The 56,883-nt window shown below is 71.1% G+C and carries 51 protein-coding genes and 1 riboswitch (2 of these 52 only partly in view); of the genes, 16 read left to right on the top strand and 35 right to left on the bottom strand.

Going from position 1 to position 56,883, the window contains the following annotated elements; all coding sequences use genetic code 11:
• Positions 1 to 2,151, bottom strand: the 5' portion of a protein-coding gene (gene pcrA / locus ACZ60T_RS10045; RefSeq protein WP_469665482.1) for a DNA helicase PcrA. 363 nt of this gene lie to the left of the window's left edge; only the first 2,151 of its 2,514 coding nucleotides appear in the window; the start codon lies at positions 2,149 to 2,151; its stop codon lies beyond the left edge, outside the window.
• Between the two features lie 412 nt (positions 2,152 to 2,563).
• Positions 2,564 to 2,732: riboswitch (cyclic di-AMP (ydaO/yuaA leader) on the top strand.
• A gap of 8 nt (positions 2,733 to 2,740) precedes the next feature.
• Between pcrA and ACZ60T_RS10050 the strand changes: the two genes are divergently transcribed.
• Positions 2,741 to 3,916 carry a C40 family peptidase gene (locus tag ACZ60T_RS10050; protein ID WP_469665483.1) on the top strand — a complete coding sequence of 392 codons (1,176 nt, stop codon included), beginning with the start codon at positions 2,741 to 2,743 and terminating at the stop codon, positions 3,914 to 3,916.
• 102 nt (positions 3,917 to 4,018) lie between these two features.
• Positions 4,019 to 5,008 carry a tellurite resistance/C4-dicarboxylate transporter family protein gene (locus tag ACZ60T_RS10055; RefSeq protein ID WP_469665484.1) on the top strand — a complete coding sequence of 330 codons (990 nt, stop codon included), beginning with the start codon at positions 4,019 to 4,021 and terminating at the stop codon, positions 5,006 to 5,008.
• Here ACZ60T_RS10055 and ACZ60T_RS10060 read toward each other — a convergent pair.
• Positions 4,986 to 5,339: a hypothetical protein gene (locus ACZ60T_RS10060; RefSeq protein ID WP_252428947.1), complete on the bottom strand. Its 354-nt coding sequence runs from the start codon at positions 5,337 to 5,339 to the stop codon at positions 4,986 to 4,988. The genes ACZ60T_RS10055 and ACZ60T_RS10060 overlap by 23 nt on opposite strands.
• A 440-nt stretch (positions 5,340 to 5,779) precedes the next feature.
• Here ACZ60T_RS10060 and ACZ60T_RS10065 point away from each other — a divergent pair, with 440 nt between their 5' ends.
• A complete protein-coding gene (locus ACZ60T_RS10065; RefSeq protein ID WP_469665485.1) occupies positions 5,780 to 6,802 on the top strand; it encodes a C40 family peptidase in 1,023 nt (340 codons plus the stop codon).
• On the opposite strand, the gene ACZ60T_RS10070 is transcribed toward ACZ60T_RS10065, so the two are convergent.
• Genes ACZ60T_RS10070 through ACZ60T_RS10080 form a run of 3 tightly spaced genes read right to left on the bottom strand, consistent with a single transcriptional unit; the run spans position 6,786 to position 8,129 of the window.
• The gene (locus ACZ60T_RS10070; protein ID WP_469665486.1) at positions 6,786 to 7,052 is read right to left on the bottom strand and encodes a DUF397 domain-containing protein; all 267 of its coding nucleotides are present in this window, start codon (positions 7,050 to 7,052) and stop codon (positions 6,786 to 6,788) included. The two genes, ACZ60T_RS10065 and ACZ60T_RS10070, sit on opposite strands and share 17 nt — an antisense overlap.
• A gap of 13 nt (positions 7,053 to 7,065) precedes the next feature.
• A complete protein-coding gene (locus tag ACZ60T_RS10075; protein ID WP_469665487.1) occupies positions 7,066 to 7,314 on the bottom strand; it encodes a DUF397 domain-containing protein in 249 nt (82 codons plus the stop codon).
• Positions 7,311 to 8,129, bottom strand: a complete 819-nt coding sequence (locus ACZ60T_RS10080; RefSeq protein WP_469665488.1) for a helix-turn-helix domain-containing protein — start codon at positions 8,127 to 8,129, stop codon at positions 7,311 to 7,313. Before ACZ60T_RS10080 ends, ACZ60T_RS10075 begins: the two co-directional genes overlap by 4 nt.
• Before the next feature lie 129 nt (positions 8,130 to 8,258).
• On the opposite strand from ACZ60T_RS10080, the gene ACZ60T_RS10085 reads away from it, so the two are divergent.
• Together ACZ60T_RS10085 and ACZ60T_RS10090 are read left to right on the top strand one after the other, a co-directional pair.
• Entirely contained in the window at positions 8,259 to 8,693 is a 435-nt protein-coding gene (locus ACZ60T_RS10085; RefSeq protein ID WP_469665489.1) for an ATP-binding protein, read from the top strand.
• 109 nt (positions 8,694 to 8,802) lie between these two features.
• Entirely contained in the window at positions 8,803 to 9,129 is a 327-nt protein-coding gene (locus tag ACZ60T_RS10090) for a toxin-antitoxin system YwqK family antitoxin (RefSeq protein WP_469665574.1), read from the top strand.
• Between the two features lie 115 nt (positions 9,130 to 9,244).
• Here ACZ60T_RS10090 and ACZ60T_RS10095 read toward each other — a convergent pair whose 3' ends face one another.
• The 3 genes from ACZ60T_RS10095 to ACZ60T_RS10105 form a co-directional block, all read right to left on the bottom strand.
• Positions 9,245 to 9,979: a LuxR C-terminal-related transcriptional regulator gene (locus ACZ60T_RS10095; protein ID WP_469665490.1), complete on the bottom strand. Its 735-nt coding sequence runs from the start codon at positions 9,977 to 9,979 to the stop codon at positions 9,245 to 9,247.
• On the bottom strand, positions 9,976 to 11,262 hold the full coding sequence (locus ACZ60T_RS10100; protein ID WP_469665491.1) for an ATP-binding protein: 1,287 nt from the start codon (positions 11,260 to 11,262) through the stop codon (positions 9,976 to 9,978). The genes ACZ60T_RS10095 and ACZ60T_RS10100 overlap by 4 nt, the downstream gene beginning before the upstream one ends.
• Positions 11,263 to 11,364: 102 nt before the next feature.
• A complete protein-coding gene (locus tag ACZ60T_RS10105) occupies positions 11,365 to 11,958 on the bottom strand; it encodes a hypothetical protein (protein WP_469665492.1) in 594 nt (197 codons plus the stop codon).
• 287 nt (positions 11,959 to 12,245) lie between these two features.
• Between ACZ60T_RS10105 and ACZ60T_RS10110 the strand changes: the two genes are divergently transcribed.
• Together ACZ60T_RS10110 and ACZ60T_RS10115 are read left to right on the top strand one after the other, a co-directional pair.
• Entirely contained in the window at positions 12,246 to 13,649 is a 1,404-nt protein-coding gene (locus ACZ60T_RS10110) for a PspC domain-containing protein (RefSeq protein WP_469665493.1), read from the top strand.
• Entirely contained in the window at positions 13,636 to 13,881 is a 246-nt protein-coding gene (locus tag ACZ60T_RS10115) for a hypothetical protein (protein ID WP_469665494.1), read from the top strand. Before ACZ60T_RS10110 ends, ACZ60T_RS10115 begins: the two co-directional genes overlap by 14 nt.
• A 15-nt stretch (positions 13,882 to 13,896) precedes the next feature.
• Here ACZ60T_RS10115 and ACZ60T_RS10120 read toward each other — a convergent pair whose 3' ends face one another.
• The 3 genes from ACZ60T_RS10120 to guaA all read right to left on the bottom strand — a co-directional run bounded on the left by ACZ60T_RS10120 (position 13,897) and on the right by guaA (position 17,863).
• Positions 13,897 to 14,427 (bottom strand): DoxX family protein, encoded by a 531-nt coding sequence (locus ACZ60T_RS10120; protein WP_469665495.1) that lies wholly within the window; start codon positions 14,425 to 14,427, stop codon positions 13,897 to 13,899.
• A 289-nt stretch (positions 14,428 to 14,716) separates the two neighbouring features.
• Entirely contained in the window at positions 14,717 to 16,006 is a 1,290-nt protein-coding gene (locus tag ACZ60T_RS10125; protein ID WP_365635035.1) for a hypothetical protein, read from the bottom strand.
• Positions 16,007 to 16,270: 264 nt separating this feature from the next.
• Entirely contained in the window at positions 16,271 to 17,863 is a 1,593-nt protein-coding gene (gene guaA, locus ACZ60T_RS10130) for a glutamine-hydrolyzing GMP synthase (protein ID WP_469665496.1), read from the bottom strand.
• Positions 17,864 to 18,227: 364 nt separating this feature from the next.
• Here guaA and ACZ60T_RS10135 point away from each other — a divergent pair, with 364 nt between their 5' ends.
• Both ACZ60T_RS10135 and ACZ60T_RS10140 read left to right on the top strand, forming a co-directional pair.
• Positions 18,228 to 18,527, top strand: coding sequence for a chorismate mutase (locus tag ACZ60T_RS10135; RefSeq protein WP_252424699.1), 300 nt, complete (start codon positions 18,228 to 18,230; stop codon positions 18,525 to 18,527).
• A gap of 501 nt (positions 18,528 to 19,028) precedes the next feature.
• Complete coding sequence (locus ACZ60T_RS10140) at positions 19,029 to 20,144, top strand: LPXTG cell wall anchor domain-containing protein (RefSeq protein ID WP_469665497.1); 1,116 nt, start codon at positions 19,029 to 19,031, stop codon at positions 20,142 to 20,144.
• A gap of 114 nt (positions 20,145 to 20,258) precedes the next feature.
• Here the strand turns inward: ACZ60T_RS10140 and ACZ60T_RS10145 are convergent, their stop codons facing one another.
• The 8 genes from ACZ60T_RS10145 to ACZ60T_RS10180 all read right to left on the bottom strand — a co-directional run bounded on the left by ACZ60T_RS10145 (position 20,259) and on the right by ACZ60T_RS10180 (position 35,761).
• Positions 20,259 to 22,079 carry a GMC oxidoreductase gene (locus tag ACZ60T_RS10145; protein WP_469665498.1) on the bottom strand — a complete coding sequence of 607 codons (1,821 nt, stop codon included), beginning with the start codon at positions 22,077 to 22,079 and terminating at the stop codon, positions 20,259 to 20,261.
• A 54-nt stretch (positions 22,080 to 22,133) separates the two neighbouring features.
• Positions 22,134 to 23,789 carry a succinic semialdehyde dehydrogenase gene (locus ACZ60T_RS10150; protein WP_365634505.1) on the bottom strand — a complete coding sequence of 552 codons (1,656 nt, stop codon included), beginning with the start codon at positions 23,787 to 23,789 and terminating at the stop codon, positions 22,134 to 22,136.
• An 81-nt stretch (positions 23,790 to 23,870) separates the two neighbouring features.
• On the bottom strand, positions 23,871 to 25,592 hold the full coding sequence (locus tag ACZ60T_RS10155) for a serine/threonine-protein kinase (protein WP_469665499.1): 1,722 nt from the start codon (positions 25,590 to 25,592) through the stop codon (positions 23,871 to 23,873).
• Between the two features lie 119 nt (positions 25,593 to 25,711).
• On the bottom strand, positions 25,712 to 27,343 hold the full coding sequence (locus ACZ60T_RS10160; RefSeq protein WP_469665500.1) for a serine/threonine-protein kinase: 1,632 nt from the start codon (positions 27,341 to 27,343) through the stop codon (positions 25,712 to 25,714).
• 84 nt (positions 27,344 to 27,427) lie between these two features.
• Complete coding sequence (locus ACZ60T_RS10165) at positions 27,428 to 29,041, bottom strand: serine/threonine-protein kinase (protein WP_469665575.1); 1,614 nt, start codon at positions 29,039 to 29,041, stop codon at positions 27,428 to 27,430.
• A 180-nt stretch (positions 29,042 to 29,221) separates the two neighbouring features.
• Positions 29,222 to 31,567, bottom strand: a complete 2,346-nt coding sequence (locus ACZ60T_RS10170) for a protein kinase (protein ID WP_469665501.1) — start codon at positions 31,565 to 31,567, stop codon at positions 29,222 to 29,224.
• Between the two features lie 166 nt (positions 31,568 to 31,733).
• Complete coding sequence (locus tag ACZ60T_RS10175) at positions 31,734 to 33,734, bottom strand: serine/threonine-protein kinase (protein ID WP_469665502.1); 2,001 nt, start codon at positions 33,732 to 33,734, stop codon at positions 31,734 to 31,736.
• A gap of 305 nt (positions 33,735 to 34,039) precedes the next feature.
• Positions 34,040 to 35,761, bottom strand: a complete 1,722-nt coding sequence (locus ACZ60T_RS10180; protein ID WP_365634520.1) for a glycerol-3-phosphate dehydrogenase/oxidase — start codon at positions 35,759 to 35,761, stop codon at positions 34,040 to 34,042.
• Positions 35,762 to 36,019: 258 nt separating this feature from the next.
• Between ACZ60T_RS10180 and ACZ60T_RS10185 the strand changes: the two genes are divergently transcribed.
• A complete protein-coding gene (locus ACZ60T_RS10185; RefSeq protein WP_469665503.1) occupies positions 36,020 to 37,228 on the top strand; it encodes a nucleotide sugar dehydrogenase in 1,209 nt (402 codons plus the stop codon).
• A 730-nt stretch (positions 37,229 to 37,958) separates the two neighbouring features.
• On the opposite strand, the gene ACZ60T_RS10190 is transcribed toward ACZ60T_RS10185, so the two are convergent.
• The 4 genes from ACZ60T_RS10190 to ACZ60T_RS10205 all read right to left on the bottom strand — a co-directional run bounded on the left by ACZ60T_RS10190 (position 37,959) and on the right by ACZ60T_RS10205 (position 42,457).
• Complete coding sequence (locus tag ACZ60T_RS10190; RefSeq protein ID WP_469665504.1) at positions 37,959 to 39,083, bottom strand: GuaB3 family IMP dehydrogenase-related protein; 1,125 nt, start codon at positions 39,081 to 39,083, stop codon at positions 37,959 to 37,961.
• 169 nt (positions 39,084 to 39,252) lie between these two features.
• A complete protein-coding gene (gene guaB, locus ACZ60T_RS10195; protein WP_469665505.1) occupies positions 39,253 to 40,761 on the bottom strand; it encodes an IMP dehydrogenase in 1,509 nt (502 codons plus the stop codon).
• Positions 40,762 to 40,959: 198 nt separating this feature from the next.
• On the bottom strand, positions 40,960 to 41,535 hold the full coding sequence (locus tag ACZ60T_RS10200) for a sigma-70 family RNA polymerase sigma factor (protein WP_030571403.1): 576 nt from the start codon (positions 41,533 to 41,535) through the stop codon (positions 40,960 to 40,962).
• A 310-nt stretch (positions 41,536 to 41,845) separates the two neighbouring features.
• Positions 41,846 to 42,457, bottom strand: a complete 612-nt coding sequence (locus ACZ60T_RS10205) for a response regulator transcription factor (protein ID WP_003948568.1) — start codon at positions 42,455 to 42,457, stop codon at positions 41,846 to 41,848.
• Positions 42,458 to 42,839: 382 nt separating this feature from the next.
• Here ACZ60T_RS10205 and ACZ60T_RS10210 point away from each other — a divergent pair, with 382 nt between their 5' ends.
• The gene (locus tag ACZ60T_RS10210; protein WP_252424677.1) at positions 42,840 to 43,172 is read left to right on the top strand and encodes a WhiB family transcriptional regulator; all 333 of its coding nucleotides are present in this window, start codon (positions 42,840 to 42,842) and stop codon (positions 43,170 to 43,172) included.
• 118 nt (positions 43,173 to 43,290) lie between these two features.
• Here ACZ60T_RS10210 and ACZ60T_RS10215 read toward each other — a convergent pair whose 3' ends face one another.
• A complete protein-coding gene (locus ACZ60T_RS10215; RefSeq protein ID WP_469665506.1) occupies positions 43,291 to 44,187 on the bottom strand; it encodes a LysR substrate-binding domain-containing protein in 897 nt (298 codons plus the stop codon).
• Positions 44,188 to 44,292: 105 nt separating this feature from the next.
• Between ACZ60T_RS10215 and ACZ60T_RS10220 the strand changes: the two genes are divergently transcribed.
• The 3 genes from ACZ60T_RS10220 (at position 44,293) to ACZ60T_RS10230 (ending at position 46,641) form a co-directional block, all read left to right on the top strand.
• Positions 44,293 to 44,979, top strand: a complete 687-nt coding sequence (locus ACZ60T_RS10220; RefSeq protein WP_469665507.1) for an MOSC domain-containing protein — start codon at positions 44,293 to 44,295, stop codon at positions 44,977 to 44,979.
• 77 nt (positions 44,980 to 45,056) lie between these two features.
• Positions 45,057 to 45,830: an SDR family NAD(P)-dependent oxidoreductase gene (locus ACZ60T_RS10225; protein WP_469665508.1), complete on the top strand. Its 774-nt coding sequence runs from the start codon at positions 45,057 to 45,059 to the stop codon at positions 45,828 to 45,830.
• A 103-nt stretch (positions 45,831 to 45,933) separates the two neighbouring features.
• Entirely contained in the window at positions 45,934 to 46,641 is a 708-nt protein-coding gene (locus tag ACZ60T_RS10230; protein ID WP_469665509.1) for an ester cyclase, read from the top strand.
• 73 nt (positions 46,642 to 46,714) lie between these two features.
• Here the strand turns inward: ACZ60T_RS10230 and groL are convergent, their stop codons facing one another.
• From groL to ACZ60T_RS10250, 4 genes are all read right to left on the bottom strand, one after another.
• A complete protein-coding gene (gene groL, locus ACZ60T_RS10235) occupies positions 46,715 to 48,340 on the bottom strand; it encodes a chaperonin GroEL (protein WP_365634541.1) in 1,626 nt (541 codons plus the stop codon).
• Positions 48,341 to 48,488: 148 nt separating this feature from the next.
• Entirely contained in the window at positions 48,489 to 48,797 is a 309-nt protein-coding gene (gene groES / locus ACZ60T_RS10240) for a co-chaperone GroES (RefSeq protein WP_252424665.1), read from the bottom strand.
• Between the two features lie 213 nt (positions 48,798 to 49,010).
• Complete coding sequence (locus ACZ60T_RS10245) at positions 49,011 to 49,850, bottom strand: polysaccharide deacetylase family protein (RefSeq protein WP_469665510.1); 840 nt, start codon at positions 49,848 to 49,850, stop codon at positions 49,011 to 49,013.
• Positions 49,847 to 50,773 carry a polysaccharide deacetylase family protein gene (locus ACZ60T_RS10250; protein WP_469665511.1) on the bottom strand — a complete coding sequence of 309 codons (927 nt, stop codon included), beginning with the start codon at positions 50,771 to 50,773 and terminating at the stop codon, positions 49,847 to 49,849. The genes ACZ60T_RS10245 and ACZ60T_RS10250 overlap by 4 nt, the downstream gene beginning before the upstream one ends.
• 90 nt (positions 50,774 to 50,863) lie before the next feature.
• Between ACZ60T_RS10250 and ACZ60T_RS10255 the strand changes: the two genes are divergently transcribed.
• The gene (locus ACZ60T_RS10255; protein ID WP_469665512.1) at positions 50,864 to 52,060 is read left to right on the top strand and encodes a class I SAM-dependent methyltransferase; all 1,197 of its coding nucleotides are present in this window, start codon (positions 50,864 to 50,866) and stop codon (positions 52,058 to 52,060) included.
• 25 nt (positions 52,061 to 52,085) lie between these two features.
• On the opposite strand, the gene ACZ60T_RS10260 is transcribed toward ACZ60T_RS10255, so the two are convergent.
• Genes ACZ60T_RS10260 through tsaB form a run of 4 tightly spaced genes read right to left on the bottom strand, consistent with a single transcriptional unit; the run spans position 52,086 to position 54,631 of the window.
• Complete coding sequence (locus ACZ60T_RS10260) at positions 52,086 to 52,343, bottom strand: hypothetical protein (RefSeq protein ID WP_365634551.1); 258 nt, start codon at positions 52,341 to 52,343, stop codon at positions 52,086 to 52,088.
• A complete protein-coding gene (gene tsaD / locus ACZ60T_RS10265) occupies positions 52,340 to 53,458 on the bottom strand; it encodes a tRNA (adenosine(37)-N6)-threonylcarbamoyltransferase complex transferase subunit TsaD (RefSeq protein WP_469665513.1) in 1,119 nt (372 codons plus the stop codon). Before tsaD ends, ACZ60T_RS10260 begins: the two co-directional genes overlap by 4 nt.
• The gene (gene rimI, locus ACZ60T_RS10270) at positions 53,451 to 53,981 is read right to left on the bottom strand and encodes a ribosomal protein S18-alanine N-acetyltransferase (RefSeq protein WP_365634557.1); all 531 of its coding nucleotides are present in this window, start codon (positions 53,979 to 53,981) and stop codon (positions 53,451 to 53,453) included. Before rimI ends, tsaD begins: the two co-directional genes overlap by 8 nt.
• Entirely contained in the window at positions 53,978 to 54,631 is a 654-nt protein-coding gene (tsaB, locus tag ACZ60T_RS10275; RefSeq protein ID WP_365634560.1) for a tRNA (adenosine(37)-N6)-threonylcarbamoyltransferase complex dimerization subunit type 1 TsaB, read from the bottom strand. The genes rimI and tsaB overlap by 4 nt, the downstream gene beginning before the upstream one ends.
• Before the next feature lie 181 nt (positions 54,632 to 54,812).
• Here tsaB and ACZ60T_RS10280 point away from each other — a divergent pair, with 181 nt between their 5' ends.
• Positions 54,813 to 55,367, top strand: a complete 555-nt coding sequence (locus tag ACZ60T_RS10280; protein ID WP_469665514.1) for a hypothetical protein — start codon at positions 54,813 to 54,815, stop codon at positions 55,365 to 55,367.
• Between the two features lie 12 nt (positions 55,368 to 55,379).
• Here ACZ60T_RS10280 and ACZ60T_RS10285 read toward each other — a convergent pair whose 3' ends face one another.
• The 3 genes from ACZ60T_RS10285 to ACZ60T_RS10295 form a co-directional block, all read right to left on the bottom strand.
• Complete coding sequence (locus ACZ60T_RS10285; RefSeq protein WP_365634566.1) at positions 55,380 to 55,574, bottom strand: hypothetical protein; 195 nt, start codon at positions 55,572 to 55,574, stop codon at positions 55,380 to 55,382.
• A 187-nt stretch (positions 55,575 to 55,761) separates the two neighbouring features.
• A complete protein-coding gene (tsaE, locus tag ACZ60T_RS10290; protein ID WP_365634569.1) occupies positions 55,762 to 56,286 on the bottom strand; it encodes a tRNA (adenosine(37)-N6)-threonylcarbamoyltransferase complex ATPase subunit type 1 TsaE in 525 nt (174 codons plus the stop codon).
• A 13-nt stretch (positions 56,287 to 56,299) separates the two neighbouring features.
• Positions 56,300 to 56,883, bottom strand: the final stretch of a protein-coding gene (locus tag ACZ60T_RS10295; protein WP_365634573.1) for an alpha/beta fold hydrolase. It continues 634 nt past the right edge of the window; 584 of the gene's 1,218 nt are visible here — the last part of the coding sequence; the start codon falls outside the window, past its right edge — the gene reads right to left on this strand; it ends in the stop codon at positions 56,300 to 56,302.

A 56,883-nucleotide genomic window follows, 5' to 3' on the forward strand; every position in this document is an offset into this window, starting at 1 on the left:
CGAGGGCTGGCCCCAGGCGCTGCGCATGGCGGACCGGGTGAGATACAGCCGCTCCCGCGCACGCGTGATGCCGACGTAGGCCAGGCGCCGCTCCTCCTCCAGCTCCTTGGTCTGGCCGAGCGCGCGCATGTGCGGGAAGACGCCGTCCTCCATGCCCGTGAGGAAGACGACCGGGAACTCCAGGCCCTTGGCCGTGTGGAGGGTCATCAGCGTGATGACACCGGAGCCCTCTTCCTCGTCGGGGATCTGGTCGGAGTCGGCGACCAGGGCGACCTTCTCCAGGAATTCGGACAGGGTGCCCGTCGGAGTGGCCTCTTCCGGCGCCGCGGCTTCCCCGCGCTCCTGCTCGAACTCCAGGGCCACGGCGGCCAGTTCCTGGAGGTTCTCGATACGGGTCTCGTCCTGGGGGTCGGTCGAGGCCTGCAACTCGGCCAGATACCCGGTGCGTTCGAGGACCGCCTCCAGGACCGTGGCCGGTCCGGCGTTCGACTCCACGATCGTCCGCAGGTCCTCCATCAGCGCGTTGAACCGCTTGACCGCGTTGGTCGAGCGGGCCGCCATCCCGTACGCCTCGTCGACCCGGCGCAGCGCCTGCGCGAAGCTGATCTTCTCCCGCTGGGCGAGGGCGTCGACCATCGCTTCGGCACGCTCGCCGATGCCCCGCTTCGGCACGTTCAGGATCCGCCGCAGCGGGACGGAGTCCTCCGGGTTCGCCAGCACCCGCAGGTAGGCCAGGACGTCCCGGACCTCCTTGCGCTCGTAGAAGCGGACGCCGCCGACGACCTTGTAGGGCAGGCCGACACGGATGAAGACCTCTTCGAAGACACGGGACTGGGCGTTCGTGCGGTAGAAGACGGCGACGTCGCCCGCCTTCGCCTCGCCCCGGTCGGTGAGACGGTCTATCTCGTCGGCGACGAACTGCGCCTCGTCGTGCTCGGTGTCGGCGACGTAGCCCGAGATCCGCGCGCCCATGCCCGCGTTGGTCCACAGGTTCTTGGGGCGGCGCGACTCGTTGCGCTCGATGACCGCGTTGGCGGCGCTCAGGATCGTCTGCGTGGAGCGGTAGTTCTGCTCCAGCAGGATCGTCGTCGCGTCCGCGTAGTCCTCCTCGAACTGGAGGATGTTGCGGATGGTCGCGCCGCGGAAGGCGTAGATCGACTGGTCGGCGTCGCCCACGACGCACAGTTCGGCCGGGGGCAGGTCGTACTCACCGGACGGCGCGCCTTCGGGCCGGTCACCGGCCGCGGGGCCGACCAGCTCGCGCACCAGGGCGTACTGGGCGTGGTTGGTGTCCTGGTACTCGTCGACCAGCACATGGCGGAAGCGGCGGCGGTAGTGCTCGGCCACGTCCGGGAAGGCGCGCAGCAGGTTGACCGTCGTCATGATCAGGTCGTCGAAGTCGAGGGCGTTCGCCTCGCGCAGCCGGGACTGGTAGAGCGCGTACGCCTGGGCGAGGGTCTTCTCGAAGCCGTCGGCCGCCTGGGCGGCGAAGTCCTCCTCGTCGATCAGCTCGTTCTTCAGGTTGGAGATCTTGGCGCTGAACGACTTGGGCGGGAACTGCTTGGGGTCGAGGTCCAGATCGCGGCACACCAGCGCCATCAGCCGCTTGCTGTCGGCCGCGTCGTAGATCGAGAACGAGGACGTGAAGCCGAGCTTCTTCGACTCGCGCCGCAGGATGCGGACGCACGCGCTGTGGAAGGTCATCACCCACATCGCGTGGGCCCGCGGGCCGACGAGCTGCTCGACGCGCTCCTTCATCTCGCCCGCGGCCTTGTTGGTGAACGTGATCGCGAGGATCTGGCCGGGGTGCACACTCCGCTCGGCCAGCAGATGGGCGATGCGGTGCGTGAGCACGCGGGTCTTGCCGGAGCCCGCGCCCGCGACGATGAGCAGCGGGGAGCCCGCGTGCGTCACGGCCGCGCGCTGGTTGCCGTTCAGCCCCTCCAGCAGCGCCGCCGGGTCGATGGGCGGGCGGGGCGCGCCGTCGCGGTAGTAGATGTCCCGGTCCGGCGGCATGTCGAACTTCCCCCCGAACAGATCGTCCGGGACCAGCTCCGGAGCGTGTTCGTCCTCGGGCGGCGGGGGCTCTTCCTCGGGGGCCGGAGTGGCCTTGAGGTCCGCCAGGAAGCTGTCGTCAAAGAGGCTGCTCATCGCTCTCCGAGTCTAGGCCGCCCCACCGACAACCGAGGGCCGCCCTGAGAAGTCCGCCCTCGGGATCGGAGCCGTTGCTCGGAAGCCGGGCCTCGGAATCGGAGCCGGTACCCGGAAGCCCGCCCTCGAGATCGAAGCCGGGCGCGCCTTCACCGCCGGGCCAGGCCTGGTCACGTTCCGCGCGCCCCCTCGGAGCGGCGCAAACGCGACGTACCAGCATCACCCGATGGATACCGAAGAAGTGCCGCAAGCCTCCATAAGCCCCCTCATAGTGACCGCACGGAGCGACTCCCATGATGAAGGTCACGAAAATGTATCGGGCATATCGCACATCAACCTTCACAGGCGCCACAGGAGTTGGCTAGCGTGCCGGGCGGGCCGCAGGACCCCCACCGGCGAACGTCGCCGGGCCACGCGGCCACCGCCGAGTCCGGTGCGCCCCAGGGCAGCCGGAGCCGGGGACCCACACCGACCTTGGGGTGAATCGGCCGACCGCCCCGCGGGGCACGGCTGTAGGGCACACCTTCCACATCTCCGCCCGAACCCGACAGCTAACTCGGTAGGCGGAGCACGGAAGGAGTCGCCCTCCATGGCCCCGCACCGCAAGCCGCGTCCCTCAGGCATACGCACCCCCGCCCTCGCGACGGCCGCTCTCGCCTCCGTGGCCCTGCTCTCCCAGACGGCGAACGCCGCGCCCGCCCCGCGCAAGCCGAGCATGGAGGAGGTGCAGAAGCAGGTCGACGAGCTGTACCGGCAGGCCGGGACGGCCACCGAGAAGTACAACGCGGCCAAGGAGAAGACGACCGAGCAGCGCAAGCACACGGACACGCTCCTCGACCAGGTCGCCCAGCGCACGCAGAAGCTCAACGAGGCGCGCGAGCAGCTCGGCTCGTTCGCCGCCGCGCAGTACCGCACCGGGAGCGCGTCCCCCGGCACCGCCACGTTCCTGCTGGCCGACTCGCCGCAGGCCTACTTCGACCAGACCCAGCTCGCGGACCGGCTGACCGGCCGCCAGAAGGTGGCGGTCGACCAGTACGTCACCGAGCAGGCCGCGACGATGAAGAAGCGGCGGGAGGCGACCAAGAGCCTTCAGACGCTCACCGAGGCGCAGAAGACGCTCAAGTCGTCCAAGACGGAGGTCCAGCAGAAGCTCTCCAGCGCGCGGAAGGTGCTGTCCCAGCTCACCGCGGAGGAGAAGGCGCGGCTCGCGGAGATCGAGAAGAAGAAGCAGGCGGAGGCCCAGCGCAAGGCGCAGGAGCTGGCCAAGCAGCAGGCGGCCCAGCGGGAGGAGGCCGAGAAGGCGGCCCAGGAGAAGCAGTCCTCGTCGGGCTCGTCCGGCTCCTCGGACTCCTCCGCCGGATCGGGCTCCACAGGCTCCGGCTCCACCGGCTCCGGCTCCTCCTCCACGACGAAGGCGGAGAAGGCCCTCTCGTTCGCCCGCTCCCAGATCGGGAAGCCGTACGTGTGGGGCGCGACCGGGCCCGACTCCTACGACTGCTCCGGGCTGACCCAGGCCTCCTGGAAGGCCGCCGGGGTCTCGCTGCCGCGGACGACCTGGGACCAGGTGAAGGTCGGCACGACGGTCTCGATCGCCAACGCCCAGCCCGGTGACCTGATCTTCTTCTACGACGACATCAGCCACGTCGGCCTCTACATCGGCGACGGCATGATGATCCACGCCCCGAAGCCGGGTGCGTACGTCCGCGAGGAGTCGGTCTACTACGACGGCACCTCGGCCATCCACAGCGTGGTCCGCCCGGCCTGATCCCCACCCGCTCCCGTACGGCACGTGCGCGTGGGGTTGATTTGGCAGCCACGCGCGCGTGCCCCGCACGCGAGCCGGGGATGCGTCCATAGCATCGGGCGCATGTCAGGGACCTCCGCGCTGCGTGCCTGGTGGGCGCGGCGCCCGCCGGCCGCCGGGGCCGCCGTGATGGCGACCGGCATCGTGTCGGTCGGACTGCATCTGGCCGGGTTCGAGACCCTCTCCCGCATCCTCCTGGCCCTGGCCTGTGCCGCCTGGCTGGGGCTCGCGGCCGATGCCGTCCGGCGCCTGCTGCGGGAGCACGGCCGGTGGCTGGCCGAGACGCGCTCCCCGGCCGCGTTCACCTCGGTCGCGGCGACGACCGTCCTGGGCACGCGGATCTCCCTGCTGGGCGGACAGTGGCTCGCCGAGGCGCTCCTCGCGCTGGCCATCGCGCTCTGGCTGAGGCTGACCCTGCCGGTCGTACGGCACTGGGGGCGCCGGATGCCGGGGTCGGTGTTCCTCGGGTGTGTGGCGACGGAGGGGATCGCGGTGCTCGGCGCGGTGCTCGCCACGGCCCTGAAGGTGGCGTGGCTAGCGCACCTGGCGCTCGTGTTCTTCTGGCTCGGACTGGCGTTGTACGTGATCGCCTTCCGGCGTTTCGACCGTCGGCAGGTGCGGACCGGCGTCGGTGACCACTGGATCCTGAGCGGCGCGCTCGCCACCTCCGTGGTGGCCGGGTCGAAGCTCATCGCCGCCGAGGACCGCGACCCCTACCTCTGGAACCGTGACGACAGCGGCGTCCTGCGGACCGTCACCATCAGCCTGCTGATCCTCGCGTCGCTCTGCTACTGCGTCCTCGTGGCGGCCGAGCTGCGCTGGCCGCGGACCCGCTACGACGTACGGCGCTGGGCGACCGTCTTCCCGCTGGGGATGACGGCGGTGGCGGCCCTGTCGTTCGCCCTGGCCCTGGGGGTGCCGTGGCTGCGCGGCCTCGGCACGGTACTGCTGTGGATCGCGCTGGCCGCCTGGTGCGCGGTCCTCGTGGGAGCCGCGCGGTCCGCCCGGGAGGACATCAGGTCCACGGACGTCAGGTCCACAGAACCGCGATGAAGATGTTCGTGAGGGTCAGCGCGCCCACGAGCCCGAAGAGCGGCTTCTCGACCTTCTCCTCGTCGCGCTTCACGTAGACCAGGCCGAGGATCACGATCAGGACCGCCAGCTTGATGCCGATCTTGATGTTGTCGAGCGGGTAGTCCTGCGCCTGGTTGAGGCCGACCAGGGCGACACCCGTGACCAGCATGGTCAGCGCACCGTGCAGCATCCCGGGCACGAAACGGGCCGTGCCCTGGCGCATCCCCTTCATCTGGCCGAGGAAGCCACCGAGGAGTGCGGCGATGCCGACGATGTGAAGGCCGACGAAGAGATGGATGAGTACGTCCATGGTTCCGGAGCCTAACCAGAGACGCGGACGCCTCCGGGGGCGGGGGCCGGTCCGGGGCGGGTCCCCAGGTCCGGGGCCGGGTCCGCTCCTGGCATATACACGCCGCATAGCACCCTGTCACCGTCGCGGCTCCCGGAACGGGCACATCGGTCAGCGCACAGCGCGAACGCGGCAGCCCCGGTCGGGGCCCACGGTCGAATACGGTCACCGGAAGTCCGGTCAGGCCATTTCCGGACATCCCGTCTCCGAGTCACCGCGGCGACATCTAGCGTCCTCCACCAGGTGACCGGCTCCTCACCGCCGCCCAGGCCAGGGGTGGCCGCCGGACACCACCGCCGAGGAGAACCGGCGGCGGCGGCCCGTCCCCCCTGTGCGGGCCGCCGCCGGACGTGTCACAGCACCCGTGGCCCGGCGGTCGTACGAAAGGACCTGACGTCCAGGTGGCAGCGCACCGCAAACCCCCACAGCGTTCGTTCGGCGGCGGCAGGATCTGGACCGCCGCCACGATCGCCCTCGCGGGAGCGGCCTCCGCGACCGGCTTCGGCACGACGGCGCAGGCCGCGCCGAAGCCGTCTCCGGAGCAGGTCAAGACCACGGTCGACCGGCTGTACCGGGAGGCGGAGGTCGCGACCCAGCGGTACGACGGGGCGAAGGAGAAGGCGGACCAGGCGCGGGGCCGGGTGAACGCGCTGCGCGACGAGGCGGCGCGCAGGACGGACCGGCTCGACACGGCGCGGGAGGCGCTGGGTTCGGCCGCGGCGGCGCAGTACCGCAACGGGAGCATCGCTCCCTCCGTGCAGCTCCTGCTCTCCTCGAACCCTCAGCGCTATCTCGATGACGCCGCGTTCGCCGAGCGGGTCGACGGCAGGCAGGCCACGGCCGTCGCGGACGTACGCGAGCAACTGCGGGAGATCGAGCGGGTACGCGAAGCGGCGCAGGCGCAGTTGGCCACGCTGGCTTCGCGGCAGGCCGAACTGCGTCGCCACAAGCGGACGATCGAGCAGAAGCTGGGCGAGGCGCGGAGGCTGCTGTCCCGGCTGACCCGGAGCGAGCGGGCACGGCTCACGGCAAAGGACGAGGGAACGGGGCGGGTGTCGGCCGCGAAGGCGCCCAACGGGCGAGCGGCGGCAGCGGTGGCGTACGCCTACGGCAAGCTCGGCAGCCCGTACGTCTGGGGCGCCACCGGCCCCACGGCCTTCGACTGCTCGGGCTTGACGCAGGCCGCCTACCGCGCGGCGGGACTCTCCCTACCGCGAACGACCTACGCCCAGATCGACGCGGGCCGCCGCGTCACGCGCACCGAACTCCGCCCCGGCGACCTGGTGTTCTTCTACTCCGGGGTCAGCCACGTGGGGATCTACGTGGGCAACGGCCAAATGATCCACGCCCCGAACCCCTCGGCCCCAGTGCGCCTGGCCCCGGTCGATTCGATGCCGTTCGCTGGGGCTACGCGAGTGGCGTAACCCCAGCACCGGTACGGGCATACGCGACGAACGCACCCCAGGCCGCCGAGGCGACGGTGAACTGGGGGCTTCGAGAACCGAGCTTCGAGTCCCGGAGGTGGATGGTGTGCGGGCAGGGGGCAACTTCGAGGCAGTTGCCACCCTGGCTGTCGCTGTAGCTCGATTTGTGCCAGTCGAGGGCGACTTCGAGACAGTTGCCACCTTCAGTGCCGCTGTAGCTCGACTTGAACCACCGCAGTTCTCTGCTCATTGCCACTCGAACCTCAAGCGCCGCTACGGGCATACGCAACGAACGCACCCCAGGCCGCCGAGGCGACGGTGAACTGGGGGCTCCGAGAACCGAGCTTCGAGTCCCGGACGTGGATGGCACGGGGGCAAGGGGCGACTTCGAGGCAAGCGCCACCCTGGCTGTCGCTGTAGCTCGATTTGTGCCAGTCGAGGGCGACTTCGAGGCAGTTGCCGCCCTGATCATCACTGTAGCTGGACTTGAACCACGCCAGGCGGTCACTCACTGCGCCTCCGCCACCTTCCTGATGAACTCGGTCGACTCCTCAACGCTGAGCGCGTGCATGCGCATCATGGCATGCCTTTGGTTCAGTGCGCTCACCTTGTCCGAACTGGCGTGCAGCACACTCACCTCCGGCCCCTCGACGTAGGCAAGCACGTCATGCTCAGGCGACTCCAGCAGCACGATCGGCCCCGCAAGAGCAACACCGGCGCACCGGCCAATTGGCAGTACCTGCACCAGCACGTTGCGCAATCGGCCAACTTCCAAGAGGTGCAGGAGTTGCGCTCTCATGACATCGCTGCCGCCGACTTCCGTCCGGAGCGCCGCTTCGTAGATCAAGAAGCCGTAGACCACGCTGATGCGTCGGGTCAGAGCTTCCTGTCGGCGTAGCCTCGCTGCTACGCGCTCAGCGACCGTCTCGTCATCCAAGGGCGGGCAACTGCCTCCGATCAACGCGTCTGCGTACTCCTGTGTCTGCAACAAGCCGGGGATGAGTAGCGGCTCATAGCAGGAGAAGCTGATGGCGTCAGCCTCGATGGCCATGAACTCCTGCGACCGTGCCGGAAACGGCTCCGGCTTCAGGTACTCCTGGGCTGCGACCAGCTTCCCGCCCGCCCCGCACGCCTGGTCCGCGATCTGCAACAACCGCAGCGTGGGCCGACGGCGGCCGTTCTCCATGGACTTGACGTACTCGTAGTCGTACCCCGCCTCTTTGGCCAGCGCGTCGCGACCGATGCCGGCCTCCGCGCGCCACATCTTGATCTGACTGCCGCAGTACCGCCAGGCGATCGGCGGTTGGGAGTTCACTTCGGTCGCCACACAACCTCCCCTGAGTCCGAGGCAGGTACGCCCACGTGCTGTACCCGCGCCGCTGCTCGCGAGGCTACGCACAGGCGAGGACTGTGATCCCGGAATCGCGAAAGCTCCAACTCAAGGGATGAACAGCGCATGCAGACTCCCCGACTCCCGCTGCCCACGACGGCTCCGAAGGACATCGAATGGCGCCTGCCGCGTCACGCGCGAAGCGTGGGCAGGGCACGTACGTTGTTCCGTGAACAGGCGAAGTCATGGGAGTTGCCGCAGGAGTTGACGGAGACGGCGGAACTCCTCCTGAGCGAGCTGATGACGAACGCGTACCGCCACGCGAAGGTCCCGCCCGGCCGCGAGATCTGGGCCCGCTGCGAGCTCACCGAGGACCGCCTCCGCATGACGGTGACCGACGCGAGCAACACACTCCCGACACCGGTCACCCCGACCCTGGAGGACGAGACGGGCCGAGGCCTCACCCTGGTGGCGACCCTGGCGGACGACTGGGGCGCGGAGCGAAGGGAATGCGGCATCGGCAAGGAGGTGTGGTTCGAACTCGCCACCGCTGGGGCGTGAAACCGGTGAGGGCTGCGAGGCGTCGTCCGGTTGAAGGATCCCCCGGCCCCGAGAACTGGATTCCCTGATGGCCCTCCGCCGAATTGATATTGATGATCCTGACGTGACCATGGACGAGGGTGAGCGTCTCTTCTACCGCGGCACCCTCTTCACAGGCGAGGCCGTGGAATACCAGCGCGGCACGCTCATCAGCCTCATCACATACGAGAGTGGGATCGAGCACGGTCCGGTCCGCGAGTGGTACATGAACGGAACTCTCCGGTCAGAAGGGGTGATACGGAGAGGATTCCCCGTCGGTGAATTTCAGCAGTGGCATCCGAACGGGCAACTAGCGGCGCGTACGGTCATGACCGAAAACGGGTTCCGACAATTGACGCAATACGAATGGGATGAAGACGGAAACGCGACGAGGGCGTGGCACGCAGAGGGCGATTGAACACGCATGTCACGCCCGGTGAAGACATAGACCTCTCGAGGCGGCTTCTTCCGCTCGTCGGACAAGACGTACCGGTGTGACCGCAGGCAGGCCTACCGAGCGATCACACCAGTGGTCACACCAGCCGTCGTGCCGTCGCCCATCGCGTCAGCTCGTGACGGTTCGACAACTGGAGCTTGCGCAGGACCGCGGAGACATGGGACTCGACCGTCTTCACCGAGATGAAGAGCTGCTTCGCGATCTCCTTGTACGCATAGCCGCGGGCGATGAGGCGCAGGACCTCGCGCTCGCGCTGGGTGAGGCGGTCGAGGTCCTCGTCGACCGGCGGGGCGTCCGTCGAGGCGAAGGCGTCGAGGACGAACCCGGCCAGGCGGGGCGAGAACACCGCGTCGCCTTCCTGTACGCGGAAGATGGAGTTGACGAGGTCGGAGCCGGTGATCGTCTTGGTGACGTACCCCCGGGCACCCCCGCGGATCACACCGATCACATCCTCCGCGGCGTCCGACACGGACAGCGCCAGGAACCGGACCGGCTGCTCGGCGTCGGACATCAACGGGGCGCAGCGGCGCAGCACTTCGACCCCGCCGCCGCCCGGCAGATGGACGTCGAGGAGGACCACCTCGGGCCGCGACTCCGTGATCACCGAGACCGCCTGGTCGACATCGGGGGCCTCACCGACCACCTCGACGCCGGTCTCCTCGGTCCGGCCGATCTCCGCGCGCACACCCGTACGGAACATACGGTGGTCGTCGACCAGCACGACCCGTACATGCCGACCGGCCACGCCCGAGCCGATCACCGCGGACTCGTCGGCAGCGGCCTGCCCTGTGGTCCCGTTCGCGTCGTTCATGTCGCCTTCTCCGCCCTCTCCATCTCCAGCTCGACCTCCGTGCCCCCGTCCGGAACCGCGCGCAGCCGTGCCGTGCCGCCGTTGCGTTCCATACGGCCGATGATCGATTCTCTGACACCCATGCGGTCGGCGGGTATCGCGTCGAGGTCGAAGCCGGGGCCGCGGTCGCGGACGGACACGAAGACCGTCTTGCCCTCGACCTCGGCGTAGACCTGGACGGCACCGCCCTCGCCACCGTACTTGGCGGCGTTCACCATGGCTTCACGCGCGGCCTGCATCTGTGCGCCGATCCGTTCGTCGAGCGGGCAGTCGCCGACGACGACGACCTCGATGGGGACGCCGTGCTTGTCCTCCACCTCCGCCGCGTTGTGCCGGACCGCCTCCGCGAGGGTGTCCGGCTCCTCTTCCTCGTCCTTGCCGGTGCCCTCCGGCTTGTAGAGCCAGGCGCGCAGGTCGCGCTCCTGGGCGCGGGCGAGGCGGCGTACCTCGCCCGCGTTCTCCGCGTTGCGCTGGATCAGGGTCAGGGTGTGCAGAACCGAGTCGTGGACATGGGCGGCGACCTCCGCGCGCTCCTGGGCGCGGATGCGCATCAGGCGTTCCTCGGAGAGGTCTTGGGACATGCGGACGAGATACGGGCCGGCGAGCAGCGCTATGCCGACGAGGACCGCGAGCGCCGCCTGGAGCACCGAGCCGAGGTGGGCCGCGGAGCCCTGGAGCACGAAGATGGCGGAGACGCCGGTGGTGACCAGCAGCACACCGGCCGCGGCGCGCAGCAGCGTGAGCGTGCGCCGGCGGCTGCCGACCTCCACCCAGCGGGCGCGGCGCGCGTTGTCCGCCTGGCGCCAGACCAGGGCGACGCCTGCGGCGACGAGGACGGCGGGTATGAGGTAGGCCTTGGCGCCGTTGTCGAGGTTGACGTTGCCCACGAAGGTCAGCGACATGATGACCATGAGGAGCAGGGCGAGGATCTGGCCGCGGTCGGGCTTACGGGTCACCAGCTTGCGGCGGCCGTCGGGCGAGGTCTCCGTACTGACCAGGGGGCGCCGGTCGTCGACGCCGCCCACACCGAGCGGGACGAAGAACCAGAACGCCGCGTACACGAGCGCGCCGAGGCCGTCCGCCATGTTCAGCCCGAGGAAGATCAGGCGGACCCAGATCACGGGCAGGCCGAGATGTCCGGCGAGCCCCCGCGCCACGCCCCCCAACCAGCGTCCGTCGCTGCTGCGGTAGAGCTTGCGCGGCGCCCGCGGTTCGGCATGTGGGAGGGTTGCGGCGTCCGGCATGTGGCTTCCTAACTAACGAGCGACACCGTTTATCGCCGAGTTTCGGGAGCACTTGACGATCACAGGGGCGGAAAATGTCGACGGGAACTGACACCGGTCAGTTCAGAGCAATTCGTTGAGGCCGTAAAAGACGACGCGTCGGTCGTCATCCAGTTCCTCCTCCAGTTCCTCGATGTACTCATCGAATTCTTCATCGTCCAGTCCCTCGCCGACGCGGTTGGCGGTACCGCGTGCGAGATCGATGAGCACACAAGCGTCTTGGGGGAGCAGTGGAGGTTCGAGCTGGGGCCAGGCGAGGTTGTCCCAGTCGATCGTCACCTGCACCTCCTCAGGCCGCTTGTTCACCAGCTCGGGGATCACGGCCCCCTCAAGGTCGAGCTTGGAGAGGTGCTCGTAGCCGCTCCCCGGCTCGGGGAGGCCGCCGAGCTTTCGCCCCTGATCGTCGAAACGGAACTCGGTGAAGCCAGGGATCTTCACCGTCGTCAGCGGATAGACGGGCTGTTCCCAGGTCACCTCACCGTGCTGGTACACACGGATTTCGCAGGTGTCACCGTGCCCGCCGATCCAGCTGCCGTCCCTGACATAGCGAGCAGCCGCCTGCATGACATCAGCCTGATCATGGCTGACCTCGACGAACTCCCGACCACCGCCGCCCTGTATGAACGATCCTTCGAACAAATAGAAGCTGTACAACAAGTCCCCCGAGTGTCTTGTGATCCTGATTGTTGAACACTCTCCGCCAACGACCGGGTACTGTCGTCCCCGATCGACAACTGGTGTCAACCATCACTGACAGAGCCAGGCATGCCATAGATGGTCACACGACCGCCCCACCCGGACATCAGGGTGGGCCCCCGAGACGTCCCTGATCTTCCTGACCGCGGTGGTCGAACAGTCCCCGGAGGGCCGTCCGTCGAGATATCAGGGTTCGGCCAGGGTCATCCCGACTGCCGCCGCGCCTCTCGGGCAGGGACCATGGACGCATGACAGATCAGCAGCACGCGGAAGCGGGGCGGAGCGAGGCTGCCGGGCGCGAGGGCCCGGAGGCTCGCGGGTTCGCCGACGCCCGCAGCCGCGCCTCGGGATCCGAAGGCGCCCCCGCGCCCGATGACGCGGCCGTGGCCGAGGGGCCGGGCCCCTTCCGCCGCGACCGGCGGCACAAGACGCTGGCAGGCGTCTGCTCGGGCCTGGCCCGGCAGTGCGACATGGACCCGGTGATCTTCCGCATCGTGCTCGCCGTGCTCTCCGCGACCGGCGGCATCGGCCTGATCTTCTACGGCTTCGTCTGGCTCCTCGTCCCGTACGAGGACGAGGAGGAGAACGCGGTCCGCAAGATGCTGACGGGCCGGGTCGACGGCCAGGCTCTGACGGCGGTGCTCTTCGCCCTGGTCGGATGCGGGGTCTTCCTGTCGATGCTCGGGAACGGCGGGCTGCTGAGCTTCGCCGCCGTCCTGTCCGTACTGCTCGCGGGCGCGGGCTACTGGTCGCGGCAGCGCGGCGCCACGGCCCAGGACCCGCTCGCCGCGCAGGCCGCCGCCGACGCCCCACCGGAGGCGACGGCCCCGCCCGTCCCCGTCTCCTATCCCTCCTGGTGGCGCGACCCCATCGTCAAGGACGGCACGCATGTGGGCGGCACGGGCTATCTGTGGGGCCCGAGCAACGCCCGCCATCGTGACGTCACGGCGGCGGTCAACATCGCCCTCGACGGCAAGGACGGCCGGTTGAGACGGGCCGAGTACCGGCCGAGGCCTCGGGGTCCGCGCGGGATCGGCGGCCGGGTGTTCCTGCTCGCCCTGCTCGCGGGCGGGCTCAGCGCCCACCTGGCCTGGGACGACCACGCGCTCGCCACAAGCCTCCAGATAGGCCTGGCCGCCGCACTGACGGTGTTCGGCCTGGGGATCGCGGTCAGTTCGTTCCTGGGGCGTACGGGAGCGGGCTCGGTCTTCCTCGCGGTGCTCACGGCGGGTCTGCTCGCCGCGTCTGCGGCCCTGCCGAAGGATGTGAGCACGCAGTGGAACCGCACGACCTGGGCACCGGCGTCCGCGGCGGCCCTCCAGGAGAAGTACCGCCTGGGGATGGGCACGGGCACTCTGGACCTCACCCGTCTCCGGCTCGCCGGGGGTCAGACGGTGACGACCCGGGTGGAGACGGGCGTGGGCCGGCTCAAGGTGGTCCTCCCGCGGGACGCGAAGGTGGAGTTGAGGATCAACGCGGGGGTCGGTGACATCCAGTTGCCGGGCAGCGCCAAGAAGGATGTGGACGTGAAGCTGGGTGAGTACAAGCGTCTGACGCTGCCGCCGGACTCTCCCACGAAGAACGCGGCCACGCTCGACCTCTTCCTGGAGGTCGGGATCGGCCAGGTGGAGGTGGCCCGTGCTGCGTCATGAGTTCCAGCCCGGTCGGCTGACGGCAGGTCTCTTCCTGACCGTCGCGGGCCTCGCCTACCTGGGTGATGCGGGCGGCGCCTGGGAGACTCCCTGGTTCGTGATCATCCCGATCGTCACGGGCGGGCTCTGCCTCGCGGCCGTGACGGGGATGGTGGGCAGTTCCATACGCAGGGGCCTGGCGGCCCGCAAGGAAGTCCGCGATGCGTCCGGCGGAGGGACAACGGCCTCGTAGTCGGCTGCCGCTCGTCTACCGGGGCCACCAGCCCACGAATTGGCGTCGGCGGGCGCGGAGGGCGGAGTCCAGGGAGAAGACGGGGGCACCGGCGAGGATCAGCGGGATCCAGGCCATGAGATAGGCGAGGTCGTTGCCGTAGTAGTAGGGGCTGGAGGCCCAGCTCACGGTCAGCCACAGGCTCAGCGAGATCAGTGCGCCGCCGAGTGCGGCGAGCCGGGACAGCAGACCGAGCAGGGTGCCGATGCCGACGGCGAGTTCGCCGAGGGCGATGGCGTAGCCGAAGCCGACCGGGCTCTTGAGCGCCAGGTCGACCAGGGCCGGGACCGCCGACGAGCCGCGGACGTTGCGCATCAGGTCGCCGAGCGAGCCGGCACCGGAGGCGTGCATGAAGGCGCTGTCGGTGAGCTTGTCCAGGCCCGCGTAGAGGAAGGTGATGCCCAGGAAGACGCGAAGGGGAAGCAGGGCGTACCGCAGGACCGTGTCCCGCCGGTCGCGTCCCACCTCGAGATGGGGGGTGGTGTCCGTCCGCATGCTCTGAGCCATCGTGTACGCCGCCTCTCGTCCCCCGTTGTCCGTGTCCTCCTCCGAGACCATACGTACGAAAGGACAAGCGCGCTCACGGGGCAGCGCCCCCTTCCCTGCCTCCTGCCACCCGCGGCCCCCGCGGCCGGACGCCGAACCGACCCCCGGAGCAGGCACCTTCGCCCACACGCACAACGCCCGAACCCGGACCCGCACGCGCCCCCACCGCGCGACGCCCGAAGGGGCCGTACGGGTACATCGGCCGTGCGACGCGAGCCGCAGGGCAGTCGGACCGTGCGTGGGCTCGGGGTCAGTCTGTGACGTCGATCGTGGCTCGGTTCGTTTCCACTCCGGCCGCTGTCACCACCTGGACGTCCACGCGGCCGGGTTCGACGTCGACCGGGACGGGGACGGTCAGCAAGGTGTCCGTGGGGTTGTTGAAGCCGCCGGGGACGGGGACCAGGGGGACATGGACATGGACGGTGCCGATGCGGACCACCATTCGGGACAGGCGGTCCGCGGTCTGTGCGCCCGGGGGGACGAAGCCGGCGCCGCGGATCTCGATGTCGTCGCCCGTGCGGATCGGTGCGTCCAGATCGCCCGCCTCCCGCGCCCGGACCACCGAGAGCACCACCGGGCGACCGCCCTCGGCGTACTTCCCGGCGAGGTACGTGCCCGCCGAGATCAGTACCAGCAGGGCCAGGCCCCAGGGCAGATCGGGGAGTTGGTCGGGGCGGCGGGCCAGGCGCACCACCGCGAAGACCAGGGCCGCCGCGCTGATCACCACGTACTGGGTGTCGGCGAAGCTGCCGCGCCCGGAGTCGTCCGTCAGCAGGTCCGCCGCGCGCGGCCGGTCGGCGCGCACCTTCTGCAGGCGCTGGCCCAGCACGCGCAGTCCGACCACGCGTCGTACGAGCACGGCGACCGCGCAGACCATCGCGACCACCGTCACCACCCCGAGGCCACGGGCGAGATCGAGCCCGGCGATCAGTGCGTCGCGTCGGCTGTGGGCCGAGGCCGCGGCCAGTTCACCGACCAGCACCAGCAGGGCGTACACCACGAACAGCACCCAACCGGCGGCCACCGCGCGGGAGGTGGAGAGCCGGTTGTCCTCGCCGATGACGGGCGCGAGCGCGCCACCGCGCGAGCGGTGCAGATACCCCGCGGCGGTCAGCGCGATACCCACCAGCGCCGCCGCGACCAGCCCGGCCGTCCGGGCCACGGTCCACCCGGCGCCGATGGCCGTCAGCGCCTGCGCCAGCAGCAGGGCGACCACCGCGAACCAGACCGTGAACGCCGTGCGCCGCCACAGCAGGCCCAGCCAGGCCTCGCCGTCGGCGCGGCTCCGCTCGGCGACGACGTCCGCCGACTGGGTGAGTTCGTCGGACACCCACTGGCGGGACGCGGACGCGGAGTACGCGACGGCGGCGGGCAGCCCTCGCCCGGACGCGAACTCCTCGCGTTTCGCGAGGAATTCGGCGACGGCACGCCGGTGCCCCTCGCGCGCACCGTGCGGGCAGTCCCCGCAGGTGCAGCCGCCCTCGTGCGCGTCCGGACCGCCGCCGTACCCCGCGCCCTGCCTCGCCTCCTGCACCGCCACGCCCGCTGCCGCCTTCCCGCGCCGGTTCACCCCGTCATGACCGTCATCGCAACTACCCTGCGATGACAGCGAATTGTGCCGTACGGGACACGCCGCGCGTCCGCCAGGTCCGGTCTGGACGGGTGAATGAGCGCGCCGTCGGTTGACCGCCGCGAAAGGCGCTGGTCCGGAGCTTCCCAACAGCCCTGGTACGGGGCCGTGTACGCGAAAGAGGTGGAACCGCCGCGGCGGTTCCACCTCTTCAGGCGGGGATGAGCCCGAGGCTCACTCCCATTCGATCGTGCCCGGGGGCTTCGAGGTCACGTCGAGAACGACGCGGTTGACGTCGCGGACCTCGTTGGTGATCCGGGTCGAGATCTTCGAGAGCACGTCGTACGGGAGCCGGGACCAGTCGGCGGTCATGGCGTCCTCGGACGAGACCGGGCGCAGCACGATCGGGTGGCCGTAGGTCCGGCCGTCGCCCTGGACACCGACGCTGCGGACGTCGGCGAGCAGCACGACCGGGCACTGCCAGATCTCGCGGTCGAGACCGGCCGCGGTCAGCTCCTCGCGGGCGATGGCGTCGGCCTCGCGGAGCAGGTCCAGCCGCTCCTTGGTGACCTCACCGACGATACGGATGCCGAGGCCGGGGCCCGGGAAGGGCTGGCGCTGGACGATCTCCTCCGGCAGGCCGAGCTCCTGTCCGACCATGCGGACCTCGTCCTTGAAGAGCTTGCGGAGCGGTTCGATGAGCTGGAATTCCAGGTCCTCGGGGAGACCGCCCACGTTGTGGTGGGACTTGATGTTGGCCGTGCCCGTACCGCCGCCGGACTCGACCACGTCCGGGTAGAGCGTGCCCTGGACGAGGAACTCGACGGGCTCGCCGCTCGCGCCGGCCTCGGCGATGATCTCCGCCTGGGCCTGCTCGAAGACGCGGATGAACTCGCGGCCGATGATCTTCCGCTTCTCCTCGGGGTCGGAGACACCCTCGAGCGCGGTGAGGAACCGCTTCTCCGCGTCGACGACCCGGAGCTGGACGCCGGTGGCCGCGACGAAGTCCTTCTCGACCTGGGCGGTCTCGCCCTTGCGCATCAGACCGTGGTCGACGTAGACGCAGGTGAGCTGGGAGCCGATGGCCTTCTGGACGAGGGCGGCGGCCACGGCGGAGTCCACACCGCCGGAGAGCCCGCAGATGGCGCGCTTGGTGCCGACCTGCGCGCGGATCGCCTCGACCTGCTCCTCGATCACGTTGCCCGTGGTCCAGGTCGGGCTCAGGCCCGCGCCCCGGTACAGGAAGTGCTCCAGGACCTGCTGGCCGTGCGTGGAGTGCATGACCTCGGGGTGGTGCTGGACACCGTAGAGGCGCTTCTCGTCGTTCTCGAAGGCGGCGACCGGGACGACGTCCGTGGACGCCGTGACGGTGAAGCCCTCGGGGGCGGCGGAGCAGGCGTCGCCGTGGGACATCCACACGGCCTGCTCGTCGGGGGTGCCCTCGAAGAGAGTGGAGGACGGCCTGGAGACGGTCATCGTCGTCCGGCCGTACTCACGCGCTCCGGAGTTGTCGACCGTGCCGCCGAGGGCCTGTGCCATGAGCTGGAAGCCGTAGCACATGCCGAAGACCGGGACACCGGCTTCGAACAGGGAGCGGTCGACGGTCGGGGCGCCCTCTTCGTAGACCGAGGAGGGTCCGCCGGAGAGGATGATCGCCGCCGGGTTCTTGGCGAGCATCTCCTGGACCGGCATGGAACTCGGAACGATCTCGCTGTAGACCCGGGCCTCACGGACGCGACGGGCGATGAGCTGGGCGTACTGCGCGCCGAAGTCGACGACCAGGACGGTGTCGGGTGCGGCGGCGGCAGCGGGGGTCGCTGTTGACACGGGGTGCCTTCCGGCGGTTGGGCGGGGGTCTGGCAGGTCCAATTCTAACGGGGCGCCCAGAGATCCTTTCCGCGCTGAGCGGGCCCCGGCCCCGGGCGACCGCCGTACCGCGGGGGACTGTGCCCGGTCTCACCATGCGAACCCGTTTGGACACGACCCGCGACCGGGGCATACTGGCCCCATGCTCACGTACACGACCTTCCTCTTTACCTATGGCAACCGGCCCGCCGGCTGCCATGGTCGTGCTGCTTGAGCCAACGCCAAGCACTTCCCCAGGCGCCCCGGGCCACATGGTCCGGGGCGCCTGACGTTTGCGGACCATGCCGGTCCGGGCACCTCATCCCGATCCCCGAGGAGCCCCCGCATGACCGCCATCACCGACCAGCCGGCCACCGAGCAGACCGGCGCCCGCACCCCCGAGGCCGCCGATGTGATCTGCGGCGCACGTGAGCGCATCGACGCGCTCGACGACCGCATCATCGGCCTCGTGCAGGAGCGCATGGCGGTCTCCGCCGTCATCCAGGAGGCCCGGATCACCTCCGGCGGGCGCCGGGTGAACCTCTCCCGCGAGATGGAGATCCTCGGCCGCTACCGCGACGCCCTCGGCAAGCCCGGCACGGCCCTCGCGATGACGCTGCTCGAACTGAGCCGCGGCCGGGTCTGAGCACCCGTGCGGACCTGCCCCTGACGTGCCGTCCGGCGCACCCACGTTCGGATGCCCTCTCACCCGTACGGAGCGTGACCGGGGCCGCGAGGGGTTCGTTGGTCCCGGTGTCCGTTCCAGCCAGGGGCGGGCCCGAGAGAACCACGCGTGGCTCCGCTGGAGTGATGAGACGTACGGATCGCCGTGCGTCGTGGGACCTCGCTCCAGGGGTGTGACCGGACGGCAGGGGACAGCAGTCCGGTCACCAGAGAGGCCGGTCCCGGGGACGCCCGGGACCGGCCGGCGGGTCGTACTGGACGGATGCGCCGCAGAAGACGGCTACCGGGTGGATGCACCCCGGAAGACGGCGCTCCAGGGACCGTGGAGGGATCGTGGCCAGGGACCGTGATCCACCTCACATAAGATTTCCGTCAAGGCGCGGGCAACCCTTTACAGGATTCACAGGTCGCATTGTGTGAATCATGGGCCACACCCGCGCCCCACACGCGGAGGCCTCCCCAGATGCGTCACGTAGAGCGGCGCACCAAACGTTTCGAGGTCTTCATGAAGCTTCGCCGCGCCATGGTCACCGCGGCCGCGACGGCTGTCATAGCCCCGCTCGCTCTGCTCTCGGCTCCGGTCGCGTTCGCGTCGGACGAGGAGCCGGCGGGCACCTCGTCGAGCAGCCCGGCCGCTCCGGAGACGACCCCCGCCGACGACGAAACGCCGGACGCCCCGGAGACGACTCCCGCGGACGAGCCCGCCTCCTCCGCCCCGGAGAGCACCCCGCCCGCGGGAGAGCCCAGCTCCTCCGCCCCCGAGAGCACCCAGCCCTCGGAGAAGCCCGACCCCTCCGCCTCGGAGAGCGCCCCGGTCTCCCCGAGCCCGAGCGCGAGCGTCGGTGACGACGACGGCTTCGACCCGTACAACGACTGCAAGTCGCTGAAGCTGGACGAGAACCTCACGGGCACGATCTCCGGCCTGCCGAGCAAGATCGTCGCCGGTTCGGGCTGGCACAACTTCCAGTTCGTCGTGAAGAACGACTCCGACAAGGACCTGAAGAACGTCTGGGTCAACGCGTTCACGGAGTACAACGACGACACCAACCCCGACGACTCGCTCTCGCTCGACCTGGCCACCCTCCAGGTCAAGCAGAACGGCTCGTGGAACAACACGTACCACGAGGCCATCGGGGACACGACCCTCACGGGCACCTTCTCCGCGATCCTCGGCTCCCTCGAGGCCCACACCACGGCCACGCTCGACCTCCGGGCGAGCGTCAAGGCGTCGGCCCCGGCGGGTTCGTCGTTCGCGCTGAGCCAGGCCGTGTACGCGGGCGAGGGCGGCTCCTGCTACGGCAACGGTGACTTCTACGACTTCGAGGTGCTCGGAGCCGGCAGCAAGACGCCGGGTGACGTCAAGGAGGCCAAGCCGACCGGCAAGAAGCCCAAGACGGCCGTCGACAAGCGCGTGCAGCCGCAGGGCGGGGCCACCAAGGAGGTCACCGGCGCTCTCGCCGAGACCGGTTCCTCGTCCATGCTGCCGACCATCGGTCTCGTCGGCGGTGTCGCCGTCGTCGCCGGTGCCGGTGTCGTGTTCGCCGTGCGTCGCCGTAAGACGGGTGGCCAGGTGGCCTGACCCGTAGCGGAACTGCGTCAGGCGCCTCGCGCGCCGCGCACCAAGGAGAAGGACCTGGGCTCGGAGGGGGGCACAGGTCCTTCTTCTGTGTTCCGAAGTCCGGCTGCGGGGGCGCTACTTCTTCGGCGGCACCGCCGGTATGCCCAGCAGCGGCAGCCGCAGCGCCCCGAACGCCTCCTCCGGCACCGCCGGGCGCAGCGGCCGGACCGGCTCGACGCGGACGTACGCCTCGCCCTGCGCCGGACGCGGGTCCGCCTCGCCCTTGTTCGGCCAGTACGACATCGCGCGCTCGGCCTGGGCCGTGATCGTGAGGGAGGGGTTGACGCCCAGGTTCGCCGAGACCGCGGCGCCGTCGACCACCGAGATGCCGGGGTGGCCGTACAGCCGGTGGTACGGGTCGATCACGCCGCTCTCGCGCGAGGCGCCGATCGGGCAGCCGCCGAGGAAGTGCGCGGTCAGCGGTGTGCCCATCAGCTCGCCCACGTTGCTGCCCGCGAAGCCGTTGATCTCGGCCGCGAGCGCGGAGGCCGCCTCGGAAGCCGCCTTGATCTGCTTCGGGTTGGGCGCGCCATGGCCCTGACGGGCGGTCAACAGACCCTTGCCGACGCCCTTCGGCTTCAGATACGTCGTCAGGGAGTTGTCCAGCGACTGCATCACCAGGCCGATGATGGTCCGCTCCGACCACTTGCGGTTGGACAGGGAGCGCACCGTCAGCCACGGGTGGCGCGCCACGTGCGCGAGCCAGCCGAGGGCGCGCGACGAGCCTTCCGCGTACGGCACTTGGAGGATCGACAGACTGCCCATCGCGTTCGAGCCCTTGCCGTAGCGGACCGGTTCGATGTGCGTGTTCTCGTCCGGGTGGACCGAGGACGTGATCGCCACGCCCTGCGTGAAGTCGGCCTTCGCCGTGCCATGCGCCTTGCCGTAGCGGCGGTCGTCGGTCTGCGCGCCGACCAGCGCCTCCGAGTTGGTCCGGGTCAGGTCCCCCAACCGGTCGGATATGTAGGGCAGTTGGCCGTTCGCCTTCATGCGGTGCAGCAGTGTCTGTGTGCCGTAGGTGCCCGCCGCGATGACGACCCTGCGGGCGGTGAGGGTCCGTCCCTGGCCCTTGCGCTTGCGGTGCGTCGGCAGGGTCGCGACGGCGTAACCGCCCCGGGAGTCGTCGGTGACCGACACCACCGTCGTCATGGGGTGGACGACCGCGCCCGCCTTCTCGGCGAGGTGGAGGTAGTTCTCGCCCAGGGTGTTCTTCGCGCCGTGGCGGCAGCCCGTCATGCACTCGCCGCACTCCGTGCAGGCCCGGCGGGTCGGCCCGGCGCCGCCGAAGTACGGGTCCGCGACCTCTTCGCCGGGCTTGGCCCTGGCCGTTCCGTCGGCGTCGTCGCCGTCACCGAAGAAGACCCCGACCGGCGCCCGGTGGAAGGTGTCGCCCACGCCCATCCGCTGGGCGGCTGCCTTGAGATGGACGTCCGAGGGCGTCAGGGTCGGGTTGATCCGCACGCCCAGCATGCGCCGGGCCTGGTCGTAGTACGGCCCCAACTCCGCCTGCCAGTCGGTGATGTCCTTCCACTGCGGGTCCTCGAAGAACGCCTTCGGCGGTACGTAGAGGGTGTTGGCGTAGTTGAGGGAGCCGCCGCCGACCCCGGCGCCCGCCAGCACCATCACATTGCCCAGCAGATGGATGCGCTGGATGCCGTACAGGCCGAGGGCGGGCGCCCACAGGTAGTTCTTCAGATCCCAGGAGTTCCTGGGCAGGGAGTCGCGGGTGAAGCGGCGTCCGGCTTCCAGCACTCCGACGCGGTAGCCCTTCTCCGTCAGGCGCAGCGCGGTGACGGAGCCACCGAAGCCGGAGCCGACGACGATGACGTCGTAGTCGTACGAAGTGTCCTCCGGTGAGGTGTCCTCCGGCGGCTGGGCAGCGGTCTCCTGTGGCACGTGCTCTCCTCGTCGAGTGTGCGCGTCGGGGGCGTGGTGGTCCCTGCCGAGGTCCTAGCGGAACCTCAGCGTCTTCATCGCCTTCAGGCTGCGGCTCATGAACGTCGCGTACTGCTCGTGGTCCATGCCGAGCGACGGCGCCATCGGCAGCAGCCGCTGGTGGGCCACGGTCTGGGCCTCGGTGTACTTGAGGATGCCCTCGGAGCCGTGGCGGCGGCCGAGGCCGGAGTCCTTCATGCCGCCCATCGGCGACCGGACGCTGCCGTACGCGGGCGCGTAGCCCTCGTTGACATTGACCGTGCCGGTGCGCAGCCGGGCCGCGAGCGCCCTGCCGCGGCGGCCGTCCTTCGTCCAGACCGAGGAATTCAGGCCGTACGGGGTGGAGTTGGCGCGCTCGACCGCCTCGTCCTCGCTCGTGAAGCGGTAGATCGAGACGACCGGGCCGAAGGTCTCCTCGGCGCACACCGCCATCGGCGCCTCGACACCGTCGAGGATGGTGGGCTCGTAGAAGTACGGGCCGATGTCCGGCCGGGCGACCCCGCCCGCCAGCACCTTCGCGCCCTTGGCGACGGCCTCCTCGACATGCCGCGTCACGGTCTCCAACTGGCGTTCCCCGACCAGGGATCCCATGTCGGCGCCGTACGCCAGGGACGTGCCGAGCCGCATCGCCTTGGTGCGGGCGGCGAACCGCTCCAGGAAGGCGTCCGCGATCGCCTCGTGGACGTACAACCGCTCGACGGAGATGCACAGTTGGCCCGCCGAGGAGAAGCAGGCGCGTACGGCACCGGCCGCCGCCTTGTCGATGTCGGCGTCCTCGAGGACCACCATGGCGTTCTTGCCGCCGAGTTCGAGCGAGACCCCGACGAGGCGGGCGGCGGCGCCCTGGGCGACCTCGCGGCCGGTACGGGTGGAGCCGGTGAAGGAGACGTAGTCGGCGTGGCGCACGACCTCCGGGCCGACGACCGGTCCGTCACCGAGGACGACCTGGAAGACGCCCGCGGGCAGACCGGCCTCGATCAGCAGGTCCCGCGCCCACAGCGCGGTCAGGCAGGTCTCCGTGTCGGGCTTCATCACCACCGCGTTGCCCGCGGCGAACGCGGGGAGCGCGTCGCCGACCGACAGCTCCAGCGGGTAGTTCCAGGGCGCGATCTGGCCGACGACACCGCGCGGGTGGCGCAGCTCGTCGACGCGCGTGAGCATCGGGATGGCGCCCGTGTGCCGCTTCGGCCGCAGATACGAGGGCGCGGTGCGGCCGTAGTGCCGGGCCGCGATCGCGACGGCGAGCACCTCCTCGTGGGCGTGGAGGCGGGCCTTGCCGGTCTCGAGCTGGATGAGGTCGAGCACCTCGGCCTGGCGGGCGAGCACCAGGTCGTGGAAGCGCAGCAGGACGGCGGCGCGCTGCCGTACGGGCGTCGCCGCCCAGGCGTGCTGGGCGGCGCGGGCCCGCTCGTAGGCCTCCGCCACGTCCTGCGGAGTGGACTCGGGCAGGTCGGCCAGCTTCTCGCCGGTGTACGGCGTGTGGTTGGCGGTACGGCCGGAGCCGACCACGCCCTTCGTGAGATGGGCGACGAGTTCCGGCGTGACCACGTCGGCGGCTGTGCGGACACCGGCGGGGGCGGGTGCGAGGGGGTTGGTGCCGACCGTACCCGTACCGGCCGCACCCGTACCGGTCGTGTCCGTGGCCTTGTCCGGGGCTTGCGAGTCCGTCATGAGCCGCAGCGTATGCCGGACGGGAGGCTTTGGGTACCCGTGGGTAACAACTCGGCGCGCCACGCATGGTCCACGGGCGGTCTACGGGCGGTCGATCTCCAGGTTCGCGATCGCCGCGTCCGCCACCTCGCGACCACGGGCCGTGAAGTCCCCGTCGCCCGGGTAGCCGATCGTGAGCTTGTACATGTTGCCCGCGGAGTCCTTGTAGTAGAAGATCTTCAGCTCGCGCGGGCTCGGGTTGTCGTTGTCGTCGGTCATGTAGGAGACCGTGTTCTCGGCGGCCTGTCTGCCGTGGTACTTGGTCTCCTCCCGCACCATCTTCGGCCCCTTGGGCATGTCGAGCTCGTAGGAGCCGCTGTCCCTGAAGTCGTCGCTGTCGGCGTACATCTCCGCCATCGACGAGTCCTTGATCTTGTCCGTGGAGTCGTCGGACTTCCTCGTCAGCTCCAGAACGACCCGGATGCTGCCGCTCGGGTCGGCGTATGTCACCCAGTTCTGGTCGTCGGTGTCCTTCTTGGGCCTGATCACCTGGTACTTCTCAGGCACCGCGACGGTGGCCCCCAGCGCTTTCTCCGGATGCTTCTTCCAGTGGTCGGGCAGCGGGCCCGCGAACGGCTTCGCGATCACCAGATACGCCGCCACCGCCACCGCCACGATCCCGGCGCCCAGCCCGATCAGCGTCCGTCGGCCGATACGGATGCCGCCACCGCTGTCGCCGCCGGACACGGCGGGGGCCACGGCGGGGGCCGCCGGGACCGCGAACTGGATGGGCTGTGTCGGCTGCGGCGGGGTGGCGGCCTCCTCCAGCAGACGGCGGACCTCGGCGGCCTTCGGGCGGCGCGCCGGGTCCTTCTCGAGCAGTCCGTTGATGGCGTCGGCGAGCGGGCCGCGGGCGGCGGCCGGGGCCGCGGGGGTGGAGTTGAGGACCGACTGGAGCGTGGCGGGCGGGTTGGTGCGGCGGAACGGCGAGACGCCCTCCGTCGCCGCGTACAGCACCACGCCCAGCGACCACAGGTCCGCCTCGGGGCCGGGACGGCGGCCCAGCACCCGCTCCGGCGCGGTGTACTCGGGCGAGCCGACGAAGCCGCCCGTGTCCGTCAGGTTCGTCTCGCCCTCGATCTGCGCGATGCCGAAGTCGGTGAGGACGACCCGGTCATGGCGGCCGAGCAGGACGTTGTCCGGCTTCACGTCCCGGTGCAGGATGCCCGCCGCGTGCGCGGCCTCCAGGGCGCCGAGCACCTCCAGGCCGATCCGCGCGGCCTCCTGCACCCCGAGGGTGCCCTCCTGGAGCGCGGCGCCCAGCGACCGGCCCCGCACCAGCTCCATCACGATCCACGGCTGCCCGTCCACGACCGCCACGTCGTGCACGTTCACGACGCCGGGGTGGTCGAGGCGGGCGGCGGCCCGTGCCTCGCGGCGCATCCGCTCGAAGGCGTTGGCGCGTTCCCGCTCGGGCAGATGGTCCGGGACCCGGGGTTCCTTGACGGCGACCTCCCGGTCCACCGTCTCGTCCTTGGCCCGCCACACCGTGCCCATGCCGCCGTGGCCCAGCTTGGAGAGCAACCGGTAGCGCCCGGCGATGAGCCGTCCGGCCCCCGGTTCGCGCGGTACCTCGGGCACGTCGACGGTGGGGGTGCTCGGCGGGGGCGGCGCCGCTTGCGGCTGCTGCGGCTGCTGCGGTTGCGACTCCTGCGGCTGTCGGACGTACGGGTTCGCCTGGACCGGGACGCCGGGTTGCGGCGGCTGCAAGCCGAAGCTCGTCGGCTGGTCGGAGCGGCGAGGACCTCCCCCTTGATGACTCATACGGTCATGCTTATCGCACCCCGTACCCCGTCAGCCACCTAGGTTCTGACGCGGTCACACACCCGTGACCCGACGCGTCGCCTATTCCCGGTTCGCCCCGGTACGAGCGCGTCTCCGACTCACCCCGGTACGAACGTGTCCACCGCGGCGTCGAAGTACTCTTTCGCCTTCCGCACCCTGCCGACCGGCGCCGACACCCACACCTCGTACATCCGGCCGCCCTCCTCCCAGCACAGGTCGACGGTGCGCCCGGGACCCCCTGCGGCGGTGGACCCGTTCCGGCTGAACTCCCTCAGCGCGGCCCGCTGTCCGTGGTGCGACGTCTTGGTGACCCGGCTGTCGCGGTACCCCGGCTCCGTGGACGGCCCGGCGGCGTCGGCGCGGCGCATCACCGCGAGCGGGCCGCCCGGTTCGGGGTCCGCCGTCCTGATCCCGATCCGGAAGGTCCGCCCCGGCGACAGATAGAAGACCCCCTCGCCCTGCGGACTGCGCGTGAAGCCGTGGGGCACGGCGAGCGAGAACCCGCCGGGATCGTGGGCCAGTCGATATCCCTCGGGCGCCGTACGGGCGGCGGACGGCGACGCGCCGGTCGGCGCGGGCACGGGCGCGGTTCCCGGGGGCGAGTGCCGGGTCACACTCGCGCTGACCGACGGGCGCTGCGGTGCCGAACTCCTCGGCAGGTCACCGATGGTGCCGTCGTCCCGCCACAGCAGGGCCATCACCGAGACGCCCGCGCCCACCACGGCCGCGACGACGGCCGTCAGGACGAGCCCGCCCCGCGAGAACCGCTGCCCGGTCTGCGGCGCGCCCGCCGAGGGCTGCGTCGCGTGCCTGAACTCCCCTCTCCACGTGGGCGGTACGACGTGCCGGGGCACATCCCGCTGCGTGGGCGGGTACGCCACCGGCGCCTGCGGCATACGTCCCGTCGCCAGGAACTCCTCCAACAGCCGCTGCGCCTCGGCCGCGTCCAGACGCCGTCGCGGATCGCGCTCCAACAGCCCGCGGACGACGGGCAGGATGGGCTGCGCCTGCGCGGGCGGGCGGATCTCGTCCACGACCACCGCGTGCAGGATGCCGCCGAGCGAGTCGCGGTGGAACGGGGACGCGCCGCTCAGGACGGTGCACAACAGCGCGCCCAGCGACCACAGATCGGACTCGGGCCCGGTCCGCTCGCCCGACATCCGCTCGGGCGCGGTGTACTCGGGCGAGCCGACGAAGGAGCCGCTCTCGGTGAGTGTCGTGGCGCCCGCGACCTGCGCGATACCGAAGTCGGTGAGGACGACGCGGTCGGTGCCCGCCTCCACGAGGACGTTCGCGGGCTTGAGATCGCGGTGCAGCACACCCGCGTCATGGGCGCGGCGCAGCGCCCCCAGCAGACCGACGCCGATCCGGGCGGCCTCGCGGGCGTCGACCGGGCCGTGCGTGGCGATACGCTCGGCCAGCGATCCGCCGCCGATCAACTCCATGACGAGGTAGGGGCGTTCGTCGTCCTCGACGACGTCATGGACGACGATGATGTGCGGGTGTCGCAACTGCGCGACCGCGCGCGCCTCGCGCAGCGTGTGCTCACGGTACAGACGGGCCTCGTCGCCCGAGAGCGAGGTGTCCAGGACGAGTTCCTTGACCGCGACCTGACGGCCGAGCAACTGGTCCACAGCACGCCACACAACGCCCATGCCGCCGCGGCCGATCCGCTCCTCCAGACGGTAACGCCCCGCTACCACACGGGCGTTCTGCCCCTCGGTCGTCATGCGCCCCATCATGCCCCAACGGAGGTCCGCCCTCCGGGACGCCGAACGGCAGGTGGCCGACAAGCGACGTACGCGCTCGGGCCGTCAGGGCCGGTCGGCCGGCCGGGGACGCCATCCCCGCAGCAGCACGTCGAACTGCTCACGCGTGGTCTGCCAGTCCTGTTCGGGGCCGGACATGTAGAGGGCGTACTCGACACCGCCGCGGGTCACGTACATCTGCTCGACGGCATGGCGCGGCCCCGGGAAGGACGTGTCCTTGGGCAGGGCGGTCCAGGTGTAGTCCCACAGCGAACCCCTGCTGTCCCGGTAGATGTTGGCCTCCAGGCTCACCCGCCGGTACTTGGCCAGCCGCGCGAGCTGCTGGTCCAGGTCGCGCTGATGCTGGAACGGGTCGTCGTAGTCCGGGGAGGTGTCGACGGCGATGCGGATGAAGTGCTTGCCGCCGTCGGGCGTGTAGTCGATCTGATGGGCGTCGAACGCCTGCCGCTTCCACTGCGCACCGGGCAGGACGAGGCTGAAGCCCACTGGGTCGTTCACCCGGACCCACCCCTCGGGGAGGGCGCCCGGCCTCGGCGGGGACTGTGCCCCGTGCGTGGCGGCCGCCCCGGCCGCCTCCCCCGCGGACGCGGCGGTCTCGCCGTCGCGCTTGCCGAGCTGGTCCACGACCACCGCGCCCGCCGTGCCCACGACCGCGGCCAGCGCGAGAGCCAGCGCGATCGTCCGGCCACGGCGGCGGGGACGGGGCGCGGGCGGCGGCGCGGGCTGGTACAGGGTGTCGCCGGACGCTGCCGGACCCCCCGTCCGCGGAGGCCGCGCGGCCGTGTCCCCGGCGCCGCCCAGGTCCAGACGCTGGGTCGCCACGTACTCCTGTGCCGTCTTCGGCCGCCGCCCCTCCGCCGCCTCGGCGAGCATCTGCTCGGCCTGCGCCGCGTCGGGCCGCGCGGCGGGGTCCTTGCACAGGAACGCCGTCATCACCGGCTCCAGCGCCCCGGCGGACCGCGGCGGCGGGGCCTGCTCACCGACCACGGCCTGCATGGTGGTCAGCGGAGAGGTCCGCCGGAACGGCGAGGTGCCCTCCACCGCCGTGTACAGCGTGGCGCCGAGCGCCCACAGGTCCGAGGCGGGGCCCGGGTCATGGCCCTGTACGCGCTCGGGGGCTATGTAGTCGACGGAGCCGACGATCTCGCCGGTACGGGTGATGGTGGCGTCACCCTCGACCTGGGCGATCCCGAAGTCGGTGAGCAGCACCCGTCCGTCGGCGGCGAGCAGTACGTTGCCGGGCTTCACATCGCGGTGCAGTACGCCCGCGGCGTGCGCGGCACGCAGGGCGCGCAGCACCCACAGCCCGATCCGGGCGGCCTCGGCGGGCTCGATCCGGCCGCGCTCCTTGATCGCGTCGGCCAGCGATTCGCCCTCGACCAACTCCATGACGATCCATGGCCGGTTGTCGTGTTCCAGCACGTCATGGACCGTGACCACGGCCGAGTGGTTGATGCGTGCGGCGGCCCGTGCCTCGGCATGGGTCCGGGCCAGCAGCACCGCCCGGTCACTGTCCGTGACATACAGAGCGGCGGTCAGTTCCTTGATCGCCACTGGGCGGTGCAGCACCTCGTCGTGGGCGCGCCACACCCGGCCCATGCCCCCGCTGCCGATGGCGTCGACGAGACGGTAGCGGCCCGCGAGGAGCAGGCCCTGCATCTGGTTCACATTCCCCCGCAATGGTCTTGACGAGGGTCAGACTAGAGAGCGGCTCCCCCGCAGGGAACCGACGGGGCCGTTCGGAGACCGCACTGTGACGGTTCTCCCTTCCCTCACCGTACGCAACCATCGCACCGCATGGCCCTGACTCACTTCAGGCACAGGTTGGTTGACGTCCCCTCAGCGGCTCGCCTGATAGGTCTGCTCCGCCTGCTCGTACAGCCGCGTGACCTCGTCGCGTTCGGCCTCGGGGCCGCGGATCTGCACCACGTGGTAGTGGCCGCCGACGAGAACGGCGAGGTTGCGGACGAACAGCGCGCGCCCGCTCGCGTCGGTCCAGGTGAACTGTCCCTCGGCCTGCGTGCGTTCGCCGACGTCGATACGCCGCATGCCGCTGGAGGACGCCCAACTGGAGCTGCGGAACGGCTGGAGTTCGGGCTCCGACTCCCGCTGGTAGATCAGCGGATCGCTGCTGTACCGCTTCGTGCTGTCGCGCCCGGGGACCACGATGAGCTGGAAGTCGCCGTGCGAGTACACGATCTGGCCGCTCCCGTTCTTCGGCGTACGGGTCCAGCCGTTCGCCACGGCGACGCGGAAGCCCTCGGGGTCCTTGCGCAGGGTGAAACCCTCGGCGACCTGAAGGTCGTTGGTCTGCGTCTGGGCCGAACCGGCCGATTCCGTAGGGCTCTTGGAGGTGGTCGGGCTCGGCTCCTGGGCGTCGCCCGGCTCCGACTGCTGGGGCGCGGGGCTGACGTCACCTGCGGCACTGGTGCGCTCCTCCGCGGTGTCACCACCACCGGACGCGGCTTTCGGCAGGTACACCAGGGCGAACGTGATCGCGGCGGTCATGCCGGTCAGGACCAGCAGGATCAGGGTGCGGCCGAGTCGGCGGGGCGGTCGCTGCCGCTCCTCGCGGGCGCGCCGGTGGCGGGCCGGGCCGGTCTCGGACCGGGCGCGGCGACGGCGGACCAGTTCGCCGCGGCGCCGCACGATCGGCAGCCGCGTGGGGTCGGCGGGCGGCGCCGGGACGACCTGCTGGCCCGCCTCGGGCTCGGGCGCGGACCGTATGAGCGACCGCAGCCAGCCGCGCAGTTCCTCGACGTCGGGCCGCTCGTCCGGGTCCTGCCGCAGCAGGGACTCCACGACGGGGCGCAGCGGGCCGCACTCCTCGGCGTAGGCGGGCGGTTCGGCGCAGACGAGCTGGACCAGTTCGGTGGTGCTGTCCTCGGGATACGGCGCGTGGCCCTGGACGGCCCGGAAGAGCAGCGCGCCCAGCGCCCAGAGGTCGGTCGCGGGGCCGATCGGCGGGGCCAGTTGCCAGTTCTCGTGCACGGGACCGGCCTGCTCGGGCGCCCACCGCTCGGTGACGGGCCCGACGACGGCCATCCGCGCCTGCCGCGCACGCTCGGCGGCGAGCGCGGTGGCGGGGCCGCGGTGGCCCCACGGCCCTGGACCGTGGCTGTCCGGAACCTCGGGCGCGGGCTCCTCGTGAAGGGGCTCCGCGGGGCCGGGTACGGGCATGGAGGCCGTGTCGCCCACCCCGTACGGGTCGACGATCTGTCCGGGCGGAGGCTTGGCGAGGGCTTCCGCTCCGGGCCCGGACGTCTGCGCCGGTAACGCCGCGCCGCTGTCGGCCGGGCCGGGCGGCGACAGGGCCGCCGGGCCGCCGCGCTGCTCGTCCTGCGCCTGTGCCGCGGCGCGCGCCCCGGCGCGGTACGCGGCGATCGCCCCGGCGCGCGCGGCCCGCACATCTCCGGCGGAGCCCAGCGTGCCGGGCCCCAGGGCTGCCGCTGTCGACGGTGCGCCGCCGCCCCGGGCCTCGATCGCGGCCCGCCGCGCGGCCTCGGCGTCGATGCCGTGCGGGGCGCCACTCGGCTCGGGCGGCTCGGTGCCGGTGTCGAACTCCGGCACGGGGACCGGGTCGTAGCCGCACAGCGCCTCTTCCGCGGCACCGGCCGCCAGACCGGTCAGCATCACCCGGCCGTCGTCGCAGACGAGCACCGTGCGCGCGGTGACGTTGCGATGCACCCAGCCGTGCGCGTGCAGGACGCACAGCGCCGTGAGGACGTCGGAGGCGACCTCCGCCGCGCGGTAGGGCGTCAGCGGCTGCTCGGCGAGCAGCGCCGCCAGCGGCCTCGCCGGGACCAGCTCGCTCACGATCCACAGCGAACCGGCCTCGGCGAACACGTCGAAGACCTGGTCGAGCAGGGCGTGGTCGGGTACCTGCGCGGCGGCCTGGGCGGCCTCGATCGCGCGCCGTACCGCCGGATCGGTGGGCCGACGCGTGGCCGCCGACCGGGCGAAGGCGCCGGGGGCCCTGCCGTCCTGCGGGACGAACCCCTCGGGCAGCCCGTCCGCGCCGAGCACCTCCGCCTCGACGATCTCGGGCAACGGCACCTGGCGTACGAGGACTTCCTGTCCGCTGTAGCTGTCGAAGGCGCGCGTCTCGGCGAGTTCGAACGCGTCGGAGGGCGGCAACGGCAGGCGGTAGCGGTCGGCGAGCACCCGTCCCGCATAGTCGTCCACGCTGCCTCCCCCGGCCGCCCTTGGTCTTGCGTTCGGCTGACGCCCCGTTCCGGCTTCGTACGGTCCGCAGTGCTTCACGATACGTGCCGAACGCAACCCACAACCCGGGGATGTCATATCTCCCCGCAAGTGGACCGTACGGAACGTCAGTTCACCGAGCGGTACGTCACGACTTCGGCTGGAAGGTCTGGGTCAGCGTCTTCCACGTGTCCTTGCGGAGCTTGCCGTCCCACTCGTCCGCCTTCGCCGTGTACATCAGCCCGTACCCCTGATGGGAGTTGACGACGAATCCGCGGTCGATCACCCGGTAGGCGGTGCCCCCGTCGGCGTAGGTGAACTCCCAGTCGGCCGTGTTCCAGCCGCGGTAGTCCACCGCCTTGATGTGGACCCGCTTGTACTGGGGGCGCACCATGTAGCGCTCCTGCTGGTTCCAGTCGGCCACCGGATCGCCCTTGGGCGTGGAGGTCCAGCCGACGAGCAGCCGCTGACCGTGGGGCCCGGTGAACCGGTCCCCCGCCGAGTCCGACTTCTGGTACTTCCAGCCCGCGGGGAGGCCTATCGCGTAACCCTGGCCGCTCTTGTGCGTCGAGGCTGCGCCCTGGTCGCTCTTGTCACCCTTGTCGCCCGACGAGCCGGAGGAGTCGCCGGAGGGCTTGTCGTCGCCCTTGCCCGCGGGCGGCGAGGCGTCCGCGGACTTCTGCCCCTCCGCGCCGTCCGTGGCGGTGTCGCTCGTGCTGCCGCCGTCCGTACGGGCGCCGCCGTCCTTGTGCCCGCTCCCGGGGCCCGCGTCGGCGGTCGCGGCGGCCTTGGTGCCGCCCTCCTTGCCGTCCTGCGCGCCGCTGCCGTCGTCCTTGAGGGTGAACGCGAGCACGGTGCCGAGCACGGCGAGGACCACGACCGCGGCGATGATCACCAGCGTCCGCTTCGACACCACGTCCGTGAGCGGCGCCCGCGGCGGCGTCGCGGGCCGCGGCGGACGGTCCGGGTCCGGCACGACGGGCCAACCCGAACTCGACTTCGGGGCACCGGAGTTCGACACGGCGGTGGCACTGTCGCCCCGAGCGCCCGCCGACGCGGCTCCCGCGCCGGACGCCTCGGCGGCGGGCTTGTCCGCCGCGGCGGTGGGCGCCGCCGCGCTCTCGGCCGGGGCCGCGGCGGCCTTGCGTACGGAGCGCAGCGCGCCGCGCAGCCGCTCGGCGGCCTCCTCGCCCCGCTTGCCCCCGGACCCCGTACTCCCCTTGTCCGCAAGCTCCTTGGGCACCGGAGGCGCCTCGATGACCCGCGTCGCGTCCGCCGGGAGCTCGTCCTTCGGCGCGGGGGCATGGACGATCTCCTGGAGCATCGCCCGCGCGCCCTCGTCGTCCAACCGCTGCTGCGGGTCCTTGGCGAGCAGCCCGTAGATGACGTTCCGCAGCGGACCGGCGTGCTTCGGCTCCTCCAGCGGCTCGGTCATCACCGCGGTCAGCGTGGCGATCGCCGACCCCTTGTCGTAGGGCGGCACACCCTCGACGGCCGCGTAGAGCAGCCCGCCGAGCGACCACAGGTCGGCCGCCGGGCCCGGCTTGTGCCCGCGCGCCCGCTCGGGCGAGATGTACGAGGGGGCGCCGACGAGCATGCCGGTGGAGGTGATGGACGGGTCGCCCTCCACCTGGGCGATGCCGAAGTCGGTGAGGACGACCCGGCCGTCCTCGGCGATCAGCACGTTCGACGGCTTGACGTCGCGGTGCAGGATGCCCTCGCGGTGCGCGGCGCGCAGCACGTCGAGGACCGACAGCCCGACCTCGGCGGCGCGCCTGGGGTCCAGCAGCCCGTCCTCACGGATGGCCTCGGCGAGCGACTTGCCCTCGATCAACTCCATGACGATCCAGGGCCGGTCGTCCTCCTGGACCACGTCGAAGACGGTCACGGCGCCGTTGTTGCGGATCCGGGCGATCGCCTTGGCCTCGCGCAGCGTGCGCGTGATGAGCCGGCGCTTCTCCTCCTCGTCGATGCTCGACGGGAACCGCAGCTCCTTGACGGCGACCGTACGGCCGAGGGTCTCGTCCTTGGCGCGCCACACCGTGCCCATGCCGCCGCGGCCGAGTACCTCCCCCAGCCGGTAGCGACCGGCGAGGAGACGTTCGCTCTTGTCCTGGTGGGATGACCCCGCCCGCTCCGCCTCCGACATGCGTCCCCTCATGCAACCCGCCCTGACAGAGCCTTCATTGTCCCTCACGTTCGGACCTGCCCGACGCCCAGGGGTGCCCCTGGATCGGCGTCCCGCTCCCCACCTGACGGTGTGTCGGCACGGTGGACACGGCGGTCCCGGGCCTTCGGCGGACGCCGATACCGCCGTCGCGCCCGTCCGACCAGGATCGGCTCTCGCCCGGCCCCGCGTCGAGCCGCCCTCCATGATGGGCCGCGGACGGGAAGGATTCCGGCGCCGCCGCGCCGAACGTCCCGGGCCGGACGGGCCATTCCCTTACCGCGGTCTTACCCCAGGTCGCCCACCGCGGGCACGATGTCCGGCGCCCCGAGCCTCGCCGCGTCCGCCGTCAGGTCGTCGGGCTGCCGCTGCGACTCGCGCTCCGCCTCCACCCGCTTCTCGTAGTGCTCGACCTCACGTGCGATACGGCCCTCGCTCCAGCCGAGCACCGGCGCCATCAGCTCGGCCGCCTCCCGCGCGCTGCGCGTGCCGCGGTCGAACGTCTCGATCGAGATACGCGTCCGCCGGGTCAGTACGTCGTCCAGATGCCGCGCGCCCTCGTGGGAGGCGGCGTACACCACCTCGGCCCGCAGATAGTCGTCGGCCGCCGTGAGGGGTTCACCGAGCGAGGGGTCGGCCGCGATCAGCTCGAAGATCTCCTCCGCCAGCGCGCCGTACCGGTTCAGCAGGTGTTCCACCCGGACCACATGCAGCCCGGTACGCGCCGCCGTGCGCGCCCGGGTGTTCCACAGCGCGGGGTAGCCCTCGGCGCCCAGCAGCGGGATGTCCTCGGTGACGCACTCGGCGACGCGCTGGTCCAGGCCGTGCACCGCCTCGTCGACGGCGTCCTTGGCCATCACCCGGTACGTCGTGTACTTGCCGCCCGCCACGACCACGAGACCGGGCACCGGATGCGCCACGGTGTGCTCGCGCGACAGCTTGCTGGTGGCGTCGGACTCCCCCGCGAGCAGCGGTCTGAGGCCCGCGTACACACCCTCCACGTCGTCCCGCGTGAGCGGCACCGACAGGACGGAGTTCACCCGCTCCAGCAGATAGTCGATGTCCGCGCTGGAGGCCGCCGGGTGCGCCTTGTCGAGGTCCCAGTCGGTGTCGGTCGTCCCGATGATCCAGTGGCGCCCCCACGGGATGACGAACAGGACGGACTTCTCGGTCCGCAGGATCAGCCCCGAGGTCGCGTGCACCCGGTCCTTCGGTACGACCAGGTGGATGCCCTTGGACGCCCGTACATGGAACTGACCGCGCTCGCCCACCATCGCCTGGGTGTCGTCGGTCCACACCCCCGTCGCGTTGACGATCTGCCGGGCGCGGATCTCGTACCGCCCGCCCCCCTCCACGTCCTGCACCGTGGCGCCGACGACCCGTTCGCCCTCGCGCAGGAACCCGGTGACGCGCGCGTGGTTGGCGACCTTCGCGCCGTACGCCGCGGCCGTACGCACCAGCGTCGTCACATAGCGGGCGTCGTCCACCTGCGCGTCGTAGTACTGCAAGGCCCCGACCAGCGCGTCCTTCTTCAAGCAGGGGGCCACGAGGAGCGCTTGACGGCGGCTCAGGTGACGGTGCATCGGCAGTCCCCGGCCGTGGTCGCGCGCCATCGACATGGCGTCGTAGAGCGCGACGCCCGAGCCCGCGTACAGCCGCTCCCAGCCCTTGTGCTGCAACGGATACAGGAACGCGACCGGCTTCACGAGATGCGGCGCGAGACGCTCCAGCAGCAGCCCGCGCTCCTTCAACGCCTCACGGACGAGCGCGAAGTCGAGCATCTCCAGATAGCGCAGACCGCCGTGTATCAGCTTGCTCGACCTGCTGGAGGTGCCCGACGCCCAGTCCCGCGCCTCGACGAGGCCCGTGGACAGACCGCGCGTGGCGGCGTCCAGCGCGGTGCCCGCGCCGACCACGCCCGCGCCCACGACCAGCACGTCCAGCTCGCGCTCGGCCATCTCCGCCAGTGACTCGGCGCGCTGCGCCGGTCCCAGTGCCGCTGTCCTCACCGCTGCCTCCCGCCGTCTGTCGCGTCGGCCCCACCCACCGGGCGAGGCTCGGCTCACATCCCCCTGCCCAAAGTCTGACCGGGATGTCCGGCTTCGGCCACCACGCACTCACCGCCTGTGGACAACTCACGAGAAACGCGCCCCGTCAATCCCGCAAATCGGTCATATTTACTCCTAGTCTGACATTGCACTCGCTCATTCTGTCCACACGGCTTGCACACCTGTCCCGCTTCGGCTACCGCGAAGGACGGCTCACCCATGCCCGCAGACCTCGCCGTCATCGGACTCGGTCATCTCGGCCTGCCCCTGGCCCAGGCCGCCGTCGCCGCCGGCATCTCCACGATCGGATACCGGACGGGGTCTGAGGCCGGTTCCCTCACCGCCGCCGAACAACGCAGACTGCTCTCGGGGGGCTTCCGGCCGACCGACGACGCCGCCGAGCTGGGCCGGGTCCGTACCGCCGTCATCTGCGCCCCGGTCCCACGCGGCGCGGGCGGCGGGCTCGACCTCGGTCAACTGGAGAGCGCCGCCCGCGCGCTCGCCGAGCGGCTCCGCCCGTACACCACCGTGATCCTGGAGTCACCGGTGCCGCCGGGCAGCACGGAGCAGTTCCTGCGTCCGCTGCTCGAAGCGGGCTCGGGGCTGCGCGCCGGACGCGACTTCCACCTCGCGTACTCGCCGAGCCGCGTCGACCCCGGCAACCGCGACTTCGGGGCCGCCAACACCCCGAAGGTGATCGGCGGTCTGACCCCCGCCTGCACCGAGTCCGCCGCCGCCTTCTACGGGCGCCTCACCGACAAGGTGGTCCGTGCGCGCGGCCCGCGCGAGGCGGAGACCGTCCAGGTGCTGGAGACGAACTACCGGCAGGTCAACATCGCCCTGGTCAACGAAATGGCCGTCCTCTGCCATGACTTGGGCGTCGATCTGTGGGACGTCGTCCGCTGCGCGGAGACCAAGCCGTTCGGCTTCGAGGCCTTCCGCCCCGGCCCCGGCGTCGGCGGCCACGCCGTCCCCCAGGACCTCGCGGGCCCGACCGGGCGCACCCTGCGCATGGTCGAACTGGCGCAGCAGGTCAACAGCCGGATGCCCCAGTACGTCGTCCAGCGCGCCGCCACACTCCTGAACGAGCACGGCAAGTCGGCCCGCGGCGCACGCGTCCTGCTGCTCGGCGTGACCTACAAGCCGGACCTCGCCGACCTCCAGGCCTCCCCCGCCCGGGAGATCGCCCTGCGCCTGCTGGAACTCGGCGCCTCCGTCAGCTACCACGACCCGTACGTCCCCGCCTGGAGCGTCCTCGACCGCCCGATCCCCCGCGCGGACTCCCTCTACGAGGCCGCGACCGACGCGGACCTGACGATCCTGCTCCAGCACCACCGCACGTACGACCTCCAGGGGCTGTCGGTGAAGGCCCAACTCCTGCTGGACACCCGAGGGGCCACACCTACAGGGGCGGCGCATCGCTTGTGAAGGGGGCGCACGGGGGCGGGTGTGCCTCCGGGTCCGGTGGCGCGGGGGGCGGCTGCGCCGCTAGCGTGGGGCGGGCGGAGCTCGCCGCAGGGGGTACTGCGGCAGGCTCCACGATGGTTCACGGAGTGTCCACCCCTACTCTCTATAGGGGTGGCCGCTCACTTCCCGTAAATCCGCGAGATCACCTCTATGACGGTGCCGGGCCGCCTGACGGTGGATCCGGTACCGTGCAATAGGCGGAGCCCGCCGCAGCGGGTACTGCGGCAGGCTCCACGATGGTTCACGGAGTGTCCACCCCTAGGTCTCGTAGGGGTGGCCGCTCACCATCCAAAGATCCGCAAGATCCACCTCCTCCGGCACTTCACCGTCCACAGACGGATTCGATCCCAGCGGGTGGGCCTGCGGTGACGCCCCATGGACGCGCCCCCTTCCACGATGCCGCCCATTGACCCGGTAGGCGGTCCGTCGGAATCGGGCCGGGCCCCGAGGGGCGGGGTCCGGTCCAGGTCCTTGGAAGGGGGCGCCCCAGAGAACGGGGTCGCCGAACACGGACACTAGCGGCTCGGCACCGCCCTCCCCGGCGTATTCGCCCCGAAGGCAACCGCGCGCCCCCCGACCGCACAACGCGCCCCCTCACCAGGGCACTTGGGCATACGAAGGGCCGGCCCGGTCCACCCGTGGAGGTGGACCGGGCCGGCCCTTCGTCGCTCAAGCCGAGCGCGGCGTCAGATCAGCGCCGGTGCTGCGAGTCCGCCACCGTCACCTCGACGCGCTGGAACTCCTTCAGCTCGCTGTAGCCGGTGGTCGCCATGGCGCGGCGCAGGGCGCCGAAGAAGTTCATCGAGCCGTCCGGGGTGTGCGACGGGCCCGTGAGGACCTCCTCGATGGTGCCGACCGTGCCCAGGTCGACCTTCTTGCCCCGCGGCAGCTCCTCGTTGACGGCCTCCATGCCCCAGTGGTTGCCCCGGCCCGGCGCGTCCGTGGCGCGGGCGAGCGGGGAGCCCATCATCACGGCGTCCGCGCCGCAGGCGATCGCCTTCGGCAGGTCGCCGGACCAGCCGACGCCGCCGTCCGCGATCACGTGGACGTACCGGCCGCCGGACTCGTCCATGTAGTCACGGCGGGCAGCCGCCACGTCCGCGACCGCGGTCGCCATCGGGACCTGGATGCCGAGGACGTTGCGCGTGGTGTGCGCGGCGCCGCCGCCGAAGCCGACCAGCACACCGGCCGCGCCGGAGCGCATCAGGTGCAGGGCCGCGGTGTAGGTGGCGCAGCCGCCGACGATCACCGGGACGTCCAGCTCGTAGATGAACTGCTTCAGGTTCAGCGGCTCGTGCGAGTGGGAGACATGCTCCGCCGAGACCGTCGTACCGCGGATCACGAAGACGTCCACGCCCGCGTCGACGACGGCCTTGGAGAACTGGGCCGTGCGCTGCGGGGAGAGCGCGGCGGCGGTGACCACGCCCGAGTCGCGCACCTCCTTGATGCGCTGCCCGATCAGCTCCTCCTTGATGGGAGCGGCGTAGATCTCCTGGAGGCGGCGGGTCACGACGTCCGTGGGCAGCCCGACGATCTCGTCGAGCAGCGGCTGCGGGTCCTCGTACCGCGTCCACAGGCCTTCGAGGTTCAGCACACCGAGGCCGCCCAGCTCTCCGATACGGATCGCGGCGGCCGGGGAGACGACCGAGTCCATGGGGGCGGCCAGGAACGGCAGCTCGAAGCGGTAGGCATCGATCTGCCAGGCGATCGAGACCTCCTTCGGGTCCCGCGTACGGCGGCTGGGGACGACGGCGATGTCGTCGAAGGCGTACGCCCGGCGGCCGCGCTTGCCGCGCCCGATCTCGATCTCAGTCACGTCTGTGGCCTTTCCCTCTGCGTTTCAGCGTCTTCCAGTATCGCCGACGGGTGCGACAACGGCCGCCCCGCCCGTACGACGACGGACGCACGAGGGCGGCCCCGGAAGCTCCGGGGCCGCCCTCGGACGTGGAACCGCGCGCCTCAGACGCCTTCGGCGCGCGGGTCCGTCACCTCTTGTTGCTGTAGTTCGGCGCCTCGACCGTCATCTGGATGTCGTGCGGGTGGCTCTCCTTGAGACCCGCCGAGGTGATGCGCACGAAGCGGCCCCGGTCCTGGAGCTCCGGCACCGTCTGGCCGCCGACGTAGAACATCGACTGGCGCAGGCCGCCAACAAGCTGGTGGACGACGGAGGACAGGGGGCCGCGGTAGGGCACCTGGCCCTCGATGCCCTCCGGGATGAGCTGCTCGTCGGAGGCGACGCCCTCCTGGAAGTAGCGGTCCTTGGAGAACGACCTGCGGTCGCCGCGGGTCTGCATGGCGCCCAGGGAGCCCATGCCGCGGTACGACTTGAACTGCTTGCCGTTGATGAACAGCAGCTCGCCCGGCGACTCCTCGCAGCCCGCGAGCAGCGAGCCGAGCATCACCGTGTCGGCGCCCGCGACCAGGGCCTTGGCGATGTCGCCGGAGTACTGCAGGCCACCGTCGCCGATGACCGGGACGCCCGCCGCCTTGGCCGCGAGCGAGGCCTCGTAGATGGCCGTGACCTGCGGGACGCCGATACCGGCGACGACACGGGTGGTGCAGATGGAGCCGGGGCCGACACCGACCTTGATGCCGTCCACACCGGCGTCGATGAGCGCCTGGGCGGCGTCGCGCGTGGCGATGTTGCCGCCGATGACGTCCACGCCCGAGGAGTTCGACTTGATCTTGGCGACCATGTCGCCGACCAGCCGGGAGTGGCCGTGCGCGGTGTCGACGACGATGAAGTCGACGCCCGCCTCGATGAGGGCCTGGGCACGCTCGAAGGCGTCGCCCGCCACGCCCACCGCGGCGCCCACGAGGAGGCGGCCCTTCGTGTCCTTGGCGGCGTTCGGGTACTGCTCCGCCTTCACGAAGTCCTTGACCGTGATCAGACCCTTGATGAGGCCCTCGTCATCGACCAGCGGAAGCTTCTCGATCTTGTGGCGGCGCAGCAGCTCCATGGCCTCGTCGCGCGAGATGCCGACCGTGCCCGTGATCAGGGGCATCGGGGTCATGACCTCGTGCACCCGCCGGGAGCGGTCGTTCTCGAAGGCCATGTCACGGTTGGTGACGATGCCGAGCAGCTTGCCGGCCGGGTCGGTGACCGGGACACCGCTGATACGGAACTTCGCGCACAGGGCGTCGGCCTCGGCGAGGGTGGCCTCCGGGTGGATGGTGATCGGGTTGGCCACCATGCCGGACTCGGAGCGCTTGACCAGGTCGACCTGGTTGGCCTGGTCCTCGATGGAGAGGTTGCGGTGCAGGACGCCCACGCCGCCCTGGCGGGCCATCGCGATCGCCATGCGCGACTCGGTGACCTTGTCCATGGCGGCGGACAGCAGCGGGATGTTGACCCGGACGTTCTTGGAGACGCGCGAGGTGGTGTCGATCTCGTCGGGCGCCATGTCCGACGCGCCCGGCAGCAGCAGCACGTCGTCGTAGGTCAACCCGAGTGTCGCGAACTTCTCGGGCACTCCGTCGACGTTTGCAGTCATGACACCTTCCCCAAATGGCCTTGAACGGTGCGGATGTCCATGCTAACGGGAAGCACGGACCTCTCATTCCACGATCGATAACGGGACCCTGTCTCGTACGTATGTACGAACCAGGTGACCCGACTGGTCTTGTGACGGCCGAAAGGCCATGTCCTGTAAGGGCTTGCCGCACAAGGGCGGCCCGGCAGCGCGCGCTCGCTACTGCTCCGCCAGCGCCCTCAGCCGACTCAGCGCCCGGTGCTGCGCCACCCGCACCGCCCCCGGTGACATTCCCAACATCTGTCCCGTCTCCTCCGCGGTCAAGCCCACGGCGATACGGAGCAGCAGCAGCTCGCGCTGGTTCTCGGGAAGGTTGGCCAGGAGCTTCTTGGCCCACTCCGCGTCGCTGCTCAGCAGCGCGCGCTCCTCGGGGCCCAGCGAGTCGTCCGGGCGCTCCGGCATCTCGTCCGAGGGGACCGCCGTAGAGCCGGGATGGCGCATCGCCGCACGCTGGAGGTCCGCGACCTTGTGCGCGGCGATCGCGAAGACGAACGCCTCGAAGGGGCGCCCGGTGTCCTTGTAGCGCGGCAGCGCCAGGAGCACCGCGACGCAGACCTCCTGAGCCAGGTCCTCGACGAAGTGCCGGGCGTCGCCGGGCAGCCGGGACAGGCGCGTGCGGCAGTAGCGCAGGGCCAGGGGGTGTACGCGGGCGAGCAGGTCATGGGTCGCCTGCTCGTCGCCGTCGACGGCACGGTGGACGAGCGCACCGATCACCGTTGTCTCGTCGTCGCGCATCGATCCATGGTGCCTTGACGTCGTCCGATCCGTGACACCGCGTCCGTAGTTGTGCACCGAAGCGTTATGAGCAGGTGCGCCGGAACCCATCTCCTGCGCCCTCCCCTCCCGCTCGACCGACTCGTCCCCGAGGAACTCCACACCTCAAGGATGCGGCATGCGCGGCGAAACGAGCAGCGCGCACCCGGCGAGCCCCGTTGCCAAGCGGCGTCAGGGGAGTACGAGGCGGGCCGTCCGGACCCGCCTGGGGTCGCTGCGCCCCGCCCGCCCTGCGGCAGGCGGGGATCCGCGCACCCCCGCGATGGTCCACTTAGCGGACCAGGCCCCAGCGGAAGCCGAGCGCCACCGCGTGCGCGCGGTCCGAGGCGCCGAGCTTCTTGAACAGCCGCCGGGCGTGCGTCTTCACCGTGTCCTCGGAGAGGAACAGCTCCCGGCCGATCTCCGCGTTGGACCGCCCGTGGCTCATGCCCTCCAGGACCTGGATCTCCCGCGCGGTGAGCGTCGGCGCGGCGCCCATCTCGGCGGAGCGCAGCCGCCGCGGCGCGAGCCGCCAGGTCGGGTCGGCGAGGGCCTGCGTCACCGTCGCCCGCAGCTCCGCGCGCGAGGCGTCCTTGTGCAGATAGCCGCGGGCGCCCGCGGCGACCGCGAGCGCCACGCCGTCCAGGTCCTCGGCGACGGTGAGCATGATGATGCGCGCTCCCGGGTCCGCGGACAGCAGCCGTCGTACGGTCTCGACGCCGCCCAGACCGGGCATGCGTACGTCCATCAGAATCAGGTCCGAGCGGTCGGCGCCCCAGCGGCGGAGGACTTCCTCGCCGTTGGCCGCCGTCGTCACACGCTCGACGCCGGGCACGGTCGCGACCGCACGGCGGAGCGCCTCTCGGGCAAGCGGGGAGTCGTCGCAGACGAGGACGGATGTCATGACCGCCCTCCGCAGCTGATGCGCGTCACCTTGAGCCTCCAGGCTGGTTACGAATCGTCACCTGAGCGGTCGACGCCCTCGGACGCCTGCCCGAGCGCTTGTTCTTTCAACCGCCTCCGCACTCTCCAACGATGGTCACTCGAAAGAGTTACGGTGCAGCAAGCCATCTTCGGCACTGTACGTGAGGGCGCGAACACGGTGCAGACATGCGCGCGGACCCCCGAACTTTCATCACAACCTATGCCCCATTTAGCCGCTTTTCTTCCCGTTAGCTGGTGTCTGGAGCTAGATTCGCAATGAGTCATATTTTCATCTCCTAAGATCGTCGTTGTACGGTCGGAAGCACACATATCCGCCCAGAACGGCAACAAGGGGACATGCAATGGCAGACTTCTCCCGCCTTCCCGGACCGAACGCGGATCTGTGGGACTGGCAGCTCCATGCGGCCTGCCGTGGGGTCGACAGCTCGCTCTTCTTCCATCCGGAAGGCGAACGCGGCGCGGCGCGGAGCGCGCGCGAGAACTCGGCCAAAGAGGTCTGTATGAGATGCCCCGTACGCGCGGAGTGCGCGGCCCACGCACTGGCGGTGCGCGAGCCGTACGGCGTATGGGGCGGACTGACCGAGGACGAGCGCGAAGAGCTGATGGGCCGAGCACGCAACCGGCTGGTACCGGCGTCGACGACCAACGGGGGCACCGCCGCCCCGAACAACTGAAAGAACGTTTCTGCGACGCGGGCACGCACGGGCGTGCCCATACTTGTGCGGCCAGGTGTAGCCCAAGGGAGTTACCCGGACATGCCGCCCGGCGGTTACGACCGCACGGCAGACGGCCTCAGCGTCCGGCCGCCCGTGCCAGCTTCCCGAGCATCGCCGCCACCGCCGGCACCTGGGCCAGGTCGGGCAGGGTGAGCGCGACGATCTCCCGCCGCACCGCGGGCTCCAGCGCGATGGGACGCGCGCCCCTCGGCCGTACGGACTCGATCGCGAGCTGCGGCAGGACGGCCACCCCGAGACCGGCCGCGACCAGACCGGCCACCGCGGGGAAGTCATCGGTCGCGAAGTCGATGCGCGGTGAGAAGCCCGCGCTCTCGCACACCTGGACGAGCTGGCCCCGGCAGCGCGAACAGCCCGCGATCCACGACTCCTTCGCGAGATCGCCGATGGCGACGGACTCCGCGCGCGCCAGCCGATGGCGCTCGGGGACCAGGGCGACGAGGCGGTCGGAGAGCAGGGGCCGGACGATCAGGTCGTCCCACTCCTCGGCGCCCGCCGCTCCCTCGTAGCGGAAGGCGAGCGCGACATCGCAGTCACCGGCGCGCAGCTTCTCGACGGACTCGGGCGGCTCGGCCTCCTCGAGGGAGACCCGGGTGCCGGGGTGCGCGGCGCGCAGCGCGGCGAGCGCGGTGGGGACGAGCGTGGAGCTGCCGCTCGGGAAGGAGACGAGGCGGACCCGGCCGGCCCTGAGGCCCGCGATGGCGGCGACCTCTTCCTCGGCGGCGGTCAGCCCGGCGAGGATGCCCGTCGCATGCCGCACCAGCGCCTCGCCGGCCTGCGTCAGACGCATCTCCCGGCCGCTGCGGATCAGCAGGGGCGTGCCGACGGACGTCTCCAGCGCCTTCATCTGCTGGCTGACGGCGGGCTGGGTGCAGCCCAGTTCGCGCGCCGCCGCCGAGAAGGAGCCACTGGCGGCCACGGCGCGCAGCACACGGAGGTGTCGGGCCTCGATCACGCTTTGAGCATAAGCGATTCTTGGGTGCGGCGACGAATATCGCGCTGAATCTTTGATCGCAATATCGCCTACGCCGTGGACCCGTGTATCGCCTACGGTGCGGACATGAAGCTTCTGTCACTGAACCTGGGTCGTCCCGAGGCCGTCGAGTACACCGATCAGGCGGACGGCGTGACCGGTATCGACAAGCGGCCGGTGGACGGGCCGGTCCGGGTGGCCGCGCCCGGACCGAAGGGAACGGGCGCGAGCGGGCTGGCCGGGGACGCCGTGTGCGATCTGCGGCACCACGGCGGCGACGACCAGGCGGTCTACGCGTTCGCCCGCGAGGAGTTGGACGCCTGGGAGCGTGAGCTGGGCCGTTCCCTGCCGAGCGGTTCGTTCGGCGAGAACCTCACCACGCAGGGGATCGACGTGTCCGGGGCGCTGATCGGCGAGCGCTGGCGCGTCGGCGCCGAGCTGCTCCTCGAGGTCAGCTCCGGGCGGATCCCGTGCCGCACCTTCCAGGGGCATCTCGGGGAGAGCGGCTGGGTCAAGCGGTTCACGCGGCAGGGGGCGCCCGGCGCGTATCTGCGGGTGATCGAGCCCGGCGAGATCCGGGCCGGCGACCCCATCGAAATCGTGCACCGACCCGACCACGCGGTGACGGTCGCCCTCCAGTTCCGGGCGTCGACCACGGAACGGCACCTGCTGCCAAGCCTGTTGGCGGCGGGCGAGGCGCTGCATCCGGAGAGCCTGGCGGCGGCCCGGAAGTACGTGGGCACGTACGCGGCGGACAACCGGCCGACGCCGTAGGGGCGTTGGCGGAAGAGTGGGTGAACGGGCCTGTCCGGTGGGCGGACCCGTGCGCTCCGGGTCACTATCGTTGGCCCATGACAACGGCTCTGATTACGGGAGCGACCGCGGGCATCGGCGCCGCGTTCGCACGACGCCTCGCCGCCGACGGCCATGATCTCGTCCTGGTGGCCCGCGACGCCCAGCGGCTGCGGGAGCAGGCGACGGAGTTGCACGACCGGCACGGCATCGAGGTGGAGGTGCTGGCGGCCGACCTCGCGACGGACGAGGGCATCGAGACGGTGGCCGCGCGGCTGTCCGACCTCAGGAACCCGGTCGATCTGCTCATCAACAACGCGGGCTTCGGCAACAAGGGCCGCTATCTCGACGTCCCGATGGCCGACGAGCTGCGCATGCTCAAGGTGCACTGCGAGGCCGTGCTGCGGCTGACGACCGCGGCGGCGGAGGCGATGCGCTCGCGCGGGCGCGGCGGGGTCGTCAACGTGGCCTCGGTCGCGGCGTTCGTGCCGCGCGGCACCTACGGCGCGTCCAAGGCGTGGGTCGTGCAGTTCACGCAGGGCGCGGCGCGGGACCTGGCCGACTCGGGCGTACGGCTGATGGTGCTGTGTCCGGGCTTCGTCCGTACGGAGTTCCACGAGCGGGCCGGGATGGGCACGAGCAACATCCCGAACTGGATGTGGCTGGATGCGGACAAGCTGGTCGCCGCGGCGCTCACGGATCTGGCCCGGGGCAAGTCGCTGTCCGTTCCGGACCCGCGGTACAAGGCGCTGATGGGCGTGGTGAAGGTGACGCCGCGCGGGCTGCTGGGCGGGGTGACCTCGCGGACGGGGCGCAAGTACGGGCCGCGCTAAGGGCTGTCCCGTGATCCCTGGTGGATCAGCGCGCGGCGTCAGATGCGCTCGGGTGGGAAAATTGACCGTATCTGCCGGACTCAGGGGGGCCGGAGGCGGCGTCATGACATATGTGCGGCTCATCGACTGCAGGACCCGTCGGTTCGACGAGATGAACCGGATCATGGAGGCGTGGGTCGAGCAGACCCGGGGCAGACGGACCGCGACGCACAGCGTGATCGGCAAGGACCGGGCCGACGACTCGCACTTCGTCGAGATCGTGGAGTTCCCCTCGTACGAGGAGGCGATGCGCACCGCGCATCTGCCCGAGAGCCAGAAGATCTTCCGCGAGATGGTCGCCCTGTGCGACGGGACGCCCACGTTCACGGAGCTGGACGTGATCCGGGACGAGCAGTTGTACGCGGCGAACGCCCGGCGGTTCTTCGAGACGCTGACGAGCGCGGGCGAACTGCCGCCGCTCAACGACCTGATCACGGAGGACTGCCACAGTCACGACCCCGTCAACGCCCAGGACACGATCGGTCTCGACGCGCTCCGGCGCGAGTACGACGTATGGCGCGGCGCCTTCGACGCGACGTTCACCCTCGATGACGTGATCGCCCAGGGCGACCGGGTCTGCGTCCTGTGGACGTGGAACGCCCGGCACCGGGGCGAGTTCCTCGGGATCACGCCCACCGGGCGCGACGTCACCATGAGCGGGATGACCCTGCTGCGGTTCAGCGAGGACGGGAAGATCGCCGAGACCTGGTGGCAGCACGACCAGCTCGGGCTGATGGAGCAGCTCGGCGCGCTCGACGCCCTGGAGACCTGACCGGACCCGGACAGCGCGAAGGTCCGGCACCCTCCGTGGGGGTGCCGGACCTCAGTGGCGCCTGTGGCTCAGGTCAGTGGGCGTGACCGTGGCCGTGGCCGGCCGCGGCCGGCTCTTCCTCTTCCTTCTTCTCGACGACCAGGGTCTCGGTCGTGAGCAGCAGGGAGGCGATGGAGGCGGCGTTCTCCAGGGCGGAACGGGTCACCTTCACCGGGTCGATGACGCCGGCCTTGACCAGGTCGCCGTACTCACCGGTGGCGGCGTTGTAGCCGTTGCCCTTGTCCATCTCGGCGACCTTGGAGGCGATGACGTAGCCCTCGAGGCCGGCGTTCTCGGCGATCCAGCGCAGCGGCTCGACGACCGCGCGGCGCACGATGGCGACACCCGTGGCCTCGTCGCCCTGCTTGCCGAGGCCGTCCGCCAGCACCTTGGAGGCGTGGACCAGCGCGGAGCCACCACCGGAGACGATGCCCTCCTCGACCGCGGCGCGGGTCGCGGAGATGGCGTCCTCCAGACGGTGCTTCTTCTCCTTCAGCTCCACCTCGGTGGCGGCGCCGACCTTGATCACGCACACGCCGCCGGCCAGCTTCGCGAGGCGCTCCTGGAGCTTCTCGCGGTCCCAGTCGGAGTCGGTGCTCTCGATCTCGGCCTTGATCTGGGCCACGCGGCCGACGACGTCCTCGGACTTGCCGCCACCGTCGACGATGGTGGTGTCGTCCTTGGTGACCGTCACGCGACGGGCGGAGCCGAGCACCTCCAGGCCGACCTGGTCGAGCTTGAGGCCGACCTCCTCGGAGATGACCGTGGCGCCGGTGAGGACCGCCATGTCCTGGAGCATCGCCTTGCGGCGGTCGCCGAAGCCGGGGGCCTTGACGGCGACGGCGTTGAACGTGCCGCGGATCTTGTTGACGACGAGCGTGGAGAGCGCCTCGCCCTCGACGTCCTCGGCGATGATCAGCAGCGGCTTGGAGGCACCCGCCTGGATGACCTTCTCCAGCAGCGGCAGCAGGTCCTGGATGGAGGAGACCTTGCCCTGGTTGATCAGGATGTACGGGTCGTCGAGGACGGCCTCCATACGCTCCTGGTCGGTCACGAAGTACGGGGACAGGTAGCCCTTGTCGAAGGCCATGCCCTCGGTGAAGTCCAGCTCCAGACCGAAGGTGTTGGACTCCTCGACGGTGATGACACCGTCCTTGCCGACCTTGTCCATCGCCTCGGCGATCAGCTCGCCGACCTGCTGGTCCTGGGCGGACAGCGCGGCGACGGCGGCGATGTCGGACTTCTCGTCGATCGGGCGGGCGGTGGCCAGCAGATCGTCGGAGACGGCCTTGACGGCGGCGTCGATGCCCTTCTTCAGGGAGGCCGGGGAGGCACCCGCGGCGACGTTCCTCAGACCCTCGCGCACCAGGGCCTGGGCGAGCACGGTGGCGGTGGTCGTACCGTCACCCGCGATGTCGTTGGTCTTGGTCGCCACCTCCTTCACGAGCTGGGCGCCGAGGTTCTCGTACGGGTCCTCGATCTCGACCTCGCGGGCGATCGTGACACCGTCGTTGGTGATGGTGGGAGCACCGAACTTCTTGTCGATGACGACGTTGCGGCCCTTCGGGCCGATCGTCACCTTGACCGTGTCGGCAAGCTTGTTGACGCCGCGCTCGAGGGCGCGACGGGCGTCCTCGTCGAACTTCAGGATCTTCGCCATGGAGCGTTTCAGTCCTCTCGTTGCGATCCGCGGCAGCCCTCCCGGAGCAGCCGCCTATCGCGGTGAAAAGCGAACCGCGCCCCCGACACCCGGCCTGTCAACGGTCGCGGGGCCAGGGGCGCAGCTCAAAGCAGTCTGCTTCGGTGAATTACTTCTCGACGATCGCGAGCACGTCGCGAGCCGAGAGAACGAGGTACTCCTCGTTGTTGTACTTCACCTCGGTGCCGCCGTACTTGCTGTAGAGCACGACGTCGCCGACCTTGACGTCGAGCTCGACGCGCTTGCCGTCCTCGACGCGACCCGGGCCGACCGCGAGGACGACGCCCTCCTGGGGCTTCTCCTTCGCAGTGTCCGGGATGACCAGGCCAGAGGCGGTGGTCTGCTCGGCGTCGAGCGGCTGGACCACGATGCGGTCCTCGAGCGGCTTGATGGCAACCTTGGAGCTGGCGGTCGTCACGATCCGACCTCCCCCTTCGGAGATCTCACGGGGTTAACTGTCTGAGGTGGCGACCAGGTCGATCCGTCGTCGCGGGTGCCGGACCTGCCCGTCGCTGTGTTGGCACTCTCCGGTGGTGAGTGCCAGAGCCGAGACTATGACCGCGATTAGCACTCGGTCAAGCGGAGTGCCAATTGTGCGCGGTGCGGCGTCGCGCGTGCCCCGGCCGGGGCCCTAGAGATAGTCCTCCAGCCGCCCCACCGTGAACCCGCTCTCCTGGATGCGGCGCAGCAGGCGTGCCGTCTCCGTCGTCAGGGGGGCGGGCGGGCGGCTCTCCTCCTCGTGGGGCTGGACATGGGGCCGGAGGATGTCGCCGGGGCGCAGGGGCGCGTCCCTCTCGTACGCGTCGGGGTTCCGGCCCGGCGTCCGGCGCCACAGGATCAGCGAGGTGATCCCGCAGTCCGCCGCCGCCTCGAACGTGGTGCGGTCGTAGGTGCCGTACGGCGGGCGCAGCAGCCGGGGGTGCAGGCCGCCCAGACGCACCCTCAGCCGCTCCTGCTGGCCGCAGATCTCGGCGCGCTGCGCCCGGTAGGAGAGCCCGCGCAGCTCGGCGTGGTGCAGGGTGAGGTTCTCGATGCTCGCACCGGCCGCCCGCAGCCGTGCGGCGCGCGCGTACTCGGGTCCGACCGAGCTGTCCGCGAGGAACACGCTGACCGGCAGCCGCAGTTCACGGACCATGTCGATGAACCGGGGGTCCTTCTCCGCGTCCGCGCCGTAGGTCAGGAAGACGACCTTGTCGTGGGTGGGCACATGGTCGAGGGCGGGCGGCAGGCCCGGTCCCGCCGGACCCGCGCCGTGGCCCGGGGAGCGGACCGGCCGGGGGGCGCGCGTGACCGGGGCGGCCAGGCCCCAGTCGCGGTACTTCTCCTCGTGCGGCCCGCGCGAGGGGTGCACCTTCTGCGCGGCCTTCTTGCCCAGCCGTTCGATCGGGTCGACGGAGGGGGCGCAGCCGGACAGGATCATCAGGACGAGCGCCCCGCCGAGCAGCGCGCGCACCGGCCGCCGCGCCCTCACAGGTAGTCCTCCAGGCGCCCCACCGCGTACCCGTCGTCGGTGACCTTCTTCAGGAACCGGCGGACCAGGTCGGACATCGTGACGTCCCAGTCCGACGAGCCCTTGAAGTGGGCCAGGACGATGTCGCCGGGGTGCAGCCTGCGGTCCCACTCGCGGTACTCCCAGTGGTCGGGGTAGATCTCCTCGTTCCAGAGCGGCACATACGCGATGCCGCAGTCCCGCGCGGCGCGCAGCGTCTCCTTGTCGTAGGCGCCCTGCGGTGACCGGAAGACCGTCGGGCGCCTGCCGAACTGCTCCTTCATCACGTCCTGCATGCCACAGATCTCGTTCTTCTGTTCCTCGTAGGACATCCCGGGCAGATAGGGGTCGTGCAGGGTGCGGTTGTCCAGCGTGACGCCGAGGTCCCGCATCCCGCGGAAGTAGTCGTAGTCGTCGTCGACGACGGTGTCGCTGAGGAACGCGGTGTACGGGACGTGCAGTTCGCTCATCATCCGCAGGAACGCCGGGTCCTTGTCCGTGCCGTCGTCGATGGTGAGGAAGACGACCTTGTCCTTGGTGGGCACGCTCGTGAACACCGGGGGCAGACCGGCGCCGCCCGGGACCCCGAAGCCCTTGCGGAAGGTGATGGCCGGCCTCTTCGCCGGGGGCGCCGCGACCAGCGGCACCTTGGCCAGCCCCCAGCGGGTGGCGGCTGCCGCGCGCTGGGCGTACGAGGGCGGCTTGCCGGGGTATCCGTCGAGGGCGCGCCCCTGCGGCGCCTTCAGCGACTGCGAGCCGAGCGTTCCCGGCACACCGCCGCCGGAACAGGCGGCGGCGAGGGCGGCGAGCGCCAGGAGGGCGAGGGCCGCGCACGCCATGGACAGCGCGCCGAGCCGGGGGACACGCTTCGCACGCCCTTCGTCATCTTGTCGTACGAGCCGCATGGTGCCGGATCCTTCCAGCCGCCCCCGGCCCCCGGGGGCCGACACCGCGACCGGGCACACGCCATCCACCGACTGGCCGACAATGGCCTGGTGAACGACGTCTCCTTCGCATCCCTGCGCACCCCCGAGGGCCGTGCCCTCCTCGACGAGGTGCGCGGCACCGCTCCGGCACAGGAGCTGGCCGTCGCCACCCGGCTGCGCCGCGACCACCCCGCCGAGCTGGTCTCGGCGGCCCTCGCCCAGGCGCGGCTGCGCGAGCGGGCGGCGGCGAAGTTCGGGGCCGAGGACGCGGCGCGGATGTTCTTCACCCCGAACGGCGTCGAGCAGTCCACCCGGACCACCGTCGCGACCTACCGCGCCCGGCGGCTGCGCGCCCTGGGCGTGACCAGTGTCGCCGATCTGTGCTGCGGCATCGGCGGTGACGCCATCGCGCTCGCCCGGACCGGGATCCGGGTCCTCGCGGTGGACCGCGACCCGCTGACCGCGGCGGCGGCGCGGGCGAACGCCGAGGCGCTCGGTCTGTCGGCGCTGATCGAGGTGCGCGAGGCCGATGTCACGGACGTCGACGTGTCCTCGTACGACGCCGTCTTCGTCGACCCGGCGCGGCGGGGCGGCCGGTCGGGCCGGTCGGGCGGCGGCCGGATCTTCGACCCGGAGGCCTACTCGCCGCCGCTGTCCTGGGCCGTGGCCACGGCGCTGAAGGCCCCGCACGCGGCCCTGAAGGTCGCCCCCGGCATCCCGCACGAGGCGGTGCCGCCCGAGGCGGAGGCCGAGTGGATCTCGGACGGCGGGGATGTGAAGGAGGCCGTGCTGTGGTTCGGCACGGAGCCGGGGCTCGTGCGCGCCACGCTGCTGCCCGGCCCGCGGGAGCTGCGCGGCCGTGGCCTGCCGGACCCCCCGGTGCGCCCGCTCGGCCGCTATCTCTACGAGCCCGACGGCGCCGCGATCCGCGCGCATCTGGTGGCGGAGGTGGCCGAGGAGCTGGACGGCGGTCTCCTCGACGCGACGATCGCGTATGTGACGGCGGACGAGCTGCGCCCCTGCCCGTACGCCACCGCCTACGAGATCACCGACCGACTCCCCTTCAACGTCAAGAAGTTGAAGGCCCTGCTGCGGGAGCGGGAGGTCGGCGTCCTGACCGTGAAGAAGCGCGGCTCGGCGGTGGAGCCGGAGGAGCTGCGCCGCAAGGTCCTGCCCAAGCCGCACGGCAGGAACGCGGTGACCGTGTTCCTGACGCGGGTGGCGGGGGCGCCGACGATGCTGCTGGGCCACCCCGCCCACGTCTGAGCACCAGGCCTCGGGCGGTCTCCGGTCAGTCCTCGGACACCGACTCGAAGCGCCACCGGTGCACCGCCCGGGTCACCGACTCCTCCGCGGGGTCGGGGAGTTCGGGCAGGTCGGCGGTGAGGTCCGCGTCCCACCAGGTGATGACGAGCACCCGGTCCTGGGGGGCGCGGAAGGTCTCGCGGCGCAGCGGCGGCGACGGCAGCTCCTGGGCCCGCGCCCAGGCCAGCAGTTCCTCGCCGCGGCCGGCCACGGCCCGCGCCTCCCACATCAGCGCGACCGTCACGAGTACAGGTTCTCCTTGCTGATCTCGTGCACATGGTCATGCGAGTCGTGGGAGTGCGTGTGCGTGTGCCCGTTCCCGGGGACATGCGTGTCCGTCACCGGCAGCGAGGAGTCCGCGGACAGGTCCCAGTCGGAGGCGGCCCGGTTGCGGGCCACCATCTCGGCGCCCAGCGCCGCGACCATCGCGCCGTTGTCCGTGCACAGCTTCGGCCGCGGCACCCGCAGCCGGATACCGGCCGCCTCGCAGCGCTCCTGGGCGAGCGCGCGCAGCCGGGAGTTGGCCGCGACACCGCCGCCGATCATCAGATGGTCGACGCCCTGGTCCCGGCAGGCCCGTACGGCCTTGCGGGTCAGCACGTCCACCACCGCCTCCTGGAAGGAGGCCGCCACATCACGCACCGGCACCTCCTCCCCCGCCGCCCGCTTGGCCTCGATCCAGCGGGCCACGGACGTCTTCAGACCGGAGAAGGAGAAGTCGTACGCCGCGTCGCGGGGCCCGGTCAGACCGCGCGGGAACGCGATGGCCCGCGGGTCGCCCTCCTTCGCGTACCGGTCGATGACCGGGCCGCCCGGGAAGCCGAGGTTCAGCACGCGCGCGACCTTGTCGAAGGCCTCGCCCGCCGCGTCGTCGATGGTCGCGCCCATCGGCCGGACGTCGGAGGTGATGTCGGTGGACAGCAGCAGCGAGGAGTGCCCGCCGCTCACCAGCAGCGCCATCGTGGGCTCCGGCAGCGCGCCGTGCTCCAACTGGTCCACGCAGATGTGGGAGGCGAGGTGGTTGACGCCGTACAGCGGCTTGCCCAGCGCGTACGCGTACGCCTTCGCGGCCGAGACGCCGACCAGCAGGGCGCCGGCGAGACCGGGCCCGGCGGTGACCGCGATGCCGTCGAGGTCCTTCGCGCTCACCCCCGCTTCCTTCAGCGCCCGGTCGATGGTCGGCACCATGGCCTCGAGGTGCGCGCGGGAGGCGACCTCGGGGACCACACCGCCGAAGCGCGCGTGCTCGTCGACGCTGGACGCGACGGCGTCCGCGAGGAGGGTCGTGCCGCGGACGATGCCGACACCGGTCTCGTCACAGGAGGTCTCGATCCCCAGGACCAGGGGTTCGTCAGCCATTGCTCTCGGTTCCTTGTACTGATGTCGGTTCCGTGCCGGAACCGCCGTCGGATGCTGTGGTCAGGCGCATCACCAGGGCGTCGACGTTCCCCGGCTGGTAGTAGCCGCGTCGGAAGCCGATGGGCTCGAAGCCGAAGCGCTCGTACAGCTTCTGCGCGCGCACGTTGTCGACCCGGACCTCGAGCATCACCTCGGCGCACTCGAACGCCGTCGCGGCCTGGAGCAGCTCGGTCAGCAACCGTCGGCCGAGACCGGTGCCCCAGTGGTCGCGGGCGGCGGCGATGGTCTGGATGTCGCCCAGGTCGCCCTGGACGGCCAGGCCCGCGTAGCCGACGACCCGCTCCTCCTCGACGGCCAGGACATACCGCCGGGTCGCCTCCGGGCCCCGGGCGTGCGCCAGCTCGGACCAGAACATGCCCCGCGACCAGGCGTCCTCGGGGAAGAGGTCCTTCTCCAGCTCCAGTACGGGATCGATGTCCCACCAGCGCATCTCGCGCAGTACGGGCGTCACGGGCGCGGTCACTTGGGCGTGACCACCTTGTAGTTCTTGGGCACCTGCGCGTCCGGGCGGCGCAGATACAGCGGCCGGGGCGCGGGCAGCTCCTCGCCCGCCCCGATCCGCTCCGCCGCGAGGGACGCGAGCGCCGCCGCGGACACGTGCTCGGGCTCCCGCGCCTGCGTGAACGTGTCCGGGTAGAGCAGCGCCCCGGCGCCGACGGCGGGCAGGCCCGCGACCGTGTCGGCGATCTCGGCGGGCCGGTCCACCGCGGGCTCGGTGACGCGCGTGCGGGCGTTGTCGTACCGCGCCCAGTAGACCTCCTTGCGGCGCGCGTCCGTGGCCACGACGAAGGGCTCGTCGAGCCCGGAGGCGTACGCGAGGGCGTCGAGGGTGCACACGCCGTACACGGGCACGCCGAGAGCGAGCCCGAAGGCGTCGGCGGTCATCAGGCCGACGCGCAGCCCCGTGTAGGGGCCGGGGCCCACGCCCACGACGACGGCCGTGACGGCGTCGAGCCGGGTGTCCGCCTCGGCGAGGACCCGATCGACGGCGGGCAGCAGGAGTTCCCCGTGCCGGCGCGCGTCCACCTGACTCGAGGAGGCGACGACGGATGTGCCGTCGTGCAGCGCGACGGTGACGGCGGGGGTGGCGGTATCCAGAGCGAGCAAGAGCACGCAAACAGCCTACGGCGCTCGCGCCCGCCATACGGCCGCCCCGGTACGGTCCACCCCTGCTGCTAACGTCACACCGAAGATGTACGGCGGAATCAGTACGTCGTACGAGACGCATACAGCTACGAGTACGTCCGCGTGCGGCGCAAGGCCGTCCGCGCGGGGCCGAGAGGTGGGGCACAGGGTGGCTAGGGGCAGCTCGGGATTCGTGGCCGGGCTCACCGCGGCGGCCATCGCCGCGGTCGGATTCCTCGCCTACCAGGCGTCGGCCAACGTGCCCGACACCCTGGGCAAGCCGCGGGTGAAGACGTCACCGAAGCCCACCGTGCCGAAGGCGCCCGAGGACAAGAAGGACGTCCCGGTGGCGCTGCCCGGCGACTCCGGCACCGGCGAGCGGGTGGTGTACGGGCTGGAGGACGACCGGGTGTGGCTGGTCGGCGCCGACGGCAAGGTCCGGCGCACGTTCGAGGTCACGCCGGGGACGGTGGATCCGGCGCCCGGCACGTACCAGGTGAGGTCCAAGCGCCCGTCCGGAGCCGGTTCGGACGGTGTTCAGGTGGAGCACATCGTGGTGTTCGCACTTCAGCCCGCGGTGATCGGCTTCAGCGCGGCGATCGACGGGTCGACGCCCGCGCCCGACGCCTCGAAGAAGCTGGGCGGGATCCGCGAGTCCCGGGCGGACGGCACCGCGCTGTGGGAGTTCGCGAAGGACGGGGAGAAGGTCGTCGTCGTCCCCTGACGCGACCGCGCCCTACGCGGCTCTGCGGTGCTCCTCGGTGGCCGACGCGGCCGGGGACGTGGCTCGGGGCGTCTCGGGCTCAGGGTCCGGCGGCGGGGTCGAGATCAGCTTCGCCGCGGCGCACGACGCCAGCAGGTCCCGCATCGACACCCCGGCGGCTCCGGCCGCCCCGCGCGGTCGCGTCTCGTCTCGTTCTGAAGCCGGCATGGACGCCTCCTGGAGTCACGAGGGCCGGCGCGGTTAGGTAGACCTAACCACGGACTGACATCCATGTGACCACGCCCGGCACCCGCGATGCAACATCATGCCGACGCGTTGTCGGAACGTTGGGCGGGCGAGAGCACGCCGTGGCAGGACGTCCGGAAGCCCGCCGATCGCGGCGATTACGGCCTGGTCAGGCCGACAGCACGCCCAGGTCGACGCTCGCCCAGCGGCGTCCGATGCCCGTGAAGGTGACATGGCGCACTTCGTCCGTGGTGTCGCCGACCGCACGGTGGATGACCACGTGGAGCCGGTCGTCCGTCAGCTCCTCGACCTTGCCCTCGCCCCACTCCACGACGACGACGGAGTCCGGCAGCGAGACGTCGAGGTCGAGGTCCTCCATCTCGTCGAGGCCGCCGCCCAGGCGGTAGGCGTCCACGTGGACCAGGGGCGGGCCGTCGCCGAGGGACGGGTGCACCCGGGCGATCACGAAGGTCGGGGAGGTGACCGCGCCCCGCACGCCGAGCCCTTCGCCGAGCCCGCGGGTCAGGGTGGTCTTGCCCGCGCCCAGCTCGCCGTTGAGCATCACGAGGTCCCCGGCACGCAGCAGCTCGGCGAGCCGGAGCCCCAGCTCCCGCATCTGTTCGGGGGAGGTGATGGTGAGCCGGACGGTGACGCCGTCGGGTGCCGGGGTGTGCGGTGTTGCGAGATCTTCCATCGTCACTCTTCGTTCAGGAGAAGGCGGAGCCACAGCCATCCACGGTAGCCGGGGCGGGCACCGCTCCCGTCCGGGCGAGCAGATCGGCGAGGCGGTCGGTCACGGCCTCGGGGTGTTCCAGCATGACGAGGTGCCCCCCGTCGGGCACAAGCACCAGTTCGGCGTCGGGCAGCAGATCGGCGATCGCCTCGCTGTGCTCGCTCGGCGTGACCAGGTCCTGGACACCGGCCAGGACGAGGACGGGAAGATCCGCGAAGTGGGCGAGCGCCGCGGTCTTGTCGTGGTCGTCGAACGCCGGGTAGAACTCCGCGACGACGTCGATCGGGGTGCCCTCGATCATCCGTTCGGCGAATCGGGCGATGGCCGGATCGACGTCCCGTGACGCGAACGAGTACCACTTGATGAGCCCCGCGAACAGGTCGGCGGTGGCCCGGCGCCCCTTCTCCACGAGGGCGACCTGCTGTCCCATCGCCTTCAGCACGCCGGGCAGGATGCGCCGTATCGCGTTGACGCCCGCCATGGGCAGTCCGAAGTTGACCTCGCCGAGCCGCCCGGCGGACGTGCCGACGAGGGCGACGCCGACGACCCGGTCGCGGA

The sequence above is a fragment of the Streptomyces sp. NPDC104371 genome (assembly GCF_055583785.1).

Coding starts and splice junctions, on each gene's coding strand:
- ACZ60T_RS10095 (WP_469665490.1), bottom strand. CDS start 9,979: ATGAACGACGCGAACGGGACCACAGGGCAGGCCGCTGCCGACGAGTCC.
- ACZ60T_RS10175 (WP_469665502.1), bottom strand. CDS start 33,734: ATGTCGGAGGCGGAGCGGGCGGGGTCATCCCACCAGGACAAGAGCGAA.
- ACZ60T_RS10110 (WP_469665493.1), top strand. CDS start 12,246: ATGACAGATCAGCAGCACGCGGAAGCGGGGCGGAGCGAGGCTGCCGGG.
- guaB (WP_469665505.1), bottom strand. CDS start 40,761: ATGACTGCAAACGTCGACGGAGTGCCCGAGAAGTTCGCGACACTCGGG.
- ACZ60T_RS10085 (WP_469665489.1), top strand. CDS start 8,259: ATGCAGACTCCCCGACTCCCGCTGCCCACGACGGCTCCGAAGGACATC.
- ACZ60T_RS10285 (WP_365634566.1), bottom strand. CDS start 55,574: ATGCCGGCTTCAGAACGAGACGAGACGCGACCGCGCGGGGCGGCCGGA.
- ACZ60T_RS10155 (WP_469665499.1), bottom strand. CDS start 25,592: ATGAGTCATCAAGGGGGAGGTCCTCGCCGCTCCGACCAGCCGACGAGC.
- ACZ60T_RS10165 (WP_469665575.1), bottom strand. CDS start 29,041: ATGCAGGGCCTGCTCCTCGCGGGCCGCTACCGTCTCGTCGACGCCATC.
- ACZ60T_RS10160 (WP_469665500.1), bottom strand. CDS start 27,343: ATGACGACCGAGGGGCAGAACGCCCGTGTGGTAGCGGGGCGTTACCGT.
- groL (WP_365634541.1), bottom strand. CDS start 48,340: ATGGCGAAGATCCTGAAGTTCGACGAGGACGCCCGTCGCGCCCTCGAG.
- ACZ60T_RS10250 (WP_469665511.1), bottom strand. CDS start 50,773: ATGCGGCTCGTACGACAAGATGACGAAGGGCGTGCGAAGCGTGTCCCC.
- ACZ60T_RS10185 (WP_469665503.1), top strand. CDS start 36,020: ATGCCCGCAGACCTCGCCGTCATCGGACTCGGTCATCTCGGCCTGCCC.
- ACZ60T_RS10090 (WP_469665574.1), top strand. CDS start 8,803: ATGGACGAGGGTGAGCGTCTCTTCTACCGCGGCACCCTCTTCACAGGC.
- ACZ60T_RS10135 (WP_252424699.1), top strand. CDS start 18,228: ATGACCGCCATCACCGACCAGCCGGCCACCGAGCAGACCGGCGCCCGC.
- ACZ60T_RS10060 (WP_252428947.1), bottom strand. CDS start 5,339: ATGGACGTACTCATCCATCTCTTCGTCGGCCTTCACATCGTCGGCATC.
- ACZ60T_RS10120 (WP_469665495.1), bottom strand. CDS start 14,427: ATGGCTCAGAGCATGCGGACGGACACCACCCCCCATCTCGAGGTGGGA.
- tsaD (WP_469665513.1), bottom strand. CDS start 53,458: ATGGCTGACGAACCCCTGGTCCTGGGGATCGAGACCTCCTGTGACGAG.
- ACZ60T_RS10070 (WP_469665486.1), bottom strand. CDS start 7,052: ATGAGCAGAGAACTGCGGTGGTTCAAGTCGAGCTACAGCGGCACTGAA.
- ACZ60T_RS10230 (WP_469665509.1), top strand. CDS start 45,934: ATGACATATGTGCGGCTCATCGACTGCAGGACCCGTCGGTTCGACGAG.
- ACZ60T_RS10140 (WP_469665497.1), top strand. CDS start 19,029: ATGCGTCACGTAGAGCGGCGCACCAAACGTTTCGAGGTCTTCATGAAG.
- ACZ60T_RS10220 (WP_469665507.1), top strand. CDS start 44,293: ATGAAGCTTCTGTCACTGAACCTGGGTCGTCCCGAGGCCGTCGAGTAC.
- ACZ60T_RS10050 (WP_469665483.1), top strand. CDS start 2,741: ATGGCCCCGCACCGCAAGCCGCGTCCCTCAGGCATACGCACCCCCGCC.
- ACZ60T_RS10200 (WP_030571403.1), bottom strand. CDS start 41,535: ATGCGCGACGACGAGACAACGGTGATCGGTGCGCTCGTCCACCGTGCC.
- ACZ60T_RS10225 (WP_469665508.1), top strand. CDS start 45,057: ATGACAACGGCTCTGATTACGGGAGCGACCGCGGGCATCGGCGCCGCG.
- ACZ60T_RS10100 (WP_469665491.1), bottom strand. CDS start 11,262: ATGCCGGACGCCGCAACCCTCCCACATGCCGAACCGCGGGCGCCGCGC.
- ACZ60T_RS10205 (WP_003948568.1), bottom strand. CDS start 42,457: ATGACATCCGTCCTCGTCTGCGACGACTCCCCGCTTGCCCGAGAGGCG.
- ACZ60T_RS10150 (WP_365634505.1), bottom strand. CDS start 23,789: ATGACGGACTCGCAAGCCCCGGACAAGGCCACGGACACGACCGGTACG.
- ACZ60T_RS10210 (WP_252424677.1), top strand. CDS start 42,840: ATGGCAGACTTCTCCCGCCTTCCCGGACCGAACGCGGATCTGTGGGAC.
- ACZ60T_RS10055 (WP_469665484.1), top strand. CDS start 4,019: ATGTCAGGGACCTCCGCGCTGCGTGCCTGGTGGGCGCGGCGCCCGCCG.
- tsaE (WP_365634569.1), bottom strand. CDS start 56,286: ATGGAAGATCTCGCAACACCGCACACCCCGGCACCCGACGGCGTCACC.